Origin of the sequence: Phyllobacterium zundukense (assembly GCF_025452195.1) — a bacterium.
In the GTDB taxonomy this organism is placed as follows: domain Bacteria; phylum Pseudomonadota; class Alphaproteobacteria; order Rhizobiales; family Rhizobiaceae; genus Phyllobacterium; species Phyllobacterium zundukense_A.
In genome coordinates, this window is record NZ_CP104973.1 from 401,874 (window position 1) to 459,544 (window position 57,671).

50 protein-coding genes, 1 tRNA gene, 1 other RNA gene and 1 pseudogene (2 of these 53 cut by a window edge) are annotated in these 57,671 nt (G+C 56.2%); 22 read left to right on the forward strand and 31 right to left on the reverse strand.

Annotated features, from left to right (window positions below; genetic code table 11):
- Both N8E88_RS14345 and N8E88_RS14350 read right to left on the reverse strand, forming a co-directional pair.
- Window positions 1-798: the 5' portion of an acyl-CoA dehydrogenase family protein gene (locus tag N8E88_RS14345; protein ID WP_262294255.1), read on the reverse strand. It extends 375 nt beyond the left edge of the window; 798 of the gene's 1,173 nt are visible here — the first part of the coding sequence; it begins with the start codon at window positions 796-798; the stop codon falls past the left edge of the window.
- Window positions 799-862: 64 nt separating this feature from the next.
- Entirely contained in the window at window positions 863-2,656 is a 1,794-nt protein-coding gene (locus tag N8E88_RS14350) for an acyl-CoA dehydrogenase C-terminal domain-containing protein (protein WP_262294256.1), read from the reverse strand.
- A gap of 448 nt (window positions 2,657-3,104) precedes the next feature.
- Here N8E88_RS14350 and N8E88_RS14355 point away from each other — a divergent pair, with 448 nt between their 5' ends.
- From N8E88_RS14355 to N8E88_RS14365, 3 genes are all read left to right on the forward strand, one after another.
- Window positions 3,105-6,410 carry a peptidoglycan-binding protein gene (locus N8E88_RS14355; protein WP_262294257.1) on the forward strand — a complete coding sequence of 1,102 codons (3,306 nt, stop codon included), beginning with the start codon at window positions 3,105-3,107 and terminating at the stop codon, window positions 6,408-6,410.
- A gap of 199 nt (window positions 6,411-6,609) precedes the next feature.
- On the forward strand, window positions 6,610-7,545 hold the full coding sequence (locus N8E88_RS14360) for a sulfite exporter TauE/SafE family protein (protein ID WP_262295726.1): 936 nt from the start codon (window positions 6,610-6,612) through the stop codon (window positions 7,543-7,545).
- Window positions 7,542-8,336: a TIGR02186 family protein gene (locus N8E88_RS14365; RefSeq protein ID WP_262294258.1), complete on the forward strand. Its 795-nt coding sequence runs from the start codon at window positions 7,542-7,544 to the stop codon at window positions 8,334-8,336. Before N8E88_RS14360 ends, N8E88_RS14365 begins: the two co-directional genes overlap by 4 nt.
- Here N8E88_RS14365 and N8E88_RS14370 read toward each other — a convergent pair whose 3' ends face one another.
- Both N8E88_RS14370 and N8E88_RS14375 read right to left on the reverse strand, forming a co-directional pair.
- Window positions 8,337-9,248: a class I SAM-dependent methyltransferase gene (locus N8E88_RS14370; protein ID WP_262294259.1), complete on the reverse strand. Its 912-nt coding sequence runs from the start codon at window positions 9,246-9,248 to the stop codon at window positions 8,337-8,339.
- A gap of 3 nt (window positions 9,249-9,251) precedes the next feature.
- Entirely contained in the window at window positions 9,252-10,364 is a 1,113-nt protein-coding gene (locus tag N8E88_RS14375) for a hypothetical protein (RefSeq protein WP_262294260.1), read from the reverse strand.
- 163 nt (window positions 10,365-10,527) lie between these two features.
- Here N8E88_RS14375 and N8E88_RS14380 point away from each other — a divergent pair, with 163 nt between their 5' ends.
- Window positions 10,528-11,490: an NAD(P)H-dependent flavin oxidoreductase gene (locus N8E88_RS14380; RefSeq protein WP_262294261.1), complete on the forward strand. Its 963-nt coding sequence runs from the start codon at window positions 10,528-10,530 to the stop codon at window positions 11,488-11,490.
- Between the two features lie 32 nt (window positions 11,491-11,522).
- Here the strand turns inward: N8E88_RS14380 and N8E88_RS14385 are convergent, their stop codons facing one another.
- From N8E88_RS14385 to N8E88_RS14395, 3 genes are all read right to left on the reverse strand, one after another.
- Window positions 11,523-12,332 carry an FAD binding domain-containing protein gene (locus N8E88_RS14385; protein ID WP_262294262.1) on the reverse strand — a complete coding sequence of 270 codons (810 nt, stop codon included), beginning with the start codon at window positions 12,330-12,332 and terminating at the stop codon, window positions 11,523-11,525.
- Between the two features lie 12 nt (window positions 12,333-12,344).
- A complete protein-coding gene (locus N8E88_RS14390) occupies window positions 12,345-14,690 on the reverse strand; it encodes a xanthine dehydrogenase family protein molybdopterin-binding subunit (RefSeq protein ID WP_262294263.1) in 2,346 nt (781 codons plus the stop codon).
- An 83-nt stretch (window positions 14,691-14,773) separates the two neighbouring features.
- Window positions 14,774-15,262: a (2Fe-2S)-binding protein gene (locus N8E88_RS14395; RefSeq protein ID WP_262294264.1), complete on the reverse strand. Its 489-nt coding sequence runs from the start codon at window positions 15,260-15,262 to the stop codon at window positions 14,774-14,776.
- A 268-nt stretch (window positions 15,263-15,530) separates the two neighbouring features.
- Here N8E88_RS14395 and N8E88_RS14400 point away from each other — a divergent pair.
- Window positions 15,531-15,606: transfer RNA gene (locus N8E88_RS14400), tRNA-Thr, on the forward strand.
- A 10-nt stretch (window positions 15,607-15,616) separates the two neighbouring features.
- Here N8E88_RS14400 and N8E88_RS14405 read toward each other — a convergent pair.
- Window positions 15,617-17,137: an MDR family MFS transporter gene (locus N8E88_RS14405; RefSeq protein ID WP_262294265.1), complete on the reverse strand. Its 1,521-nt coding sequence runs from the start codon at window positions 17,135-17,137 to the stop codon at window positions 15,617-15,619.
- A gap of 131 nt (window positions 17,138-17,268) precedes the next feature.
- Here N8E88_RS14405 and N8E88_RS14410 point away from each other — a divergent pair, with 131 nt between their 5' ends.
- From N8E88_RS14410 to N8E88_RS14425, 4 genes are all read left to right on the forward strand, one after another.
- Window positions 17,269-17,772, forward strand: coding sequence for a MarR family winged helix-turn-helix transcriptional regulator (locus N8E88_RS14410; protein ID WP_262294266.1), 504 nt, complete (start codon window positions 17,269-17,271; stop codon window positions 17,770-17,772).
- 157 nt (window positions 17,773-17,929) lie between these two features.
- Window positions 17,930-18,394, forward strand: coding sequence for a MarR family winged helix-turn-helix transcriptional regulator (locus tag N8E88_RS14415; RefSeq protein ID WP_114428095.1), 465 nt, complete (start codon window positions 17,930-17,932; stop codon window positions 18,392-18,394).
- Window positions 18,387-19,610, forward strand: coding sequence for an HlyD family secretion protein (locus N8E88_RS14420; RefSeq protein WP_262294267.1), 1,224 nt, complete (start codon window positions 18,387-18,389; stop codon window positions 19,608-19,610). The genes N8E88_RS14415 and N8E88_RS14420 overlap by 8 nt, the downstream gene beginning before the upstream one ends.
- Window positions 19,603-21,156, forward strand: coding sequence for a DHA2 family efflux MFS transporter permease subunit (locus N8E88_RS14425; protein WP_262294268.1), 1,554 nt, complete (start codon window positions 19,603-19,605; stop codon window positions 21,154-21,156). Before N8E88_RS14420 ends, N8E88_RS14425 begins: the two co-directional genes overlap by 8 nt.
- 8 nt (window positions 21,157-21,164) lie before the next feature.
- Here N8E88_RS14425 and N8E88_RS14430 read toward each other — a convergent pair whose 3' ends face one another.
- Window positions 21,165-22,544 carry an FAD-containing oxidoreductase gene (locus N8E88_RS14430; protein WP_262294269.1) on the reverse strand — a complete coding sequence of 460 codons (1,380 nt, stop codon included), beginning with the start codon at window positions 22,542-22,544 and terminating at the stop codon, window positions 21,165-21,167.
- Window positions 22,545-22,700: 156 nt separating this feature from the next.
- On the opposite strand from N8E88_RS14430, the gene N8E88_RS14435 reads away from it, so the two are divergent.
- Window positions 22,701-22,835 (forward strand): hypothetical protein, encoded by a 135-nt coding sequence (locus N8E88_RS14435; protein WP_262294270.1) that lies wholly within the window; start codon window positions 22,701-22,703, stop codon window positions 22,833-22,835.
- 12 nt (window positions 22,836-22,847) lie between these two features.
- Here the strand turns inward: N8E88_RS14435 and N8E88_RS14440 are convergent, their stop codons facing one another.
- Window positions 22,848-23,045: a hypothetical protein gene (locus tag N8E88_RS14440; protein ID WP_262294271.1), complete on the reverse strand. Its 198-nt coding sequence runs from the start codon at window positions 23,043-23,045 to the stop codon at window positions 22,848-22,850.
- A 202-nt stretch (window positions 23,046-23,247) separates the two neighbouring features.
- Between N8E88_RS14440 and N8E88_RS14445 the strand changes: the two genes are divergently transcribed.
- Window positions 23,248-24,174 carry a transglutaminase-like domain-containing protein gene (locus N8E88_RS14445; RefSeq protein WP_262294272.1) on the forward strand — a complete coding sequence of 309 codons (927 nt, stop codon included), beginning with the start codon at window positions 23,248-23,250 and terminating at the stop codon, window positions 24,172-24,174.
- 169 nt (window positions 24,175-24,343) lie between these two features.
- Window positions 24,344-24,610 carry a hypothetical protein gene (locus N8E88_RS14450; protein ID WP_262294273.1) on the forward strand — a complete coding sequence of 89 codons (267 nt, stop codon included), beginning with the start codon at window positions 24,344-24,346 and terminating at the stop codon, window positions 24,608-24,610.
- A 298-nt stretch (window positions 24,611-24,908) separates the two neighbouring features.
- Here N8E88_RS14450 and N8E88_RS14455 read toward each other — a convergent pair whose 3' ends face one another.
- The 8 genes and pseudogenes from N8E88_RS14455 to ffs form a co-directional block, all read right to left on the reverse strand.
- Complete coding sequence (locus N8E88_RS14455) at window positions 24,909-26,042, reverse strand: extracellular solute-binding protein (RefSeq protein ID WP_262294274.1); 1,134 nt, start codon at window positions 26,040-26,042, stop codon at window positions 24,909-24,911.
- The gene (locus N8E88_RS14460) at window positions 26,039-27,199 is read right to left on the reverse strand and encodes a CaiB/BaiF CoA transferase family protein (protein WP_262294275.1); all 1,161 of its coding nucleotides are present in this window, start codon (window positions 27,197-27,199) and stop codon (window positions 26,039-26,041) included. Before N8E88_RS14460 ends, N8E88_RS14455 begins: the two co-directional genes overlap by 4 nt.
- A pseudogene (locus tag N8E88_RS14465) lies at window positions 27,199-27,749 on the reverse strand (MaoC family dehydratase). Before N8E88_RS14465 ends, N8E88_RS14460 begins: the two are co-directional and overlap by 1 nt.
- Window positions 27,750-27,980: 231 nt before the next feature.
- Entirely contained in the window at window positions 27,981-29,177 is a 1,197-nt protein-coding gene (locus N8E88_RS14470) for a lytic murein transglycosylase (protein WP_410010717.1), read from the reverse strand.
- A gap of 58 nt (window positions 29,178-29,235) precedes the next feature.
- On the reverse strand, window positions 29,236-29,841 hold the full coding sequence (gene recR / locus N8E88_RS14475; RefSeq protein WP_262294277.1) for a recombination mediator RecR: 606 nt from the start codon (window positions 29,839-29,841) through the stop codon (window positions 29,236-29,238).
- A gap of 430 nt (window positions 29,842-30,271) precedes the next feature.
- Window positions 30,272-30,595, reverse strand: coding sequence for a YbaB/EbfC family nucleoid-associated protein (locus tag N8E88_RS14480; RefSeq protein ID WP_262294278.1), 324 nt, complete (start codon window positions 30,593-30,595; stop codon window positions 30,272-30,274).
- A 16-nt stretch (window positions 30,596-30,611) separates the two neighbouring features.
- Window positions 30,612-32,417 carry a DNA polymerase III subunit gamma/tau gene (locus N8E88_RS14485; protein WP_262294279.1) on the reverse strand — a complete coding sequence of 602 codons (1,806 nt, stop codon included), beginning with the start codon at window positions 32,415-32,417 and terminating at the stop codon, window positions 30,612-30,614.
- A gap of 108 nt (window positions 32,418-32,525) precedes the next feature.
- Window positions 32,526-32,622: signal recognition particle sRNA small type (ffs, locus tag N8E88_RS14490), an RNA gene on the reverse strand.
- 69 nt (window positions 32,623-32,691) lie between these two features.
- Here ffs and N8E88_RS14495 point away from each other — a divergent pair.
- A complete protein-coding gene (locus N8E88_RS14495) occupies window positions 32,692-33,096 on the forward strand; it encodes an HIT domain-containing protein (protein WP_114428524.1) in 405 nt (134 codons plus the stop codon).
- Between the two features lie 51 nt (window positions 33,097-33,147).
- A complete protein-coding gene (gene nudC / locus N8E88_RS14500) occupies window positions 33,148-34,089 on the forward strand; it encodes an NAD(+) diphosphatase (protein ID WP_262294280.1) in 942 nt (313 codons plus the stop codon).
- A 3-nt stretch (window positions 34,090-34,092) separates the two neighbouring features.
- On the opposite strand, the gene N8E88_RS14505 is transcribed toward nudC, so the two are convergent.
- Both N8E88_RS14505 and N8E88_RS14510 read right to left on the reverse strand, forming a co-directional pair.
- Window positions 34,093-34,956, reverse strand: a complete 864-nt coding sequence (locus tag N8E88_RS14505; protein ID WP_183660969.1) for a prephenate dehydratase — start codon at window positions 34,954-34,956, stop codon at window positions 34,093-34,095.
- 11 nt (window positions 34,957-34,967) lie between these two features.
- Window positions 34,968-35,699: a 3-deoxy-manno-octulosonate cytidylyltransferase gene (locus N8E88_RS14510; protein WP_262295479.1), complete on the reverse strand. Its 732-nt coding sequence runs from the start codon at window positions 35,697-35,699 to the stop codon at window positions 34,968-34,970.
- A gap of 260 nt (window positions 35,700-35,959) precedes the next feature.
- Here N8E88_RS14510 and N8E88_RS14515 point away from each other — a divergent pair, with 260 nt between their 5' ends.
- The 7 genes from N8E88_RS14515 to N8E88_RS14545 all read left to right on the forward strand — a co-directional run bounded on the left by N8E88_RS14515 (window position 35,960) and on the right by N8E88_RS14545 (window position 45,403).
- Window positions 35,960-36,667 carry a c-type cytochrome gene (locus N8E88_RS14515; RefSeq protein WP_262294281.1) on the forward strand — a complete coding sequence of 236 codons (708 nt, stop codon included), beginning with the start codon at window positions 35,960-35,962 and terminating at the stop codon, window positions 36,665-36,667.
- Between the two features lie 136 nt (window positions 36,668-36,803).
- Entirely contained in the window at window positions 36,804-38,684 is a 1,881-nt protein-coding gene (locus tag N8E88_RS14520) for an extracellular solute-binding protein (RefSeq protein WP_262294282.1), read from the forward strand.
- Entirely contained in the window at window positions 38,681-40,552 is a 1,872-nt protein-coding gene (locus tag N8E88_RS14525; RefSeq protein WP_262294283.1) for an extracellular solute-binding protein, read from the forward strand. The genes N8E88_RS14520 and N8E88_RS14525 overlap by 4 nt, the downstream gene beginning before the upstream one ends.
- Window positions 40,553-40,582: 30 nt before the next feature.
- On the forward strand, window positions 40,583-41,686 hold the full coding sequence (locus tag N8E88_RS14530) for a microcin C ABC transporter permease YejB (RefSeq protein ID WP_262294284.1): 1,104 nt from the start codon (window positions 40,583-40,585) through the stop codon (window positions 41,684-41,686).
- Window positions 41,686-42,825: an ABC transporter permease gene (locus tag N8E88_RS14535; protein WP_112526424.1), complete on the forward strand. Its 1,140-nt coding sequence runs from the start codon at window positions 41,686-41,688 to the stop codon at window positions 42,823-42,825. Before N8E88_RS14530 ends, N8E88_RS14535 begins: the two co-directional genes overlap by 1 nt.
- Window positions 42,822-44,447, forward strand: coding sequence for an ABC transporter ATP-binding protein (locus N8E88_RS14540; protein WP_262294285.1), 1,626 nt, complete (start codon window positions 42,822-42,824; stop codon window positions 44,445-44,447). The genes N8E88_RS14535 and N8E88_RS14540 overlap by 4 nt, the downstream gene beginning before the upstream one ends.
- Window positions 44,444-45,403, forward strand: a complete 960-nt coding sequence (locus tag N8E88_RS14545; protein ID WP_262294286.1) for a 2-hydroxyacid dehydrogenase — start codon at window positions 44,444-44,446, stop codon at window positions 45,401-45,403. The genes N8E88_RS14540 and N8E88_RS14545 overlap by 4 nt, the downstream gene beginning before the upstream one ends.
- Window positions 45,404-45,440: 37 nt before the next feature.
- On the opposite strand, the gene N8E88_RS14550 is transcribed toward N8E88_RS14545, so the two are convergent.
- The 3 genes from N8E88_RS14550 to N8E88_RS14560 all read right to left on the reverse strand — a co-directional run bounded on the left by N8E88_RS14550 (window position 45,441) and on the right by N8E88_RS14560 (window position 48,097).
- Entirely contained in the window at window positions 45,441-46,313 is an 873-nt protein-coding gene (locus N8E88_RS14550; protein WP_410010649.1) for a C40 family peptidase, read from the reverse strand.
- Window positions 46,310-46,660, reverse strand: a complete 351-nt coding sequence (locus N8E88_RS14555; protein ID WP_262294287.1) for a MarR family transcriptional regulator — start codon at window positions 46,658-46,660, stop codon at window positions 46,310-46,312. Before N8E88_RS14555 ends, N8E88_RS14550 begins: the two co-directional genes overlap by 4 nt.
- A 66-nt stretch (window positions 46,661-46,726) precedes the next feature.
- Window positions 46,727-48,097 (reverse strand): leucyl aminopeptidase family protein, encoded by a 1,371-nt coding sequence (locus N8E88_RS14560; RefSeq protein WP_262294288.1) that lies wholly within the window; start codon window positions 48,095-48,097, stop codon window positions 46,727-46,729.
- A gap of 135 nt (window positions 48,098-48,232) precedes the next feature.
- Here N8E88_RS14560 and N8E88_RS14565 point away from each other — a divergent pair, with 135 nt between their 5' ends.
- Window positions 48,233-49,066: a tetratricopeptide repeat protein gene (locus tag N8E88_RS14565; RefSeq protein WP_262294289.1), complete on the forward strand. Its 834-nt coding sequence runs from the start codon at window positions 48,233-48,235 to the stop codon at window positions 49,064-49,066.
- A gap of 62 nt (window positions 49,067-49,128) precedes the next feature.
- Here N8E88_RS14565 and N8E88_RS14570 read toward each other — a convergent pair whose 3' ends face one another.
- From N8E88_RS14570 to N8E88_RS14605, 8 genes are all read right to left on the reverse strand, one after another.
- The gene (locus N8E88_RS14570; protein ID WP_262294290.1) at window positions 49,129-50,157 is read right to left on the reverse strand and encodes a type II secretion system F family protein; all 1,029 of its coding nucleotides are present in this window, start codon (window positions 50,155-50,157) and stop codon (window positions 49,129-49,131) included.
- 10 nt (window positions 50,158-50,167) lie between these two features.
- Window positions 50,168-51,181 carry a type II secretion system F family protein gene (locus N8E88_RS14575; protein WP_262294291.1) on the reverse strand — a complete coding sequence of 338 codons (1,014 nt, stop codon included), beginning with the start codon at window positions 51,179-51,181 and terminating at the stop codon, window positions 50,168-50,170.
- A gap of 21 nt (window positions 51,182-51,202) precedes the next feature.
- Window positions 51,203-52,687: a TadA family conjugal transfer-associated ATPase gene (locus N8E88_RS14580; RefSeq protein ID WP_262294292.1), complete on the reverse strand. Its 1,485-nt coding sequence runs from the start codon at window positions 52,685-52,687 to the stop codon at window positions 51,203-51,205.
- 9 nt (window positions 52,688-52,696) lie between these two features.
- Window positions 52,697-53,983, reverse strand: coding sequence for a CpaE/TadZ family protein (locus tag N8E88_RS14585; protein WP_262294293.1), 1,287 nt, complete (start codon window positions 53,981-53,983; stop codon window positions 52,697-52,699).
- Window positions 53,984-54,028: 45 nt separating this feature from the next.
- A complete protein-coding gene (locus N8E88_RS14590; RefSeq protein ID WP_262294294.1) occupies window positions 54,029-54,709 on the reverse strand; it encodes a CpaD family pilus assembly protein in 681 nt (226 codons plus the stop codon).
- Window positions 54,710-54,723: 14 nt separating this feature from the next.
- Window positions 54,724-56,283: a type II and III secretion system protein family protein gene (locus N8E88_RS14595; protein WP_262294295.1), complete on the reverse strand. Its 1,560-nt coding sequence runs from the start codon at window positions 56,281-56,283 to the stop codon at window positions 54,724-54,726.
- A 4-nt stretch (window positions 56,284-56,287) separates the two neighbouring features.
- Window positions 56,288-57,082 carry a Flp pilus assembly protein CpaB gene (cpaB, locus tag N8E88_RS14600; RefSeq protein WP_114428066.1) on the reverse strand — a complete coding sequence of 265 codons (795 nt, stop codon included), beginning with the start codon at window positions 57,080-57,082 and terminating at the stop codon, window positions 56,288-56,290.
- A gap of 174 nt (window positions 57,083-57,256) precedes the next feature.
- Window positions 57,257-57,671, reverse strand: the 3' portion of a protein-coding gene (locus tag N8E88_RS14605; protein WP_262294296.1) for an A24 family peptidase. Its footprint extends 110 nt past the window's final position; the window shows 415 of its 525 coding nt (coding positions 111-525); its start codon lies off the right edge, out of view; it ends in the stop codon at window positions 57,257-57,259.

Here is a 57,671-nt window from a genome sequence, read left to right on the forward strand (position 1 = left end):
CATGGCAATAGCCGTTCCGCCAATCTGTAAGCGTTCCTGGGGCAATTGCTGCATCAGCTGGACAAAACCCTGTCCCTCTTCTGTGCCAAGAAGATTGGACGCAGGCACGCGGACATCATTGAAAAAGAGTTCCGACGTGTCGTTCGACTTCAACCCAATCTTGTCGAGGTTACGGCCGCGTTCGAAACCTTGCTGCCCGTCAGTCTCCACGACGAAGAGCGAAGTGCCTTTTGCACCCTGTGCCGGATCGGTCTTGGTAACGACGACGACAAGATTGGCTAGCTGGCCATTGGTGATGAACGTTTTCGATCCATTGATGACATAGTGATTGCCATCCTTCTTCGCGCTGGTCTTGACACCCTGAAGGTCGGAACCCGCACCGGGTTCGGTCATGGCAATGGCGCCGATTAGCTCACCAGTCGCCATTTTCGGCAACCATTTCTGTTTTTGCTCTTCAGACCCATAGTGGAGGATATAGGGAGCAACGATGGAATTGTGCAGTGCTATGCCGAAGCCGTCGACACCGACATGGCTGATGGCTTCAAGAATGGCGCTTTCGTGCGCATAGGTGCCACCTGCCCCACCATATTCTTCCGGCATCGAGGCGCACAAAAGCCCGTTCTCACCGGCAAGCTCCCAGACCGAACGGTCGAACATTTCCTGTTTCTCAAAACGGTCGTAGTGCGGAAGAACCTCGGCCTCGAGAAATTTCGTGGCCATCTCTTCCAGCATCACAACGTCATCGGTCTTCCAGTCGGGCTTTGGAACACCCAATACTTCTTCCGGTCGCAGACCCATCACAAACCTCCCGAGAATAGTAAAGGAGCCGCGAGACCGCGGCTCGAAATGAGCGTGCGGTAGCTTAGAATGCTTCCGCAGCGAGCGCCATCATTGTGTCCGCTCCCGTCTGAATGCGAGCAAGATGCGCCGACGTTTCCGGCATGACACGTTCCATGAAGAACTTGCCAGTGACGAGCTTTGTCTCATGGAAGGACTGGTTGCCGGCACCTTCCGCAAGCTTGGCGTGTGATGCCTTGGCCATCCGCGCCCACATATAGCCGAGCGAAACCAGGCCGAAGAGGTGCATGTAGTCGGTGGAAGCAGCACCTGCATTGTCAGGGTTCGCCATGCCGTTCTGCATCAGCCACATGGATGCCGCCTGCAAGTCATTGAGCCCCTTCTTCAGATGCTTTGTGAAGAAGGCCAGTTTCTCGTCGCCGCGGTTTTCCTCGCAGAAATCGCCCACCTCCTTGAAGAAGGCCATGACAGCACGGCCGCCATTTGCGCCGAGCTTGCGGCCGACGAGGTCCAATGCCTGGATTCCATTGGCGCCCTCATAAATCATGGCGATACGCGCGTCGCGTACATACTGGCTCATGCCATGTTCTTCGATATAGCCGTGACCGCCGAAGACCTGCTGCGCCATGCAGGCGTGCTCGAAGCCTTTGTCGGTAAGGACACCTTTCAACACGGGTGTCATCAGGCCGAGAATGTCATCCGCCAAGTGCTTCTCGGTTTCATCATCCGAGCGATGCGCGATGTCCGACTTCAACGCCGACCAGAGGATGAATGCGCGGCCTGCTTCATTGAAAGATTTGATCGTCAGCAGAATTCGGCGGATGTCAGGGTGGACGATGATCGGATCAGCTTTCTTATTTGGCTCTTTCGGTCCCGTCAGTGCACGGCCCTGGATACGGTCGCGCGCATAGATGGCAGCGTTCTGGTAGGCAATCTCGCCGATGGACAGACCCTGCAGTGCAACGCCCAGGCGCGCCTCGTTCATCATTGTGAACATAGCGCGCAGACCCTTGTTCTCGCCCCCAATTAGATAGCCCGTCGCTTCGTCATAATTCATGACGCAGGTCGAGTTGCCGTGGATACCCATTTTCTCTTCGATAGAGCCGCACGATACTCCATTGCGCGTTCCGGGATTGCCGTTCTCGTCGAGATTGAACTTGGGTACGATAAACAGCGAAATACCCTTGGTTCCTTCCGGTGCACCTTCGATACGGGCGAGAACCAGATGAATGATGTTCTCGGCCATGTCGTGCTCGCCGGCAGAGATGAAAATCTTCTGCCCGGAAATCCGGTAGGAACCGTCGGCGTTCGGCACAGCCTTGCTGCGCAACAGACCGAGATCGGTGCCGCAATGCGGTTCGGTGAGGTTCATGGTGCCTGTCCACGTACCATCAGTCATTTTAGGCAGATAGGTTTTTTTCTGGCCGTCGGTGCCGTGCGTGAGAATGGCCGCAATCGCGCCCTGCGTCAGGCCGGGATACATGACCAGTGCCATGTTCGCGGAAGCCATATATTCACCCGCTGCCACATGTAGCGCGTATGGCAGACCCTGACCTCCGAATTCCTGCGGTACGGCTAGGCCAACCCAACCACCTTCGCGATACTGATCGAACGCTTGTTTGTAGCCCGTGGGCGTCGTTACCGAACCGTCGTCATGACGTACGCAGCCTTCCTGATCACCTATCTGGTTAACTGGGAACAGTGTGTTCTCGGCCAGCTTTGCGCCTTCACTGAGGATAGCTTCGACAATATCCGGTGACGCGTCGCCAAACCCTTGCAAATTACCGTAGCGTTCAAAACCCAAAACATCGTTCAAGATAAACAGCGTGTCTTCAACAGGCGCGCGATAGCTTGGCATCAGACTTCCTCCAAAACAAAGCAAAAACGGCACGCAAATTATGGCGCCGTTGAGATGTTGCTAAACCTAACAAATTTTGACGTTTGCGTAAACGTCAAAATTGCAATGCAATCGTTTTTTAACGGTGCATTTAGGCAAAGCACCCACCCACTTTGAATGTTACAGCACTTTTTCGAGAGCAATCCCGCTCTGGATTGAGCTGACCAAACGCTTTTTTTAACCAATCCAGCCAGGGTCTTAACCAGTTGTTTACCACGTTTCGCCAATGTCACGATGACGGTGAACCGTGTCTATGTGTGATTTGTTCTTCACGGCTTGTCGGATCGCATGGGGCGCACGCCCTGGCTCTCCGGTTTGGCCCCAACGCGCACAGCGCTATTGGCCGTTTCCTCAGAGCGATGGTTTTTCACCCGCCACTGTGTGGCGTCAACTTGAGCAGCAGACGTCCATGACGAACCAGAGGTCACTAATGGAACAGGTCAATGTGAATCGCGCACGTCGTGATGCGACGTCGCTCGACAGTCTCAACCGTACACTTGAGGATCTCGAGAGTCAGTTGCGCGGTGCATTGGAGCCAAAAAAGGAAGCTTTTCGGGAAAATGAGGATATTGCCGACCGGTTTGCTGCGCTCGCCTCGCGTGCCGGGCAATTGGCCACGCCCCGTTACGTTGCAACATCCCAGGCCCCTGTTTCACAAAAGTACGACCTCTCGGCAATTGCCGCTCAACTCAAACAGCTCCGGGAGGAGATGGAGGGCGAGATCAAAGCGCCCGTCGAATCTGCCGAACCGCACAACGAAACGATTGGCAGACTCAGCCAGTCAACCGCTTCAAGTGATCGCCTGTTCAACCGAGCTTCTGCAAGCCAGTACGAGACGGGTCACCTTTCCATGCTGCGCGGGGACCTCGATGAATTGAAACGTACCGTAAATACGTTGGCCCGCGAAGAGTCGGTACAGAACCTTGGCAATCGGTGGGATACAATCGATGAACGATTCGATGCCTTCGTAGAACGCAACCGCTCGACTGTTGGAAATGGCGCCTCGCTGCCTTCCAAACATATGCAGCAGATCGATGAGCGGCTTGACGAGATCAGCCGCGCCATCGTGGCTACCTCGCAACCAGCCTCCGGCCAATCAATCGAAGCCCATGCTTTCGAACGGATGGAAGCGCGCATTGCCGCGTTGGCGTTGCCCGACCGCACCGCGGATACAATCCTCAAGCGAATGGGCGAGCTTGCCGAACGTGTCGATCACCTTACGGAGCAGAGCAAAACACCCGCGATCGGCCTCGACATCCTGTCTGAACAGCTTTCGGCAGTAACGCGCCATCTCCAAAACGCACCGGCGGCGATCACCATCTCCGACTTCCGCGACCTGGAAAGCCGTGTTGTGCAGGTCATCGACAAGCTTGAAACCATGCCGCGGCCGGCAGCTGATCCTGCGTTCATCGAAAAGATCGATCAGCGCTTCGAAGAACTAACGCGCCGTCTCGACGACCACCACATGGTGACCGAGAACAGCGACATTCGCTTGACCGACAATATCGAAGCCCGTTTCGAGGACATGGCACGTTACATTGCGCAAAACGTTCCTCAGACCGAGAATACGCACGATGCCATCCGTAGTCTTGAACTGCAGATTGCCGGTTTGGCCCAGCATCTGGCTCAGTCGAATGAACGATACGCAGAAATGTCCGAGATCCCGCCACGCCTCGACGCGATCGAAGAGTCGATGGCGGCAAACCGCGATCTCGTCGTAGAGGCTGCCCGCAACGCTGCGGCTGAGGCCATCCGCAACACTGCTAATTTCGGCAGCGACCATGATAGCACGATCGCCCGCGAACTTGCTGCAGACTTGAAGACTCTGGAAAAACTTTCCCGCAAATCCGAGGAACGCAATAGCAAGACATTCGAGGCAATCCACGATACGTTGCTCAAGATAGTTGACCGTCTTGCCTCGCTCGAAAGCGGGCCGGTTCCCGTCGACAGGCCCCTTGCAGCCCGGATTGACGAAGCAGTCATCCCCGAAGAGCCGGTGATGAAAGCTACACTGGCTTACGATCCCGCCATAGATGTCGGGCCTGCTCTCGATACACCGATCTTCTTGACAAGCCAGGAACCGTCATCGGAAGCAACGCTCTCTGGTGCTGTTGAACAGGAGCCGCGCGAAAAGAAGTCGCTCTTCGGCACCCTTGCCCGCAGCTTGAAGGGACGCAGCAAGCAGGAGATCGAAGCACAGGATTTGCAAATCGATATAGTTGAGGACGCAAAGAAGATAGACGCGAACGTTGATCTGGATTCGAACATTCTCAACCGTCCGCTTGAGCCTGGCTCTGGCATGCCAGACCTGAATTCTATCCTTAAGCGCGTTCGCGACGACCGTCGGGATATGCCACTTTCCAGCAATGTATCGGCAGGCAAGGCGGATTTCATCACTGCCGCCCGCCGCGCTGCTCAAGCAGCAGCCTCGGAAGTCGAGAGCCAGAAACGCGCTCCTGTTTCGGACAGGACTGAAGGTCCAAAGGACAGCCTGCTTACACGCCAGCGGAGGCCGATTCTGCTGGCGATCGGCGCGATTATGATCGCGATCGCAGGTTTGCAATTAAAGAACGCATATCTGAACTATGCGGCCGGACCCGATACGGCATCCATCACCCGGCCCACGTCATCCGAACGGGAGGACGACGTTGCAGCCAAAGCGCAAAAACCTGCCGAGCAGGGAAAGACTCTGGAACTGACATTTCCGGCCGAGAACAGCACACCAAAGGAACTCGCCGCCTCACAGCCGGCACTCGATAGTGTGGAAGCGGTTATCGCCACGCAGCAGGCGACGCCATCCACCATCGATGCCACACCAATTACGCCGGCCGTTGATACCCAATCGGCCGCAGCTATTCCAGCCATTCCGACTGAGGCTGGCCCCCAACCGCTGCGCGATGCGGCAGCAAAAGGCGACAGCAAGGCGCTATTCGAAATCGGCAACAATTATATGGACGGGCGCGGTGTCACCAGTGATTTCGTCAAAGCGGCCGAATGGTATAATCTTGCAGCAGACCGCGGCTTTGCGCCGGCACAGTACCGTATCGGTAACTTCTACGAGAAGGGCTTGGGCCTTACTCGCGATCTGGCGAAAGCCAAGACCTATTACCACCTTGCCGCCGAACAAGGCAACGCGAGCGCCATGCACAACCTCGCTGTCCTCTGTGCCGCCGGAGCCGATGGTGCAGCCCCGGACAACGAAGCCGCAGCGCGTTGGTTTACCAAAGCAGCGGAACTCGGTGTCAAGGACAGCCAGTTCAATCTTGGCATTCTTTCAGCCAAGGGTGTCGGCATTCCACAGAACCTGGAAGAGAGCTTTAAATGGTTCGCCATTGCGGCCAATGCCGGTGACAAGGACGCTGCTCAGAAGCGGGACGATGTGGCCAAAATCATGTCTCCCGAGCAGCTGGAGCGCGCAAAGGCTGCCACCGAGCTTTGGAAGCCGAGACAGCTGAATCCCGGCGCCAACACCCTTGACGTGCCCGCGGATTGGCGGGAAAGCCCAACGACGACCGGTTCGATCGACATGGGAAAAGCCATCCGCAACGTTCAGCTCATCCTCAACAAGCACGGCTACGATGCGGGCGGGTCTGACGGTAAAATAGGCTCCAAAACACGGGACGCGATCATGGCATTCCAGAAGGACAACGGGCTCAAGCCGACTGGTAATATCGACAAGGATCTGGTTCGCAATTTGCTCAGAAAGAACGGCTGAAGCCAAAGAGATAAATTCCCCTAGAAACCATTGGAACAATGCCATTGCGACACATGGCTTCGCGTATGAACCGCGATGCGCGGCGCCGCTCGGTCAAAATTTGACTTGAGCTCGGCAAGCGGGCAAGAAACCTTAAAGAATTACTGTCATTGTGCTGTTACTACGGTGTCCTGACACCACAATGGGTTTGGGGTTCGCATTGGGTATTTACCTGCCTATCGCCGAGATTTCGGTCAATGTCTTCGTGCTCTTTTTTATGGGCGCGGCGGTAGGGTTTTTGTCGGGTATGTTTGGTGTTGGCGGCGGATTCTTGATAACGCCGCTTCTCATCTTTTATAATATTCCACCGGCGGTTGCGGTCGCCACGGGCGCAAATCAGGTCATTGCTTCGTCGTTCAGCGGTGCTCTTACTCATTTCAAGCGTGGCACACTCGACGTCAAGCTAGGTTCGTTGCTGGTTGTAGGCGGCATCGCCGGTGCTGCCGTCGGTATTTATGTCTTTGTTCTGTTGCGCGAACTCGGCCAGCTCGATCTCATAGTGTCGCTTCTCTACGTCGTCTTTCTCAGCACTGTTGGCGGCCTGATGTTGTATGAGAGCCTTCAGGCCATGCGAAGGACGAGAGCTGGCCAGCTCTCCAATCTGAAGAAGCCGGGCCAGCACAATTGGGTACACCGGCTGCCCTTCAAGATGCGGTTCCGCGCCTCGAAGATCTATGTGAGTATCATCCCGGTTTTGGTGCTCGGCGGAGCCATAGGGTTTCTCTCGTCGATCATGGGTGTCGGCGGTGGCTTTATCATGGTTCCCGCGATGATCTACCTTCTGAAGGTGCCGACAAACGTGGTGATTGGTACGTCCCTCTACCAGATCGTTTTCGTCACAGCCTTCACCACCGTCATGCAGGCAACGACCAATCAATCAGTCGATATAGTACTGGCGATGCTTTTGATGACAGGAGGGGTGATCGGCGCCCAGTATGGCGCTCGCATCGGTCAGAAATTGCGCGGCGAACAATTGCGTGCGCTGCTTGCCATGCTCGTTCTGGCCGTTGGTCTACGCCTCGCGATCGAACTCTTTGTGACACCCGATGACGTTTATTCGATCAGCATTGCGCTGGCCACAAGGGTGGTGCCATGAACGCGCCGGCCGCCGCCCTAATTCTGTTCATTGCACTCACGGCGGGTCAACACGCTCGCGCACAGCAATTGCCTGGCAATAAGGAAACCGTTGAAATCGGCCTCTCCACCGATACCATCGCAATCACGTCCGGTTTCCGAGGCACAGACCTGACGGTTTTCGGCGCGCTCGACAATGCCGACCCGCTGATCCAGCGGCAAGGCCGTTATGACATCGTCGTCGTTCTGGAAGGTCCTGAGCGGGATTTCGTCGTGCGACGCAAGGACAGATTTTTTGGCATTTGGGTCAATGCGGAATCCGTGTCATTCCAACACATTCCGGCGTCCTATTCCCTCGCATCAACCCGCAATCTCCAGGATATAGCAACGCCGAAAATATTCGGCCAGCTTAGCCTGGGGGTCAACAATATTTACTACGAGCCAATGCCTGATAGTTTCGGATCGAGCGGATCCCTCAAGGAGTTCACCAAGGAATTGCCCCGGCTGAAGCTCAAACAGCGTCTCTACAATCAACGCCCTGGCGACGTGCAGTTCCTGTCATCCACGTTGTTCCGTGCAACCCTCTCGTTGCCCGCAAACGTACCTGTAGGCAAACATGTTGCGCGCGCATATCTGTTTCGCAATGGTGAATTTTTGCGTGAAAGCTCGACGAGCCTCAACATTGTCAAAGCGGGTCTCGAGTTCCGGATCTACCGCGCCGCCAACCAATACAGCCTGCTTTACGGTCTTTTCGCCGTGTTCCTTGCCGTTGTGACCGGTTGGATGGGACGGCTGGTTTTCCGCAAAGATTAGTCAGACACGTTTCGCTACGACAATGAGCCCTTGCAGGGATTCGCCCCGGTCAAGGCGGATGGTTTCCCGCTGCAAACTTATTAAGGTCATGGAATTCTCGGCCAACACCCGCCGGACGTAGTTTTCGGAATGGGTGAAACGTAGCGATGGCTGCAGGATCAAATCGACGTCGCTCGAATGGTTCTCAACGGAAAATGCCAACAACCCGTCCGGGGCTAAGGCGCTGGCGATATTGTTGAAGGCACGGTGAAGATCACCGACGTAGACGAAGACATCTGCCGCAATGACGAGATCGGCGCTTTGGGCAGGTGTATCGAGTTCGTTGACATCGCCCTTGATAAGAGTGTCATAGACCCGTTTTTCGGCAGCCTTTTGCAGCATGGCTTCGGATAGGTCAACGCCGCCCAGTTCATCGGCATCGGCGCGGAAATACGGACCCATGAGGCCGGTACCGCAGCCAAGATCGAGCACGGAGCGGAAGCGCCGTTTCGGGACAGCCACCTTGATGGCGTTCGCCAGCAATTCGGGGACGCGATACTCCAGCCTCTCCAAAAGCGCTGCTTCAAAGGTTGGCGCATAAGCGTCAAATAGGGTTTCGACATAGGCTGTCGGCGGCGTTTCCGGTACGGCAGCGTGGCCGGTTGCTGCTAGCTTCAATCCCGCGCCAAAGCGATCGTCGGGATCGAGCTGCAGTAATTTGCGCCAAGCTTCGGCCGCTGTATCACGTTGCCCCGCCGCCTCATGCATCTCGCCAAGGCGAAATAGGCCGGCAGTCCAATTGGGGGTTATCTCCAACGCTTGCCGCATGAGATCTGCGGCTGCGCCATGGTCACCGGTTTCGAACAGCATGTCGGCATAGGAGGCACGGCGGTCGGCAATCAGATCGCCAGAATATAGGAACGCGCGCTCCATCTTCTAATTCGCGACCTGGACACGAATCGAGATGATATCAACCGACTTTCCCGCCTGGGTTATATCCGAATTGATCTTTATCGCGCCGCCCGCAGCCGGCTTCTTGTCCGCCGGAAATTCCTTCTGCACCAGATACTCGCTGCTCGCATCGGAAACATCGAAACGCTTGCGTCCGCAATCACCCAGAGCCCCGAAGTCGCAGCTCACGGCCATTTGCGTCCTCACGCCATCCTCGCTCTTGGCTACGATATCGAACACCGTGTTTTTACCGGCGAGCTGTTCGAGAACGCCTTGGCCGACCTGGAAACTAACTTCATCGGCTTCACCGGGTGATTGGATACGCAGATACTTCTCCACCTGGTCGCCACCAATTGTGGCGGTTGCCCGTCCGGTGACAGATACCTGCGTTGTGTCGGACGGATCAAAAATCGTAATCCAGTTACCCTCAGGCGACAACTCGCCTTCCTTCAATGGTTCATGGCTACCGCTTACGGCCGGATTGCTGGTGCTTGGCGGGATACTTGACGGCTTTAGATTGATGATCCCGGAAGCAACAAACCAGAGCAGACCGAGTGCTACGGCCAAGATGGCGAGAATTATAACAAACTTGATCAGGCCGTTCGCTTTCTTGCGTTCCCTGTTTCGCTTTAGCCGTCGGCGCATACGGTCCGGGCGATAGTTCTCGGCGGCAACAGGTCCATCCGATGTCAGTTCCGGAGCGTCAAGTTCAGATTCCGCTCCAACATCGATCGTTGGCTCTATCCTTGTCGCGGATTGCGACAGCACCGGTTCGCGCCTTTCAACAACAGGAGCCGGTACCGGGAGCGTTATCGAACCACTTGTCTGAACTTCTTTTTCGATCCTGGTAATTGAATCTTTTAATCGTTCGCGGCGTTCGTCCCGTTGCTCATCGTCCAACGCCCCGTTTGCCGCAAGCGAACGCTCATGCGCTCCCCAAGCGGATTCGTAAACCTTCTGCCGAATCGCAGGGTTCCCGACGTCGGCCTTGGCCAATGCTTTCCTGATCGCTTGCTCGATCGCTTCCAACTCGACGATTATCCCTTCGATACGGTTCGCATGATTGGCTAGGCATAACGCATCTTGCTGCTTATTCAAGGCTCTCGCGGCGCAATGATGGCCGTTTCGAATTATGACCGCTATTGTTCAACACGCTGCAGCGTCGCTCGATCATAGATCGCTTACGTTTCGCTTGCCCCCGATGCGTCCGGTCTGGTAAAACAACTTACGTTTACGCTAACGTCAAAATTTGGAGATGGACATGGCCTTGCCGGATATTTTGAAGTCGAAGTTGCGAATTCCGGTCGTTGGTGCTCCCCTGTTCATTGTTTCTCATCCGGTGTTGGTGCTAGCACAGTGCACGGCGGGAATTGTCGGCTCTTTTCCTGCTTTGAACGCACGCCCGGCAGAACAGCTTGATGAGTGGCTCGCAGAAATAACGGAAGGCCTCCGCAACCATGACGAGAAAAGCCCGGATTGTCCGGCTGCGCCCTTTGCCGTGAATCAAATTGTGCACCGTTCAAATAAGCGGCTCGAACATGATTTGATGATGTGTGTAAAATACAAAGTTCCCATCGTTATCTCGTCGTTGGGCGCCGTTCCGGAGGTGAACGAGGCAATACACTCGTATGGTGGTATTGTCCTTCATGACATCATCAACAACCGCCACGCGAATTCAGCTATTCGCAAAGGCGCGGACGGGTTGATAGCGGTCGCGGCAGGTGCGGGCGGCCATGCGGGACTGCTCTCGCCTTTCGCGCTTGTCCAGGAAATCCGTGAGTGGTTCGATGGGCCTTTGCTGCTGTCGGGTGCCATCGCGACGGGCCGCGCGATTCTGGCGGCGCAGGCCATGGGTGCCGACCTCGCCTATATCGGCTCGCCCTTCATCTCCACCACAGAAGCGCGCGCTGGCGATGACTACAAAAAGATGATCGTCGACTCCAATTCTTCCGATATCGTCTATTCAAATTACTTTACCGGGATCCACGGAAATTATCTGAAGCCATCGATAGCCAAGGCCGGAATGGACCCTGATCATTTGCCAGAGGCTGACCCGTCAAAAATGGACTTCGAAGCAGCGACGACCGGTGCCAAGGCCTGGAAAGATATATGGGGCTGCGGTCAAGGCATTGCGGCCGTTAAAGAAATCGCTCCCGCAAGCAACCTCGTTGCCCGCCTTGAACAGGAGTATCACGCGGCGAAGGCGGCGCTTTGCGCCGCGTAATGGCACTCTCGCTGCACCGAGAAACGTCTGTCTCACATCGGTCTGTTGGCGATCTCGGCAACAGCGCGTTTTGCCATGACTTTGACCAGATTGGCGCGATAGTCGGCAGAGGCATGCATGTCGGAAAGGAGGGCGTCCGAATCTACGGCGATGCTATCCAGCGCTGAAGGATTAAAGTTTCCGGCAAGTGCTGTCTCCGCATCCTTGAGACGAAAAACGCCGCCCTCGCCCGCGCCGGTTACCGCAACACGGATATTGTCACCCGATTTGGCAACGAAAACACCCGCCATTGCATAGAGCGAGGCCGGATTTGGGAATTTTTTGTAGGCGGCTCTGTCCGGCGCAACGAATTCGACGGCCACAATAATCTCGTTTGACTCAAGCGCTGTTTCGAAAAGGCCGATAAAAAAGTCCGACGCGAGCAAAGAGCGTTGGCTGGTGATTACCGTAGCATCAAGCGCCACTAGCGCCGAGGGGTAGTCGGCGGCCGGATCGTTGTTGGCGATCGACCCTCCAATCGTCCCCATGTTTCGCACCTGGGGATCACCAATATGGCCAGCAAGACTAGTGATGGCTGGACAAATCTTTGCGAGTTCCTCATTGGTCGAAACATCGTAATGCGTCGTGACCGCACCAATCCGCACCGTGCGGCCATCGACCGTGATACCTTTCAGCGCTTCGATTCTCCTGAGATCTATAAGATCGCTCGGTGATGCCAGACGCTGCTTCATGGTCGGAATCAGGGTCATTCCACCAGCCAGGAATTTGCCGTCTTCGGCTTCACCCATCAGTCTTGCAGCCTCTTCAACTGAAGCAGCGCGATGATACTGTGTCTCATACATGGTGCTTTTCCTTCACTTCGCAGCCTGAATGGCATTCCAAACAGTTTGCGGTGTCGCCGGCATGGTCAGATTGTTGTTGCGGATCGCATCGGTGATTGCATTGATGACGGCCGGCGGCGAGCCGATTGCACCTGCTTCTCCGCAACCCTTGATTCCGAGTGGATTGGATGGGCACGGCGTTTCGGTCGTCATAACGTCGAAGGACGGCAAATTTTGCGCGCGCGGCATGGTGTAGTCCATGAAGCTGGCAGTCAGCAATTGTCCGGTATCGTCATAATGCGTGCCTTCCAGCAGTGCTTGGCCGATGCCCTGGGCCAGTCCGCCATGAACCTGCCCTTCGACGATCATCGGGTTGATGATCTTGCCGAAATCGTCTGCGGCGACGAACTGGATGATCTCGGTCACGCCTGTTTCGGGATCGACTTCCACTTCGCAGATATGGCAGCCGCCAGGGAATGTGAAGTTGGATGGATCGTAGAATGCACCCTCTTTCAATCCAGGCTCCATGCCGGAAGGAAGATTATGGGCGGTATAGGCCGCAAGCGCCACCTGGAACCATGGCAGCGACTTGTCTGTGCCGGCGACCCTGACATCACCATCCTTGATCTCGATATCGGCTTCATCTGCTTCGAGGAGATGTGCTGCAATTTTCTTTGCCTTGGCCTCCACCTTGTCCAAAGCCTTGACGACGGCCGACATTCCGACCGCGCCGGAACGCGAACCATAGGTCCCCATCCCCATTTGTACCTTGTCAGTATCTCCATGAACGATGGATACGCTGTCGATCGGAACACCGAAACGCTCGGTGGCCAATTGGGCAAACGTCGTCTCGTGTCCTTGGCCATGAGAATGGGAGCCAGTCAGAATTTCAATCGTGCCAATCGCGTTGACCCTGACCTCCGCGCTCTCCCACAATCCCACGCCCGCCCCAAGAGAGCCGACCGCTGCAGAAGGTGCAATGCCGCAGGCTTCGATGTAGCAACTCAATCCGATACCGCGCAGTTTGCCTCGCTTGGCGGCCTCTCCACGGCGCTTCTCGAAGCCGGCATAGTCGGCAGCCTTCAGCGCGGCATCCAGGGTAGCGTCGAAATCGCCCGCGTCATAGTTCATGATTACCGGCGTCTGGTGGGGGAAAACACGGACAAAGTTTTTCCGCCGAAGCTCTGCAGGGGAGACTTTCAATTCGCGCGCTGCGGTTTCCATGATGCGCTCGAGCACATAACTGGCTTCCGGACGCCCGGCCCCGCGGTAGGCGTCGACCGGCGCCGTGTTGGTATATACAGCTTTCACGTTGGCGTGGATTGCCGGAATATCATATTGGCCGGAGAGAAGCGTCGCATAGAGATAGGTCGGTACGGAGCTAGAGAATAGCGACATGTAGGCGCCGAGATTGGCAATTGTCTGCACCTTGAGACCAAGGATCTTGTTGTCCTTGTCAAAGGCAAGTTCCGCATGGGTGATATGGTCGCGACCATGCGCATCGGCCAGAAAACTTTCGGTCCGGTCGGCTACCCATTTGACTGGAACGCCGGTCTTTTTTGATGCCCAGAGGCAGATGAGTTCTTCAGGATAAATGAAGATTTTTGATCCGAAGCCGCCGCCAACGTCCGGGGCAATGACGCGCAGCTTGTTTTCCGGCGCGACATTGTAAAACGCGCTTAGCACCAAGCGCGCGACATGGGGATTTTGAGACGTCGTCCAGCACGTGTAGTGATCTTCTCCAGCGTCGTAGACACCGAGCGTGGCACGCGGTTCGATCGCATTGGGAACAAGGCGGCCATTGACAATATCCATCTTGGTGACATGAGCAGCGCCTGCGAAAGCATCATTCGTGGCCTTTTCATCCCCGATGTCCCAGTCAAAAATCAGATTGCCGGGCGCTTCGGGATGAAGTTGCGGGGCACCGTCGGTGAGGGCTTCGGCAGTCTTCACAACGACCGGAAGCTCCTCGTATGACACGTCGACTGACTCTGCGGCGTCGCGTGCCTGCCCCTTCGTATCAGCAATCACGATAACGACTGCATCGCCCACATAACGCACCGTGTCGGTGGCAAGCGGCGACCAGGCGCCCATCTTCATGGGCGTTCCATCTTTGGAATGGATCATCCAGCCGCAGATGAGATTGCCGATCCCATCCGCTTTCAACTCCGCGCCGGTCAAAACGCCAATGACACCAGGCATCTTCTTGGCCGTTTCAACATCGATCCCGGTGATTTTCGCGTGAGCATGGGGGCTGCGCACGAAGGCAGCATGCTTCATGCCCGGTACGGACATATCGTCTGTATAGCGGCCCTTGCCAGTAATAAATCTTTTGTCTTCCTTGCGGAGAACTCGTGCTCCAATACCTTCAACACCCATGGCTATGTCTCCCTGTCGCGAGCGCGTTTGCCTGGAAAAAGTTGACCTTCAAGGCACCGGCTGCGGAACTGAAAATCAAATGATCAGGCAGCCTTGACGGTGCCCTTGCCCATTTTGTCCGATGCGTCGAGAACCGCCTTGACGATGTTGTGATAGCCAGTACAGCGGCAAATATTGCCTTCGAGCTCATCCCGCACTGTTGTTTCATCGAGCCCGTTTGGGTGTCGCCGTATCATATCGACCGAAGTCATAATCATGCCAGGCGTGCAGAACCCGCATTGAAGAGCATGATTTTCCCGAAACGCAACCTGAAGCGGATGCAGTTCTCCACTGGAGCCAAGGCCCTCGATCGTCGTTATCGTCGAGCCGGAGGCCTGGGCCGCCAGCATTGTGCACGACTTGATCGCCCTGCCATCAACATGAACGACACATGCACCGCATTGCGAGGTGTCACACCCAACATGAGTCCCAGTTAACCCAAGAGTTTCACGCAGGAAGTGTACAAGCAGTGTGCGGTCTTCGGCCTCGCCTGTGACGGCACGCCCATTTACGAACAGTTCCACTTTGGCCATAGGTTCCTCCCAGAACGTTGACGCAGGTGCCTCTTCCGGGCGTCATGTGGTAGAGAGAAGATTAACCGCTCTTTCGCACTTGTCTATCGTCAAAATAGAAAAATTCTAATTCGGCGATCATGTGACGATCAAGGGTGATTGGTGACCGGCATTTTGACGACACGCACGCATCTCTAGGCTTGCATTTGCAGCACAATGAAGGTATCAGGCGCGACATCCGCCGGCACATCAAGATGGCCGCTTTCAAGGATCGGGAAGTTCTTTTCCTGCCGCATTAGCTCAGTTGGTAGAGCACATCATTCGTAATGATGGGGTCAGGTGTTCGAGTCACCTATGCGGCACCACTTCGCTTAATTATTCAGCTGCATTCGGTTTCACAGCCCCCGCGGCCGGCAGCAGCACTGGTTTGAGCATGAACGCTGCCAGCAATCCAGTGATGGCAAAGCCTGCCGAGGTCAGGAAAAGCGGCGTGAATGCTGCAGCATAGCTATCGGCAACTGCTTGTCGTGCCACCTCTGGCAACGCACCCAGCATTTTCGGTGTCAAGTGCTCGATGTTACTGACCCCCGGAATGGTGACGCCGACACGGGAAAGATTTGCTGCAACGATAGCGCCATAGATGGAAATGGCGATAGACGCTCCGCCCATGCGTGAAAGTGTCACCGCCCCTGTCGCTGCCCCGACATCCCGGCTGTCTGCTGCGTTCTGTACACCAATCACCGGAACCTGTTGGCCGAGACCAATGCCAATGCCGTGCATAGCCATCAGGATGCCTATGAGAAACACCGGCGTTCCTGCCTGGACCTGCGTGAACAGCATGAACGCGAGGAAGCTCAAAGAAAGACTTGCTATGGCTTGCGGCTTGTAACGACCCGTAGTCGAGATCAGCCTCCCTCCCAGCAGAGATCCACAAACGATACCTCCGGTCAAAAGGATGAAAAAAACGCCCGCCTGTGAGGGCGACAGACCCGTTGTAGTCTGGAGGAAAAGTGCGAAATAATTGACCATACCGATAGCGATCGCACCGCTAGTGATCGAGATCACAAGTAGCAGTGAGAATGTCGGATTCCGGAAAAGTGTTGGCGGGACGATGGGCTCCACTGCGCGACGTTCAACGAACACCCAACTTGTGGCGCACACGATACCGAACGTAATAATACTAACACTCTGGATCGATATTATCGAACCGAACAGCTCTGAGCTGTCGGCAACGAGCACGATACTGCTTGTGGTCAAGGCCAACAATATCGCGCCTGCGTAGTCGATCTTTGGCTTGCGCTCGGGCTTGCGGTAGGGAAGCATCGTGAACAGGCCGGTCAGGACGATGATCCCAACGGGGATGTTAACCAGAAAAATCGATCGCCAGCCGAAAAGATCGCTCATCGTGCCGCCGAGTACGGGACCGATTGCGCCAGAAGCCATAAGGACAAGGCTTGAATAACTCTGATACCGCGCCCGTTCTCGCGGTTCGAACAGATCGGCGTTGATGGAGAAGATCGATACCATGATACCGCCGCCGCCGAGCCCTTGCAGCACCCGCGCAGCGATCAGCGTGTTCATCGACACGGCGAGACCGCACACAGCTGATCCGATGGTGAAGATCGCGATGGCAGTCATCATCACATATTTGCGCCCGAAGAGATCACCCAGCTTGCCGTAAATCGGCATGACAGCGCTCGACGCAAGCAGATATGAGGATCCGATCCAGCCGAAGCGTTCCAGATGGCCGAACTCGCCGACAATTGTCGGTAAGGCAGTCGAGACGATCTGGTTGTCGAGCGTCGCCATGAACATGGCCGAACTCAGGAAAAAGAAGATGATAAGCCGCAGACGGTGGTCCGTCACGAGCGGAGCGGTCGGCGCATGCATGTCCATTGAGCAAGGTATCCGAAGTTGATTGGAGAGATAAGTGTGCTATTAGCATATAATTGTCAACAGCACTGTAATGCTATTTGCATATTTGTATGCCTTGAAGTATCAGTGTGCTCAAAGATATGACAGGTGCCATGACGACACATAAACGTGAAGCCGACAATCAGAGCCACCATGAAGACATCGTGCATATCGGTCAGGTAATGACGCGGATGCGCCTGTTGGTGGGCAGACGCCTGATTGGCCGCCTCGCAGTTCAAAACGTTGCGCCTGGCCTGGAACTCTCGCACCTCGACGTTCTTGACGCCGTAAGACGAGCTGAAACGGCCGGCGAGGTGACAGTTGGTGTGATCGCCGAAATTTTGCGCATCGATCCCTCCCGGGCTAGCCGCATCGTTGCGGAAATGGTCACGCGGGGTGTTCTGCGCCGCAAAGCCTCCCAAGCTGATGCGCGGCGTATCGTGGTTGTTATCACGGCTCTGGGGCGGAAGCTGGTCGCGGAAATCAAGACCCAGAAGCTCGCTATCGTACAGAAAGTCGTCAAAGACTGGCCCCCCGCGGATGTCGAAGCGTTTGCAACGCTCTTTGACAGATTCATCAGCGGATACGAACAGACGTTCCTGCCGCGCAAGGATTGAACCACCTCCGTCGAGCCGATCCGGATTTCTTCACGACATGTTGAAGGCCTTGCGCAGTTTTTTTCTGTCCGAGGCGAGCTGCCGCCTTTAAATCTCCCAGCACCCTTGCTATATGCGTGACTGTTATAAGTATCCTTACGAGTTTAAACATTCCCTCATGGACAATGCACCAACACTGAGCTTTCTGCTGCACGAGGTCGCGCGCCTGTTGCGCAAGCGTTTCGAACAGCGCGCAAAGGATTTGGGCCTTACGCGGTCGCAATGGCAAACGCTGGCATATCTCTCCAAAAACGAGGGAATCCACCAGGCGGGTCTGGCTGAGCTTTTGGAGGTCGAGCCGATCACGTTGGTTCGTATCCTCGACAAGCTTGAGGAGCGCGGCCTGATCGAGCGCCGCAGGCATCCAACTGACCGGCGCATCCGGCTCTTGTTTTCCCGCGAAGAGGCAAGACCCCTTCTCGACGGCATTCGGCGTGTTGCAGACCTTACCCGCTCTGAAGCGCTCGCCGATGTCCCGGATGCAGATCGCGAACATCTCATTAGAACACTGACCCTTATGAAGACAAATTTGATCGACGCTTGCCAAACGCCGGTCGAGGACAGAGAGAAAAATCATGGCTGACGGTTCACCTTCTCTGCGGATACCTGCCAATTCGGACGACGCCGTGCGTAATGACGCGGTTATGGAAAAACCCGATACGACCATCGAAACGGCGCCTCCCATACCTGTGGCCAAGGACACGACGGCCCCTGCGCGCGCGCCAGCGGCGCGTACCCGGCGCAGCCTGAAGCGCCCGCTGCTCTTCGGGCTTTTGCCGGTTCTTTTGATCGTTGGCGGCTATTTCTATGCGACTGGCGGTCAGGTCATGTCGACCGACAACGCCTATATCCAAGCCGACATGGTCGGCGTTTCTACCGACGTGTCCGGTATCGTGCAGTCTGTGGATGTCCGGGACAATCAGCAGGTCAAGCAGGGTGATGTGCTGTTCCGTCTCGACGCATCTCCCTACGCGATCGCGCTTGCCGGTGCAAAGGCGCAACTCGGCGTAGTGCGCAATCAAATTCTCAACCTCGAAGCGAGTTACAGGCAATCGTTGGCCGAGATTACCCAGGCCGAAGCCGACATTCCGTTTTTTCAAACGTCGCTGCAGCGCCAGCAGGACCTGAATGCAAGCTCCTTCGCGTCCAGGGCGACCTACGACCAGGCCAAGCACGATCTCGACGCGGCCCAGCAAAAGGTCGACGTCGCCAAGGCAGAAGCTGCGGCAACCCTGGCGCAGCTTGGTGGCAACGCAGATCAACCCGTTGAGCAAAATCCTTCCTATCTGCAGCAGCAATCGGCTGTCGACAATGCCCAGCGCAATCTCGACCACACGGTTGTCCGTGCCCCGTTTGACGGTATCGTCACCAATGTAAGCTCTCTGCAGACCGGCGCGTATCTTCAGGCGTCGCAGGCAGGTTTCAGTCTCGTCTCGACGACGCATATGTGGATCGCTGCGAGCCCGAAAGAGACAGAACTCACCTATGTGCGTCCCGGCCAGACAGTCGCCATTAGCGTCGATACTTATCCAGACGTGAAGTGGAAGGGCACGGTCTCCAGCATCAGCCCGGCTTCCGGCTCCAGTTTTTCGCTGCTGCCTGCCCAGAACACCACAGGCAACTGGGTGAAAGTTGTCCAGCGCATTCCCATGCTCGTCAGTATAGATGACATGGCGGGTAAGCCGCCGCTGCGGGTGGGCATGAGTGTCACTGTGGGTGTCGATACAGGCCATGCCCGGGGCCTCTCATCTTTCATGACAGACGTCGTTGGTCTTTTCGGCAGCAAGGATCATGTCTGATATCATCGCAATTCCCGGCGCTGCACCCGTTGTCGCCAATCGCGGCGCGATAACCGCCTGCGTCATCCTTGCGGTGATCATGCAGGCGCTCGACACAACGATCGCCAATGTGGCGCTGCCCTACATTCAGGGCAGTGTCTCGGCGAGCGCTGATCAGATCAACTGGGTTCTCACCTCCTATATCGTCGCCGCCGCCATCATGACGCCGCCGTCGGGCTTTCTTGCCGCCCGCTTCGGCCGAAAGAACGTCCTCCTGACCGCAATTGTCGGTTTCGTGGCCGCGTCGGTTCTTTGCGGTCTCGCCCAGTCCTTGCCGCAGATCGTGGTCTTCCGGCTGATGCAAGGTCTTTTCGGCGCATCGCTCGTGCCCTTGTCACAGGGTATTCTGCTCGACATCTATTCGGTGGAAGACCGCGGCAGGGCCATGGCGCTTTTCGGCGTATCGGTAATGGTCGGCCCTGTACTCGGACCGGTCATCGGTGGCTGGCTCACCGACCATATCAGCTGGCGTTGGGTATTCTATATCAACGTGCCCATCGGCATGCTTGCGTTCTTCGGTATCGTGGCCTTCGTTTCCGAAACAACGAAAGAGGTGAGCGCAAAACTCGACTGGTTCGGCTTCGGAACGCTGAGCCTTGCCATCGCAACGCTGCAGCTCTTCCTCGACCGCGGCGAACAGCTCGACTGGTTCTCTTCCGCTGAAATCCAGATAGAGGCGTTGATCTGCGCCGGTGCCTTCTATCTCTTTCTTGTGCACACGTTTACGGCGAAGAAATCCTTCGTCAATCCACGGCTCTTCCTCGACCGCAACTTTTCGGTCAGCATGTTCTTCATCTTCGTCATAGGCGTTACATACCTCGCCTCGCTCGCCTTGATGACGCCCTATCTGCAGACGCTGATGGGCTATCCCGTCGTCACTGCCGGTATCGTCATGGGGCCACGCGGCGTCGGTACAATGGTCTGCATGTTTATAGTCGGCAGACTGATCGGCAAGGTCGATACGCGCCTTTTGCTGGTCCTCGGCTTCAGCCTGACCGCATGGGCCATGTATGACATGACCGGCTGGACGCCCGACGTGTCGCAGTGGACCATCATCTATGTGGGCTTCATCCAGGGCGCCGGCCTCGGCTTCCTTTTCGTGCCGCTTACGACCATCGCCTTTGCCACCCTCCCCGCACCGATGCGCGGCGAAGGGACCGGCCTCTACAATCTCTCGCGCAATATCGGCTCGAGCGTCGGCATCGCTGTCGTCACCGCGCTTATCACTGAGAATGTGCAAAGCAATCATTCGTCGATCGCCGCCTATGTCACGCCGTTCAACCATGCATTCAACGCGCCGGCGGTAATGCAGCATCTCGACCCGATGAAGGCCGCAGGTCGTGCTGCGCTGGACGGAATGATCACAACGCAGGCGACAATTATCGCCTACATGGACGATTTCAAGCTGTTGATGATCATGTCGCTGGTCTCGATCCCGCTGGTCATGTTGCTGCGCAAGCCTGCGTCAAATGCCGCCCCAGCCGATCACGCGGCCGTTATGGAATAGTTTGCAGGTCATTTTGATTCCTTGAGGTCTCCGAGCAGCGTTGGAATTAGCTCAGAGACCGTAGGATGTATCGGTACCGCCCATTTCAATTGAGGATAGGTCGCATCCACATTCATGACATCGAGAATACCGTGGATCGCCTCATCGCCGCCCGTCCCGAGTATGGCGGCACCGAGTACCTTTTTCGTCTGTGCGTCCACCACGACCTTCATGAAGCCTTGCGTCTCATCCTTTTCCACAGCGCGGCCGACACGGCTCATCGGCCTCTTGGAAGTCAGCAAAGGCCTCCCGCTCTTGCGCGCCTGCGCTTCGGTCAGGCCTACCCGGCCGAGCGGCGGATCGATATAGAGCGCATAGCCGAGGATACGATCGGTCACTTTGCGGTTCTCTCCGTCAAGGAGATTTGCCGCAACGATCTCGAAATCATTATAGGCCGTGTGAGTGAAGGCGCCACGCCCGTTGCAATCGCCAATTGCCCAGATGCCAGGAACGTTTGTCTCCAGCTGATCATCAACTTTGATGTATCCACGCTCATCAAGTTCTATACCTGCCTTGTCGGCACCAAGATCGTCGGTGTTGGGCCGCCGACCGATTGCCAGCAACACATGTGAGCCGACAACCGTTGGTGAACCGGCTGTGCAATCGACACCGACCTCCGCACCCTCGGCGTGAGGTTTAAACGATATGCATTCCGCATTAAGGCGAACCGCAATTCCCTCGCCCTCCAGAATGTCCTTGATCGCTTCGGATACATCCTCGTCCTCGCGTGAAATCAGCCTTGGACCTTTCTCGACAATGGTCACGTCCGCGCCAAACCGGCGATACATTTGCGCAAATTCGAGGCCAATATAGCTGCCGCCAACGACAACCAGGTGCTTGGGTACCTCATCGAGACCGAGAATGGATGTGTTCGTGAGAAATTCTACGTCTCCGATGCCGGGCATGTCCGGCACATTGGCGCGGCCACCAAGATTGAGGAAAATTCGGGGTGCGGTGAAGGCCGCGCCATCGATATCGATTTCACTTGCTCCGGTGAAGCGGGCATGACCCTGAACAACCGTGCAGCCGTCCATGCCGCGCAAGAACTTCTCGACTCCTGTGCGGGCATTGAACGAAACGGTGTCGGCGCGCTGCTTGACCCGCTTCATGTTGATTTGGACAGACCCATCCGTCTCGATGCCAAAATCGGCACCACGTCGGGCAAGGTGTGCTGCATAGGCACTCGCGACCAGCGTCTTCGTCGGCATACATCCTGTGTTGACGCACGTACCTCCGAATAGCTTGCGTTCGACCATGAGCACTTTCATGCCGGCGTTCGTGAGACGACCCGCCAGAGATGGCCCGGCCTGCCCTGCACCGATGATGATCGCGTCGAAAGCTTTGGTCATGCCTGCACCATAGATTAGCAACGACGCCGCGTCACCCTGTGCGCCACGTTCAAAGTAAAGATTGGGTCATCATTTGGAATGCCAGTTGAACGCCGGGTTCAGTCGCCGTTCAGATCGACAACGATATCCTCGGAAAATTCCAAAGGGGTATCTGTCATGCTTGTTCAACGTCTTGGCATCATTTTCGTCATCTTCGTCGCCTTCGCACTGTCCTTCGGTAGTTTCGTCAACTACGCGAAATCGCAACGCGCGGGGCATCACCAAAACAACCTCCCGCAGATCAGAAACTAGAGCGCAACGAGATCAGCGGGTTTTCTTCCAGTTTTTTTCCGCCTCGTCGAGTCGATCCAGCAGGTCCTGAAGCAGTTTGGGGATGTTCCTGTCGGCTTCCGATGGGCGAGCTGTCTTGACCACATGGCGGAAGTCCGAGCGAACGACCTGTTCTCGCAGTACGTCCGCTGCGCGAGGGCGGGAACCTGGATGTTTTGCAGCCATCACCATTCCAATCACTCCTGTGCACCGCCAACAATCTGACCGCACATCTTCCGGACTAACTTCCGTCCGGCGCATTTGTTTCAAATTCTATGGCTCTATAGTCAACAAATGCTGAATCGCACGGCTAGTCCGACATTCATTAAAATTTACAGCCGGGGAACCTGAACCGGATCGCAGCGTTCTTCTCTAAACCCTAGAGGATATGCCTATGCTGATCCGTATCGGTTACGAGATATCTATTCGCTGTAACCAGCCCACCCCTATGACGACCTATCTCAACGTGGAAGCGGAGCGCATACCGGACATCCAATGCGAGCGCGGTCCGACCGCTACCCCTGACACAAAGCTTGAAACGTTTCACGATCTTTTCGGAAACAGTTGCATCCGTCTCTTGGCTCCTGCGGGCAACCTCTCGTTGAAGTATGACGCAGTCGTCAAGGATGACGGCCTCCCCGACCCGATAGATGAAGATGCAACCGAGGTAAGCGTCGACCAGTTGCCGACCGAGTGCTTGGCCTATCTGTCGGCGAGCCGCTATTGCGAGACCGACGAGTTGAGCAATCTGGCGTGGAGTCTCTTTGGCCACATCAAACCCGGCTGGTCGCGAGTTCAGGCGATAACTGATTATGTTAACCAGCGACTGACCTTCAGCTATGGTTTTGCCAGATCGACGCGCACTGCAGCGCAAACACATGAGGAGCGCGTCGGCGTTTGCCGTGACTTCGCGCATCTGGCTGTTGCTTTCTGCCGCTGCATGAATATTCCCGCACGCTATGTGAACGGCTATTTAGGCGATATCGGCGTGCCGGCTGACCCGGCGCCAATGGACTTCAACGCCTGGTTCGAGGTCTATCTCGGCGGTAGATGGCACACATTCGACGCCCGGCACAATCAGCGTCGCATCGGGCGGATTGTCGTAGCGCGCGGCCGGGATGCTGCCGATATCCCATTGATCCACACGTTCGGACCGCATGAATTGACAAATTTCAAAGTCTGGACCTTCGAGGAACACGATCCATCCTTTGCCAGTCAACGCTTTGAGAAAGTATCGCTGGTGACCCCTTGGTTCAGTCAGCGCTGGTCGCGTTTGTCGCGGGCTGTCAGGGAAAGATCGGAAACAGAGCCGACTATCTAGCGTCCAGATTTCTTGTTTGCCACTTGAGGGCGGACCCCAGCATATTGCGCTGCGTTAAGCCCTTTCAACTGCCGGTAGATTCTTTTCGATTTGCCACGCCACATTTGCGCAGCTATTTTGTCCGTCTCGCCGGGGGTTCGTTTCGTCCAAAGGGGAAAGGAACAGTTCCATGCCTTTCGATAATCCTTCAAAGCCGATCTACTCCCAGGATGACTGGAACGTCATGCAAGCTGCCTACAACAAGGCAGCTGCGACGCTTGTGGTGAAATCAGGCTCGGAGGATAACGCGAAAGTCATAGCGGAAACCGTGATGACCGCCTTCAATCGTGGCAATCGTGATGTCAATTCGCTGGCGGCTCTTGCAGTCATAACCGCGATCAACTCGCATCCGAGCGTCCGTGGCGGCGAGATCGATCAGCAGAAGCGCTTTGCGTAGGACAGATCGCTCTAACCAGGCATCAGCAGCTACTACAGCTTTGACTTTCATCGATGATTCCGTCACATCAGTTCGCAGTGGAGATTGCAGACGGGGGTCGGAACATGAAATTCGTGGTGGCTGCTATGCTCTTGTTCAGCAGCTTTGTTTTGGCCGGGTGCGGTTCCTACGCAACGTGGACGCCACGCAAGCCCGAACCAACCCAGATCAATCCGCCCGAGTGCCAGCAAGGTATCGGCATTTGCCCTGGACGATATGGACGCGCAGGTCAAATGCGCCGACACTAGTAGGAAAGCCCTTACCCGGCAAAACTTTGTCGAAATAGTGCATTCAGGTCATCGATGACGGTCCGTGCAGCGTGGCGCTGCAAAAGGCCCGCATTAAGCCTATCTGAAGCGGCTTCTTGAAAGTTCATATAACCGTTATGGCGCGGGCGCACCCAAGCAGCTTCAAGCGTCTTGCGCGTTGCTGTGTAAAAATTCGCCGTTGCCTCATTGACGGTTTCGTCTTCCCAAGCGTCCGCGTGTGCCGGTTGACCACCCGCTGACGCATACGGTCCACGCTGTATGTCGCCTCCGGCAATCCAGTACGCGAAATCGATAGCCGCGGTGCGATTTGTTGAAAAAGCCGAAACACCGATGCCCGTGCCGCCCAGTGACGAACCAGCAGGACCATCATCACCCGCGGCGGGAATATCAGCAAAGGCGACGAGATTGGGCCTGAAACCATCGATGGAATAATTGACGTAGCCGTAGATCAACGGCGAACAGGCAATGTGCGAACCGGCCTCGCCCATCCTCTCCAGTGCCGCAATGGGATCCATTTCGAAGCAGGCGGGATCAATCAGTGCAGCAATTTCATGCATCATTCCGAAAGCACGAATTCCAGTTTCAGGATCAATCAGTTGCCCGGTGACCGCGCAAGGTGAACCAGTATTGCCGCTCAATGTATAAAACGTCATCAGCGAATGGGGCGACCGCAGCGGCAGCAAGACCCTGCCCGCCTTCGCCAGCCTCACTACCTCGTCCCAGCTTGCTGGCGAATTTTCGAGCAGGTCGGGCCGCCACGCACAAACTTGCGTCGCGGTATCGATCGGAAACGCCCATTGCCTCCCCTGCCAATGATAGCTTGGATAGGACTGCCCGACGCTTCCAGCGGAAAGCGCTTGCTGCTCTGTCTCACGCCCCGGCACATCGAGCGGCGCAAGACAATTTTCAGCTGTGACCTGGCCGACATGCGGATGATCGATGACGATCAGATCATATTTCCGCGCCAGCTCCTCGACGGGAAAGGACTCGAAATCCTGCAGCGAGCGCTTTTCCCATTCTATGTCTATGCCGGTCTGTTCTTTCCAGAGTTTTGAACAGGCAACCATCGGATCAAAGCCGCGCGGATGGCTCCAGGTCATCCCTTTGAGCTTGATCGCGCTCATAGGCCAAACTCTTTGCGGATCGCCTCGCTGTGTTCGCCGATACGTGGCGCGGCGCGATCAAACTTCGAGCGCTGGCCGTTGACCCTTATTGGCGAACGCGTGGTGAGGATCGAAACATGGTCGTCGCGCTCCACGGTCTGCAACATGTCGAGAACCTTGAAGCCTTCACTTTCCAGAAGCTCCTCCCAGTTCAACACCTTGGCACACCAGATATCGGCCGGTTCGAGAATGGCGAGCCAATGGTCGGTGGTCTGTGTTTCGAGCCGGGCAGCGATAATACGCTTGATCTCGTCGCGCGCCGTGAACCAAGTAGCCGGGTTGTCGCGGTAGGGCGCTAGATCATCGAGCGAAAGCAGGTCTGCCAATTTCGGCAGCGGGGTCATCGCCAGCGCCAGATAGCTGTCCTTCGTGTGGTAAACGCCGTAGGGAGCGGAAAGATAAGCGTGGGCACTGCGGAAATCCGAACGTTTTGGCAGGCGCCGGCCGTCGTTCAAATGTGTGGTCAAAACTTCGAACTGGAAGTCGATGAGCGATTCCATCAGACTTGTCTCGATGTGACTGCCCTTGCCAGTGACGCCGCGCCTGACAAGACAGGCGAGAATGCCCTGCACGATCGCCGCGCCCGCCAGCATATCGCCTACCGCCAGCCCAAATGGCACTGGCCCTTGGCTCTCGTCGCCGTTCAACCACATCAGTCCGGAACGGGACTGCGCCAAAAGATCCTGACCCGGGCGAGAAACCCAAGGGCCTTCATCGCCATAGCCGGAAATACTGGCATAGACGAGACGCGGGTTGATTGCCTTCACCGCCTCGTAGTCGAGACCAAGGCGCTGGATGACACCGGGGCGGAAATTCTGGATCACCACATCTGCGTTGGCGAGCAATGATTTCAAAGCCGCAAGATCAGCCTCGTTCTTCATGTCAATCGCCAGACTCTCCTTGGCCCGGTTGATCGCATGGAAGATTGTCGAGTCGCCGCCGATTTCCGTATCGCTCAGATAAAGCCGCCGGGAGAGGTCGCCTCCATCAGGCCGCTCGATTTTGATGACACGTGCGCCGAGATCCATCAGGCGCAGTGACGCATAAGGCCCGGACAGGAACTGGCTCATATCGACGACAAGCAGGCCCGCCAACGGTAATTCATTCTCGGCAGTCATTATTTCTCGGTCTTTCCAACGAAATTGGCGGGCTTTTGGTATTTTACAGTCTGCAAATGTTCGCAGTACAGAACGAGTTCACCCTCGTTCTGTACACTTGATAGCTCGCACGGATCAGGCCCAACTCCATGTAGCGCGGGCGCTTATCCAGATTGGTGCGGATGGTGTAGATCGTGTCATTGAGGAAGACCGGCTTGATGAAACGCAACTTGTCATAGCCATAGGAAAAGGCATTGACGCAATTGGTTGCCACGAGCCCGAGGCCTGCGGAAAACACGAAAGCGCCGGCAACGAGCCGCTTGCCGAAGATGCCCTCGCTTTCGGCAAACATCTGGTCCTGCACATAAGGGTGAATGTCGGTAACCAGCATGTTGAACGTGTGGCTATCGCTTTCGGCAATTGTTCGGCGCAATGATCGTATCTTCTGCCCCACCGGCCAATCTTCGTAAAACCAGTTCTCGGCATTCCAGACGGGCAGCGCGGCATGGTCTCCAGGCATGTTTTTCGGGTGCGTGGAGGAGACGCCAACGGTCGGTTCAAAATCGGTCATGGCCGCAAGGCTACTGCAAGTGGACGTTGCTTCTTCAATCTCATGCGTCATCCTCCCACATCTTCTCTTGTGAATAATCTTTTCACATATGGGTATGAATAACAAGGGTGGAAGCGGTAAATCCTAACTATGGAGGATGCCCTCGCCCAACTAGGCGTTCGCGGTCGAAAAGACTCTGGAAGTAAATTTGCGGCCCAATGGATACAAGACAGAGCGATACGCCGCTAAAGTTCACCTGATTGCAGCGATCAAATCCTTATCGGGAAAGCAGGTAGGCGCCAGTCCCTGTTTTGCCTGCCAATCACCAATTGAGCGACGAGTTTTAAAACCGGGAAAACCATCCGCGCCACCCGCATCATAGCCCTTCTTTTCCAGCGCCCGCTGGAGTCCCGCGATATCGGAACGATAGAGTCCGCCGACATCGCCCCAACCGGCGGAAAAGCCCGTTGCGCCGTGCGCGATACGATCCCCGACATGGCTGATAAACAGCGCATAGAGATCACTCATGTTGTATTCCTTGATCACATAAAAATTCTTGGTGACGATGAATGCCGGGCCGTGCCGTCCAGCAGGCATCAGCAGAAAGCCTTCACGTTTGGTCTCGCTGGAAGGAAATGGCTTGCCGTTGACGCGGGCAATGCCGAGCTTTTCCCACGCTGCAAAAGGCTTGCCTTGGTCAGGACCTTCCAGCGCACAACTGACATTAGCCGGAACATTGACCTCATAACCCCAGTCACGGCCGTCCTGCCAGCCATATTGCGCAAGGTAGTGCGCGATAGAACCAAGCGTGTCGGGTACAGAATTCCAGATGTCACGTTTGCCATCCCCGTCAAAGTCTACGGCGTGTTCGAGATATGAACTCGGCATGAATTGCGGCTGGCCCAAGGCGCCCGCCCAGGAACTTTTCATGCTGCCGGCGCTGATATATCCTCTTTGAACGATCTCCAGTGCGGCGACAAGCTCTTCTCGGAACATATCCTTGCGCGTCGCCATGAAAGCCTTGGTGCCGAGCACGGTAAACGCATTGTTTGGAATTTTGACACTGCCGTAACCGCTCTCACGTCCCCAGATCGCGAGTACGATCTCACCCGGCACACCATATTTCGCCTCGACTGCCTTCAAGATGCGCGCATATTGCCCGGAACGGGCCGTTCCTCCAGAGGTGACCGCATTGATTGTCTTGTCATTGAAATACTTGCCGGGCGAACCGAACTCGGATTGAGTCTGCTTCTTCGGTGTCTGAGGTTTTTCACCCGGCATTACGAGGTCGGGAAGCTCTAAATTCAGCGACACACCCGAGAAAGCCTGATCGAAGGTCGCCTTGGAAATACCTTTCGATTTGGCCTCCGGCCAGAGATCATTGGCGAGCCATGTTTGAAACTGTGTTTCGATCTCGGGGTTCGACGCGGCCACCGCTGAAGAACTCAGAAGCACTCCAATCAGTACGAGGGCAAATTTCACCAGACCTCTGATCAAAGCGTTCTCCCTACAGCGATGTTCGCGCCCGCAGCGCGGCGGTCAAGGTTCCTTCGTCAAGATAATCGAGCTCGCCGCCAACAGGGACACCATGGGCGAGCCGTGTGACGCGAACATCAAGGCCTGAAAGCTGGTCAGTAATATAGTGTGCTGTCGTCTGGCCCTCGACCGTGGCGTTGACTGCAAGGATTACCTCCTTGATCTCGCCTTCCGCCACCCGCCCAACGAGCGATGCGATATTGAGATCGTCCGGCCCGATGCCATCCAGGGGCGACATACGCCCGCCAAGCACGTGATAGCGCACGTTCATCGACCCGGCACGCTCCAGCGCCCAGAGATCGGAAACGTCTTCGACAACGATCAGTGTTGCGCGTTCGCGGCGCGGGTCAGTGCAGATCATGCACGGATCAGATGTATCGACGTTGCCACACGTCGAGCAGATACGCACCTTTTCAGCGGCATCCTGCATGGCAGAACCAAGTGGTATCAGCAGCGCTTCCTTCTTCTTGATGAGATGCAGCGCAGCCCGGCGCGCCGAACGCGGCCCGAGCCCTGGCACTTTGGCCAGGAGCTGGATCAGACGCTCAATTTCAGGACCGGCGATTCGTTTCGACATAGCGTGGGTTTAGAGCAATTTAGCGCTTTAGGGAATCACTACGCGCAACAACTGTAGCGAACAGGCCGGCGAAAACCACAACCCTGTATGCGTTGCTGCCAACCTTCAATACGTCCATGATCGGGATAGGGTGCACTTGCGCCAATGGTTCGAAGGTGAAGCAGCAGCATCGTGCCAGCCGATGCATCGGGAGAATAGGCCACCCGACTGCGGCAACAGGCCTTGCCATCGAATGTGGAGGTAAACTATGCGGAGATTTCCGTTTAGTGTTGCCCTCATTATGAAAAGAACCCGGAGCAGCTGGTCACTGACAATCCGGGTTCAATTCATATAAGAGGAAAGGGGGACGGGCGAAAGCTCGTTCCCCACTCCAAGGTCAATATAGCCGATACCGGCATCTTTTCCAATAAACTTGTGGTTGCCGCTCGCGCTAGAAGGGCAGCTTGAATCCGGGCGGGATTGGCAGGCCTGCGGTCAGCGCCTGCGTCTTCTCGGCCATAATCGCCTCGACCTTCATCTTGGCTTCGTTGTGCGCCGCGATGATCAGGTCCTCGATAACCTCGATATCGTCTTCCTTGAACAGCGACGGATCAATGGTGAGAGCGGTCAGCGCGCCTTTGCCCGAGAGTTTTACAGTCACAAGGCCGCCCCCTGCTTGGCCTTCCGCTTCAAGTGCAGAAATCTCTTCCTGCATGGCCGCCATCTTGGCCTGCATTTCTTTGGCCTGTTTCATCATGCCCATAATGTCACGCATGGAAAACTCCTGTTGTTCAATCGTCTTCTTCGATGGGTGCCAGTGTATCACCACTGGTAGCCGCACCCTCGATGATTTCGTTGTCCGCTTGTCCGGCTGGCGCCGCGATGCGTACATTTATAATCTTCGCGCCTGGAAATCTCGACAGGATAGCCGCAACATCCGGATCTGACCTGGCATCGCTCAAAAGTGAGTCGCGTTTCGCAGTTTCGGTCTCGTTGATCGTCGCATTGCCCTGCTCGCGCGAAAGCGAAACCATCCAGCGAATACCGGTCCAATCACTCAGCCTCTGAGAGAGGTCGGTCAAAAGCGTTTTGGGCGCGTTGTCGGTCAGGTTGATTTCTAACCTTCCCGGCTTGATCGTGACGAGCCGCACACAATTCTTGACCATGATCTTGAATTGCATGTCCCGCTGCTTTTCCGCCAGCGCGATGACATCCTCGATACTGTTGACCGGCACCGTGGGCGCCGCCTGTTCGATTGCCGGCGGAGCGATCGGCTCGGACCTTGCAGCAGGTTCGACCAGACGCATGGTGGCACCACCATTGGAGTTGATCGCACCGCGCGCCGAAGCGATCGCGTCGATAGAACGTGCCACGGCTCCACCGCCATTTCCGGGACGCGGGCCATCACTGCGCGGAGCCTGAGCGGTAAGCGGTCCACCCTCCTCCAGCGATTTCAACGCCTCGTCCAGCGTCGGCAGGTCGGCAGCATGGGCAAGCCGGATCAACAGCATTTCCGCTGCCTGCACAGGGCGGCTGGAATTGTCGACTTCGGTTATGCCTTTAAGCAGCATCTGCCAGGTCCGCGACAGAACCCGGATGGACAGCTTCTCGGAAAAATCCTTGCCACGCGTCCGTTCATCTTCCGAGAGGGAAATGTCATCGGCCACGTCGGGTGTGAAACGGATACGCGTCACCAGATGATTGAAATCGGCAAGATCGGTCAGCACAACGCTCGGGTCTGCACCTACATCATATTGCGCACGGAATTCACGCAAGGCAGATGCAACGTCGCCGCGCATCAGCATCTCAAACAAGTCGATAATGCGAGCCCGATCCGCGAGGCCGAGCATTGAACGAACGGCCCCGGCATCGACGGTGCCCGCACCATGGGCAATGGCCTGATCGAAGATCGAGAGCGAATCGCGCACCGACCCTTCGCCCGCCCGGGCAATCATGCTGAGCGATGCATCGTCGACGGTGATTGCTTCGAGGTCTGCAATCTTCTTCAAATGCCCGATCAGGAGACTTGTGTCGATGCGGCGCAGGTCAAAGCGCTGGCAGCGAGACAAAACAGTAATCGGAACCTTGCGGATTTCCGTGGTGGCAAAGATGAATTTTACATGGGGCGGCGGTTCTTCGAGAGTCTTCAACAGCCCGTTGAAGGCCTGATTGGAGAGCATGTGCACTTCGTCGATGATGTAGACCTTGTAGCGCGCCGAAACGGGGCGATACCGCACCTGCTCGATAATCTCGCGGATGTCGTCGATACCCGTGTGGGAAGCGGCATCCATCTCGATCACGTCGACATGGCGGCCTTCCATGATCGCCTGGCAATGTTCGCCCGGCACCGAAAGATCGATCGTCGGCTTGTCGATGTCAGTTGTCTTATAATTGAGCGCGCGTGCGAGGATACGTGCAGTCGTCGTCTTGCCGACCCCACGGACGCCCGTCAGCATCCATGCCTGCGCAATGCGGCCGGTCTCGAACGCATTGGTCAATGTACGGACCATCGGCTCCTGGCCGATCAGATCGTCAAAATTCTGCGGGCGATATTTGCGGGCGAGCACGCGATAGGCGCTGTCTGCCATGGTGTTCATTCCGCTCCTGCTTTGGTCTACTCGCGTCGCGCAAGTTTGGACCGCCATACACCACAGCGTCAATGCCGATAACGGCTTTGACACAGGCAAGGTGACAAAGAAGAAAGGGTGGGAGGCTGGCACGGCGACCCGTGCCTGGCTCGTTGGGGCTGCTTCCTTCCGGACCTGACCCGGTTGGCGAGTGGCTCGTCCACCACCAACCTCCCGAGGCTCATATCGGCAATTCGCACGCAAAAAGCAAGCGTACAGCCGAAAAAACTGCTATTTGTCGCAAATCATGATGTTCGAACTCGATAGCAAGCTTGCAGCAGACACATTTTCCATTGCGAGACTGGGTCTCTGCGACCTGCGCCTGATGAATGACCGCCGCTGGCCATGGCTGATCCTGGTTCCACAGCGCCCGAATATCTGCGAGATCCATGAAATGACACCGCTCGATCAGACGATGCTCACCTTCGAGGCAGGAATCGCCGCACAGGCGCTGAAAACCGTGGTCAACTGCGAAAAAATCAACACAGCCGCCATCGGGAATATTGTCCGGCAGCTGCATCTGCATGTCATTGCGCGCAACAGCGGCGATCCTGCTTGGCCCGGACCAGTCTGGGGCTTTGGGAAGCGCGAGCCTTATGAGGAAAAAGAAGCAAAGGCCTTTGCGAACGCGATACTGAAGGCTATCTAATTGCTCAATGTACCTGCCTTCCCACGCTGGAGGCTTCGCGGAGTTCCATCCATGCCTTTTCACCTCTTCGATGCTCCGGATATGGAGCCAAGCCATTTCGTCGGCTTTGCCGGAAACAGGATCAATCGTCATTCGGAAAAGCGCAACGACGATGTGGTGGCCACTGCACTTGCCAACGCCAACGCTCGCATCCTGCTCACTGGTCAGGGCCAAGTGCTGGTTATGGGTGGCGACACGGGCAGTGCGCTATTCAGTCTGCAAGACGCAACAGCACTGTTACCTGCCCCGGACAAGACCATATATCTCGGTATGCAGGACGACATGCCGATTCTTGCCTCCGCCAGCGGCTTCGATTTTGCAGCCTTGCCGGATTCGATCAGGGCGTTCGACTACCGTTCCGTCTATACGCAAGGCCTCGTCCCGCCAGACCAGCTCGGCGCGATGGCGCAGGCTGTCTCGTTGCTGACATGGCACGAGAATCACAAGTTCTGCGGCCGGTGCGGCACTGAAACCGTGATGCGCGACGGAGGCTACCGGCGCACCTGCCCCAATTGCGAGGCACAGCATTTCCCTCGCACCGATCCGGTTGCGATCATGATGGTAGTACACGAAGACAAGTGTCTTCTGGCACGCGGCGCGCATTTCGGCCCTGGCATGTATTCCTGCCTCGCGGGCTTCATCGAACCAGGTGAAACGATCGAAAACGCTGTGCGCCGCGAGACGTTCGAGGAAACGAACCTGCCGGTCGGCCGCGTGCTTTATCATGCCAGCCAACCCTGGCCCTTCCCCTATTCACTAATGATCGGCTGCCATGCGGAGGCACTCTCCGACGAGTTCATGCTGGACAAGGCCGAACTTGAGGACGGGCGCTGGTTCTCTCGCGAGGAAGTTGTCGCGATGCTCGATCGCAGCCATCCTGACGGGCTGATGACCCCGCCGCCAGGCGCCATCGCTGCGCACCTCATTCGCAGTTGGGTGCAGAGCGGAGTTTAGGCCCTATTCTTCCTCACCCTGCGCGCTGCGGAAAGTCGTATCGGCGGGATAAACACCGAGGATTCGCACTTCCTTGGAGAAGAATTCCAGTTCGTCCAGCGCATGCGCGACATTTTTGTCGTCCGGATGGCCCTCGATGTCGGCATAAAACTGGGTTGCAGTGAACTTGCCGTCGATCTGATAGCTCTCGAGTTTCGTCATGTTGACCATATTGGTGGCAAAACCGCCCATCGCCTTGTAGAGCGCAGCAGGAACATTTCGAACGCGGAAAACGAAGGTCGTCATCATGAGTTCGTCGGACCTACGCGGCGCCCACTTCTTTGTCTTGGTCAAAACCACGAAGCGCGTCACATTGTTTTCAGTGTCCTCCACGTCCTCTTCGAGAATATCGAGGCCGTATAAACTGGATGCAAGCCGCGGCGCCAGTGCAGCCATCGTCTTGTCCTTGACCTCCGCAACGAGACGCGCCGCTCCCGCCGTATCACCGGCAATCACCGGCTTCCAGCCGTTCTGACGAATATACTTTCGGCATTGGCCGAGTGCATGAATATGGCTGTGGACCGAGGTGATCTCGTTGCGTTTCGTTCCCGGCAACACCATCAGCTGAAAATGGATCGGCAGGAAGTATTCGCCCACAATGTGCAGGCGAGATTCTGGCAGCAGATGGTGAATGTCTGCGACCCGTCCGGCGATCGTATTCTCGATAGGGATCATTGCGAGATCTGCCGCACCGCTTTCCACAGCGTTGAATGCATCCTCGAATGTTGGGCACGGCATCGGTTCCATATCCGGGAACATGTCGCGGCACGCCGTATCGGAGTTCGCGCCAGGTTCACCCTGGAAAGAGATGCGGTTGGTCTTTGCCATGATGGATTGCCTTAGATAGAGGTGAGAATGTCTCGTGCGCGTTCGAGGTCTTCGGGCGTATCGACGCCCAGCGGCACCGAGTCGACGATTTCCACATCGATGCGCATGCCGGCCTCCAGCGCGCGCAACTGTTCGAGCCGCTCGCGGCGTTCCAGAGGCGACGGTCCGAGGCCGACAAAACGTTCGAGAGCGGCGCGGCGATAGGCGTAAAGCCCGATATGATGGTAAAGTGGGCCCTCCCCCCAAGGCGCGGTTGCGCGGGTGAAATACAGCGCGCGCAGCTGGTCTTTGCCCATGGGCGAGCCAATAATCTTTACGACGTTCGGATTGGTCTTCTCATCCTCGCGCCGGATTTCCACGCCGAGCGTGCCTATGTCGGCGGGCCCGTTTTGCAGCGGCAACAGTGCGCGCTTTATAAGCTCCGTCTCGATGGTCGGCAGGTCACCCTGGACATTGACCACCGCGTCGACATTCCGGTCGGGATCGAGGGCAAGCAATGCTTCATAGATGCGGTCGGAACCGGATTCGTGATCATTGCGCGTCATCACTGCCTCGAGCCCGTGCGCTTCGACCGCCGCCTTGACGTCGAGATTATCAGTTGCGACCACGGTGCGGCCAAGTCCCGCAGCCCTCGCCCGTTCCGCCACATGCACGATCATCGGCTTGCCGGCGATATCGGCCAGTGGCTTGTCCGGGAGTCGGGTCGAAGCCATTCTCGCCGGTATAAGTGTCAGTATTTTCATCATCGCAATCGGGCCTACGGTGTCAAAAAGTCTCAGGCAGAACCGCCCTTATATGTGTTGCAAGTCTTGAGTAAAAGACCTAGTTTCCGCGCGATCACGAGGGGACTCTTGTCGAAAAATGCAGCGATCTGCATTGACCAGATATTGAGAACCTAAGCAAGTGCGTTGAACACAAAGCTCTGGCACTGCGCAGGCAAGCGCTGTCATGAGCTTTGTATCCAGTGTACTTGAACAGGACACAAGTGGAGCAATGATCGACGATGGAATCGAGCGCATTCAACAAATATGCCATGGCGTTTCTGGCAACCGTTTTCGTTGTCATGTCGGCAGGCATCCTGTCCGATGCTTTTTTCGATTCTCACGCACCTGAAAAGCCCGGTTACATCATCCAGGCCGCCGAGCCCGAGGCTGGCGGCGCAGGCGGTGAAGCCGCCCCTGCAGCTGCTGTGCCGGTTGCAACGCTCCTCGCTTCCGCCGATGCCACGCGCGGCGAAGCAGTCTTCAAGCGCTGCCAGGCCTGCCATACCGGTGAAAAGGACGGGGCGAACAAAGTAGGCCCGAATCTCTGGGACATCGTCGACCGCCCGATCGCAACGCATCCGGGCTTTGCCTATTCGGGCCCGATGAAGGATTTCTCAAAAGGCGGTCAGGAGAAGTGGACCTATGATCATCTAAACCACTTCCTGACTTCGCCGAAGGCCTACATCAAAGGCACGGCCATGGGCTTCGCCGGCGACAAGAAGGACAATGAGCGCTCCGATCTGATCGCCTATCTGCGCACGCTGTCCGATAGTCCTAAGCCGCTGCCCACTGCTGACGCAGCTGCCGCGCCAGCAGGCGATGCGGCGAAGCCCGCGGACGGTGCAGCCAAGCCGGCTGAAGGTGCCGCTCCCGCCGCGCCCGCAGGTGAAAAGCCCGCCGATGGCGCAGCACCTGCTGCTCCGGCTCAGCCAGCGCCCGCCAACTGATTTTACATAGCGATTCGCGACAAGCCGGGCCCCAGTGCCCGGCTTTTTGCGTTCCTGGCGGGTTTTTTCGGTGAAGGCCTGTTCTCTGCCGCATTTTCTCTTAGACTACCAGCAAAGAGAACCTGTGGAGATTGATTTGCGATTTCGTCCCTTTGTTGCCAGCCTCGCTTTCCTTGCCGTCGCTACCGCTGGGGCTGTCCAGATAGCTCAGGCCGCAGAACCGGAGTGGCGGACCGGGACAAGCCTTCTTGGCGAACTAAAATACGGTGCCGACTTCAAGCACTACGATTATGTCAATCCGGATGCACCCAAGGGCGGAACGCTGAATCAGACCAGCGAGGGCAGTTTCGACAGCCTCAACCCTTACGTCGTCCAGGGTACGCCTGCTGCAGGGTTGGGTGCGCTGGGCGGTGGCCAGCTGTACGATACATTGATGAGCCAATCCCTTGATCAGGTCGGGACAAACTATCCGCTGATCGCTCAATCCGTCGCCTATCCCGACGACTTTTCCTGGGTCAAGTTCAAGCTCAATCCCGCCGCGAAATGGCACGACGGCAAGCCCATTACCGTCGATGACGTGATCTGGTCCTTCAATGTCTTGAAGGCGCAAAGCCCGCTTTACAACAAATATTATCATGACGTTGTAAAGGCCGAAAAAACTGGCGACGGCGAGGTAACCTTCACTTTTACCAGCGGCGGCAACAGGGAACTGCCGAATATCATGGGCGATCTTGTCGTCCTGCCCAAACACTGGTGGGAAGGGACAGACGCCTCCGGCAAGAAACGCGATATTACCAAGCCGACAATGGAGATCCCGCTTGGATCTTCGGCCTACAAGATCGAGAGCGTTGTTCCGGGTAAAACGATTGTCTGGAGCCGTGTCGAAAACTATTGGGGCAAGAACCTCCCAGTCAATGTCGGCCGCAATAATTTCGACCATATCCGCTATGAGTACTTCCGCGACCAGAATGCTTCCTGGGAGGCCTTCAAAAAAGGCGGCTTCGAGGATTATCGTGGCGAAGCAAGCATTGGGCGCTGGATGCGCGGTTATGATTTTCCCGCTGTCGCGCGCGGTGACGTCATCAAGGCAATGTTTCCGCTCCGCTCATCGGGCCGCATGCAGGGATTCCTGATCAATACCAGGCGCGACAAGTTCAAGGACCCGAAAGTACGCGAAGCCTTGAACTGGGCCTACGATTTCGAAAGCATGAGCAAGAACCTGTTTTTTGGCCAGTACAAGCGCATCAACAGCTATTTTGCTGGTTCTGAACTCGCTTCTAGCGGCTTGCCGAGTGGCAAGGAGCTCGATATCCTGGAGACTGTCAAAGGCGAAGTGCCAGAGGAAGTCTTCACCAAGGAATTCAAGCTCCCGGTCTACGACACGCCGCAATCGCAGCGGGATAATCTGCGCCATGCCGTTCAGCTTCTGAAAGCGGCTGGTTATGACCAGAAGAATGGAAAGCTCGTCAATACACAAACGGGACAGCCATTGAACATCGAGTTTCTGGCAGATGATCCCTCGGCTGAACGCTTTATCGGGCCGTTCATGGCCAATCTGCGCAAGCTCGGCATCGATGCTCAGATTCGCGTCGTGGATAGTGCACAATACACTTCCCGGCTCAACGATTTCGATTTTGATATCACGACACCAAACGTCGTCATGGCTCAAAGCCTGTCGCCAGGAAATGAGCAGCGCGACTTCTGGAGTTCGGCTGCAGCGGACTCGCCGGGAAGCCGGAACTACATGGGCATCAAGAACCCGGCTATCGACAAGCTCGTCGACCGGGTGATTTTTGCAAAGGATCGCGATGAGCTTGTCGCGGCCACGCATGCGCTCGACCGGGTGCTGCTCTGGAATTATTACGTGGTCCCGCAATGGTACGATGACCGGATAAAAATCGCCTATTGGAACAAGTTCGGCATGCCGGAGAAGCAACCTGAATATACCGGAATCGACCCTTTCTCGTGGTGGATCGATACCGCCAAGGAACAGGCTCTGAAGGCGCGCGCCGAATGACGCGACCTACTCGCCGCGATGTCCTGAAAATATCAAGCGCGACGATCCTGACGGCAATGGTGCCCCGCCTTGCGCTGTCGGAAGTCGCAACCGATGTGCCGCTGCATGGCCTTTCAGCATTTGGCGAGCTGAAATATCCCAAAGATTTCAGACATTTCGACTATGCCAGTCCCGATGCCCCAAAGGGCGGCACCTTCGCCTTCTCGCCATGGAGCTGGTTTTTCAACCAGTCGACGCAGACCTTCAATACGCTGAACAGCTTCTCGCCCAAGGGCGATGCGCCGCCGCGCATGGAGCTGTGTTTTGACACGTTGATGGAATCAGCGCTGGACGAGCCAGACTCGATATATGGACTGGTGGCAGAGGCGGTCACCGTCTCCGCCGACCGCAATACATTCACCTTCAAACTCCGCTCCGAAGCCCGGTTCCACGATGGCTCGCCCCTCACCGCGCATGATGTGGTTTTCAGCTATCAGACGATACAGAAGAAGGGGCACCCTTCGCTTTTGTTACTGCTGACCGAGATGAAGGAGATCGTCGCTGTCGACGATCACACCCTGCGCATTAGCTTTACCGGCAAGCATTCCGACCGCGCCATCCTCGACATCGCCAGCACCATGCCGATCCTCTCGAAAGCTTGGTACGCCACGCGCGATTTCGATGCCTCGACGCTCGAGCCTCCCCTTGCCTCGGGACCTTACCGGGTCGGCAGCGTTTCGGTCGGCCAGCGTATCGAATATGAGCGCGTCGAGGATTACTGGGGACAAGACCTGCCGGTCATGCGCGGTTTCAACCATTTCGGCCGGATCAGGATCGATTTCTACCGCGACCGCCAGCCGGAGTTCGAAGCCTTCAAGAAAGGCGATATCTTTTTCCGTCTGGAATCCACGGCCAAGACATGGGCGACGGAATACACCTTTCCGGCAATCCAGCAGAAGCGAGTCATAAAGCGGGACTTTTCCGGTGAGAAACGCCCGCAGATGCAGGCCTGGGCGCTGAACCAGCGGCGCGAACATTTTCGCGATCCGCGTGTTCGCGAAGCCATCGCCTTGTGTTTCGACTTCGAGTGGACCCAGAAAAACTTGTTTTATGGCCGCTACGACCGTTCCCAATCGCTGTTCGAACAGTCGGATTTTCGCGCCACGGGAAAGCCTTCACCCGAAGAACTCGCGCTCATGGAGCCGTTCCGCGACAAGTTGCCCGCAACCATCTTCAACGAAGCGCTGTTGCAGGCTCCCTCCGATGGTTCGGGCCGCGATCGCAAGAACTTGCGCCGTGCTTCCGAACTTTTGGCGGAGGCCGGCTTCAAGCGAGACGGCAACCAGTTGGTCGATGCGGGCGGTAAACCACTTAACATTGAAATGCTCATTCAGGCCGAGGTTTTCACGCGAGTTTATTCACCCTTCATCAACAATCTCAAGGCAATAGGCGTCAACGCCATTTTGCGCCTTGTCGATCCCTCGCAATATCAGCTGCGCCTGCAAGATTTTGATTTCGACATGATGGGCATCGCCTATATGCTCGATGCCACCCCAACCCGCGAATCCCTGGAGATCATGTTCGGCTCGAAAGCCGCCAGCGTAGCGGGCTCGTGGAATTTTCCCGGCACCGCCGATCCAATTGTTGATGCGCTCATCGCGAAAGTCAGCGAGGCGCACTCCCGTACGGAATTGATTGCAATCTTGCGTGTTCTTGATCGGCTCTTGCGTATAAGACGCGACTGGATTCCAAATTGGTATGCAGCGAATCATCCGATCGCCTATTGGGACATGTTCGGCTTCAAGGAGCCGAAACCCGATTACGGTTTTCCGGTTGAGACGTTGTGGTGGCTCGACGAAGCAAAGGCAAAGGCAATTGGCAAGATTTGATATTTCGGCGATGCTAAGAGGGGGTTCCTGATGGGAGCCTATATCCTTCGCCGCCTCGTTTTGATGGTTCCGACGCTGTTCGGGGTTTTACTTGTCTGCTTTGTCATTGTGCAGTTTGTCCCTGGCGGTCCGGTACAGCGCATTATCGGTCAGCTGACTGGTCAGGGCGGTAATGCCATGGACCGCATTGGTGGTGGCGGTGCGGATTTCGGTCAGAGTCAGGATCAGCTTGGCCTTGGCGAGGGCAACTCAAAATATCGCGGCGCACAGGGCTTAGACCCCGCATTCATCGCCAGTCTGGAAAAGCAATTCGGCCTCGACAAGCCTCCGCTGGAGCGCTTCGGTCTTCTGATGTGGAATTATGTGCGCTTCGATTTCGGCAGGAGCTATTTTCGCGATATCAGCGTCATCGATCTGATCCAGGAAAAGCTTCCGGTCTCCATATCGCTCGGCCTATGGATGACATTGCTCTCCTATATGATCTCGATTCCCCTCGGCATACGCAAGGCAATCAAAGACGGCTCGACCTTTGATATATGGACCAGCGGCGTCATCATCGTCGGCTATGCGATCCCGGGTTTTCTCTTCGGTATCATGCTGATCGTTTTCTTCGCAGGCGGCTCGTTCTTCGACTGGTTTCCGTTACGCGGGCTGACCTCGAACAATTTCTCGCAGCTCTCGCTTTTTGGCAAGATCGTCGACTATGCATGGCATCTGGCGCTACCGCTGACCGCGATGCTGCTTTCTGCTTTTGCCACAACGACGCTGCTTACCAAGAACTCGTTCCTCGACGAAATCCGCAAGCAGTATGTGACGACGGCGCGCGCCAAGGGTCTCAGCGAGCACAAGATCCTTTATGGCCACGTCTTCCGCAACGCCATGCTCATCGTGATTTCTGGCTTTCCCAGCGCCTTCATTTCAATCTTTTTCACCGGCCAGCTTTTGATCGAGGCGATCTTCTCGCTCGATGGGCTGGGATTGTTGGGCTATGAATCAATCATCAACCGCGATTATCCGGTGGTGATTGCCACGGTCTATATTTTCGCACTTGTCGGCGTTGTCGTCAGTCTCCTCTCCGATCTTCTCTATACGTGGATCGATCCGCGGATCGATTTCGAGCGGAGGGACGTCTGATGACGAGCGAGGTTTTACGCGCGCCCGCCATCCCGGTTCGGCGTCCACGCCTGTCGCCACTAAATGCCCGCCGCTGGCAGAATTTCAAGGCCAACCGCCGCGGCTGGTGGGCGCTGTGGATATTCCTGTTCCTCTTTATTGCCTCGCTGTTCGCCGAATTCATTGCCAACGACAGGCCAATCCTCGTTTCCTATAAAGGCGAAATCCTCTTTCCGGTTCTGGTCGATTACCCTGAGGAAAAGTTCGGCGGCTTCTATGCGGTCACTGACTATCGCGATCCCGTAATTCAGGACGAGATCAACGCCAATGGCTGGGCGATATGGCCGCCGGTCCGTTATTCCTATCGCACGGTCAACAATGAGTTGCCCGATACGGCGCCGTCAAAACCCTATTGGCTGTTTACGCCCGAAGAGCGCTGCGCCCGCTATCCGCAAGGGGTCAACGATCCGAATTGCACCTTTGGCAATTTGAACATTCTTGGCACCGACGATCAGGCACGCGATGTCTTCGCCCGTGCGCTTTACGGCTTCCGCATCTCGGTGCTGTTTGGCCTCATCCTAACAGCCGCCTCAGCGGTTATCGGCGTTACCGCCGGCGCCTTGCAAGGCTATTTCGGCGGCTGGCTCGATCTCATCGCCCAGCGCTTCATCGAGATCTGGTCCTCTGTTCCAACTCTTTATCTGCTCCTGATTATGGCCTCGATCCTGCCGCCGGGCTTCTGGATTCTACTTTGCATCATGCTGTTATTTTCCTGGGTGAGTTTCGTTGGCATCGTTCGCGCGGAGTTCCTGCGCGCGCGCAATTTCGAATACGTCAATGCCGCCCGCGCGCTCGGTGTGCGCGACCGTACGATCATGTTCCGGCATCTGCTGCCCAACGCCATGGTGACAACGCTGACATTCCTGCCCTTCATTCTCAATGGATCGATCACTACGCTGACATCGCTTGATTTTCTCGGCTTCGGCCTGCCGCCGGGATCCCCGTCGCTGGGCGAGTTGCTGGCGCAGGGCAAGAATAACCTTCAAGCGCCGTGGCTTGGCCTTACCGGTTTCATCGTCATATCGCTGATGTTGTCGCTGCTGATCTTCGTCGGTGAAGCGACCCGTGACGCGTTCGATCCCCGCAAGGCTTTCAAATGAACGCTCTCGTCTCAGTTCGCGATTTATCAGTCGCCTTCACCCAGAACAACCAGGAGTCGCTTGCGGTCGATCGCATCTCTTTCGATATCGCTCAGGGCGAGACAGTGGCGCTGGTTGGAGAATCCGGTTCCGGCAAGTCTGTAACTGCCCTGTCGATCCTGAAGCTGCTGCCCTATCCGCCCGCATCACATCCATCGGGCCAGATCCTGTTCAATGGCGAGGACCTCCTTGACAAGGATGAGACCGACCTGCGCCGGGTCCGTGGCAACGACATCACCATGATCTTCCAGGAGCCGATGACTTCGCTCAATCCGCTTCATCCGATTGAAAAGCAGATCAGCGAAGTGCTGAAATTGCACCAGGGCATGGGCGACAAGGCGGCGCGACAGCGGACATTGGCACTGCTGGAGGAAGTAGGCATTCGCGATCCGGAAAAGCGCATGAACGCTTATCCGCACCAGCTTTCCGGCGGACAGCGCCAGCGTGTGATGATCGCCATGGCGCTTGCCAACAAGCCAAAGCTGCTGATTGCCGACGAGCCGACCACTGCGCTCGATGTGACCGTGCAGGCACAGATTCTGAAGCTGCTTGCGGAGTTGAAAGCCGCGCAGGGCATGTCGATGCTCTTCATCACCCATGACCTCGGCATCGTGCGCAAGATCGCCGACCGCGTCTGCGTGATGACCGGCGGCAAGATCGTTGAAACCGGTCCAACGAAGCAGATATTCAACAATCCGCAGCACGAATATACGAAGCATCTGCTCGCGGCGGAACCGAAGGGCAATCCGCCATCTGCCGACCTTTCGGCTGAACCGGTGATGCGCGGCGAGAACCTCAAGGTTTGGTTCCCGATCAAACAGGGCTTTCTGCGTAGAACCGTCGATTACGTAAAGGCTGTCGATGGCATCGACGTGACGATCCGGGCTGGACAGACGCTTGGTGTCGTTGGCGAATCCGGTTCGGGCAAGACGACGCTTGGTCTCGCTCTGTCGCGGATGATTTCGTCCGAGGGCGTAATCCGTTTCGGGACCCGAGACATCAACCAATATTCGTTCAAGCAGATGCGGCCGCTGCGCCGCGAATTGCAGATCGTGTTTCAGGATCCCTACGGCTCTCTCTCTCCGCGCATGTCAGTTACCGACATCATTGCCGAAGGTTTGCAGGTGCATGAGCCGAAGCTTTCATTGGGTGAACGGGATGCGCGCGTCGTCGCCGCGCTCAAAGAAGTCAATCTTGATCCGGAAAACCGTTTCCGTTACCCGCACGAGTTCTCCGGTGGCCAACGTCAACGCATCGCAATCGCACGCGCCATGGTGCTCAACCCGCGGTTCGTCATGCTGGACGAGCCGACATCGGCGCTGGACATGAGCGTGCAAGCGCAGGTTGTCGACCTTTTGCGCTCGTTGCAGCAAAAGCATAATCTGGCTTACCTTTTCATCAGCCACGACTTGAAGGTGGTCAAGGCACTTGCCAATGACGTGCTGGTGATGCGCAATGGGAAGGCAGTGGAATATGGCCCTTCGGAGGAAATCTTCTCGCGGCCCAAGACTGACTATACAAAAGCCCTGATGGCCGCAGCCTTCAGGATAGAAACGGCCGAACAGGGAGCGGTGAGCGAATGACTGGAAACGCGGATGACACAATCTTGTTGGCGGTGACGGGCTGGGACCCGGATGTCTGGCAAACCGAATTTGCCAAGGCCGCACCAGCGCGCAAGCTTGTGCTCGATGCCGACACCACCAAAGAAAAGATTCGTTATGCCTTGGTGTGGAAACAGCGGCCGGGATCTCTCATGGGTCTGCCCAACCTCGAGGTCATCTTCTCGCTCGGCGCCGGTGTCGATCATATCTTCCACGATCACCAGATTCCTGATGTTCCCATTGTGCGCATCGTTTCGCCGGACCTCACCATGCGGATGAGCGAATATGTCGTATGGCAGGTGCTCGACCATCACCGGCTCGGCCTGCGCTATCGCCAGCAGCAGACCCAGAAGGTCTGGCACGAGGATCGACGCCAGCCAGCTGCACATGAAGTGACGGTTGGCATTCTTGGCCTCGGTGTGCTTGGACGTGATGCTGCGCAGAAATTGCGTAACCTTGGCTTCCGTGTCAGCGGGTGGAGCCGCCGCCTGCAAACCATCGAGGGCGTCACGAGCCACTTCGGCAAGGATGGACTGAAGGATTTCCTCAAGGATGTGGACATCGTCGTCTGCCTGCTGCCATTGACGCCGGAGACTAAAGGCATTTTGTCAATGAGCATGTTCGCACAGATGAAGGCCGAGGGTCCGCTTGGTGCGCCGGTATTGATCAACGCCGGTCGCGGCGGCTTGCAGAACGAACCCGATATCCTTGCCGCGCTTGATCGCGGCATGCTGTCAGCTGTGACGCTGGACGTGTTCAAGACCGAGCCATTACCGAAGAGTAGTCCGCTGTGGACACATCCGCAGGTTGTCATCACGCCGCACGCGGCTGCAAGCTCCAGCCCCCAAGCGTTGGTTCCGGAAATCATAGCGCAACTTGAGTCTTATGAGCGTGGCGAGCCGCTCAAAAATATCGTGGACAAGGCCGCGCAATATTAGATGCCGATTATCTCTCCCTTGAGGGAGATAAGAAAAACTAAAGCCGGCGCACCGCTGTCGGCTTGCCATAGAGATAGGCAATGCGTTCGATGGTCTCGCGCAACGGTTCAAGGGTGACACTCATCGTATGGCCGCTCGCATGCAGCACCATGGAGTGGCTCGCCATCATCGCCGCGTGACCAGTCCAGAACAGGAAGTCGCCGCGCTGCAGATTGTGATAATCCTTGTCCGGTTCGATCAGCTCGCCGATCGAAGCCGCCTGCATATCCGAATCGCGTAATACGCCCTGGCCGGTCATCAGCAGTGAAAGCTGGATCAGGCCTGAACAATCAATGCCAAATCCCGAAACGCCGCCCCAGAGATAGGGCGTGTGCATAAGCGTTTCGGCGACAGCGACATGATCATCCGTCACCTCGTCTATGGGCACGAGATGTTTGGCGATGATCGCCTCGCCGCTTGGCAGCATGGCATAGAGCGTGCCGCGCCTCTCCTGCCCGCCGGTCACAGTAACCAGCGAGCCCATCGACAGCGCTTTGGTCCGCGGGAACTTCAGGTCAGAACCCGGGTAAACAAAGGTCCGCGGTGCGATGACGATATGGGTCGGTTCATCAGTCCGAAGGTCCAGCGTCGTATCCACCACATAGCCGACATAGCCATCGCGCTCGTTCTGGACCCAGCACCAGCCATTGTCGTCTTCGAAGACGAGTACATCATCGCCGTAGAGAAACTGTGTGGTGATACCAGCGTCGCCCCGCGGCTGCGAGCGCACGTCGACCACTGGATCGGCGATCCGCATCGGCATGCCAGTGGTGAATCGTTCCGCTTCAACCAGACCGCGTAGGCTTTCGTCAGCAAGATCGGGCCGGAACGCGTGCAGCCGCTTGTCGAGATTTACAGTTTCAGCATTCAAAGCGGCAATCCTCTTGCTTTGGCGATAACCAGGTCGCCGAGCCGTTCGACATACAGCGCACCTTTTACCGTTCTCTTAACGAGAACATTGCGCTTGTCCTTCTCATCGCGGTGCCGATCGACCAAACCGTAGGATCCCATTGTGTCGAGAGCGCGGGTGATGACGGGTTTTGTTACGCCGAGCTTTGCCGCCATGCCCCGTATCGTGTGTGGCGGCGGTTCGAGATATACCGTAAGAAGCACAGCCAGCTGCCGCATCGTGAGATCGTGGGCATCGTCGCGCACTTCCGACAGCGCAATTTCCTTCCACAATGTCAGTGCCTGAAGCGGTCTCAGCTCTATATTCATGAACGTTCCCCGCAATCATTTCGGTTCCGTTCCATTCTAGCCGTTGCATCGAGGCACGCAAGGCAATCATTTGCTCGGGTAACGCTCCTTGAGAAGATGGTAAAGCGCGCGGATAGCCTGTGCCTCGCCTCCAATCGGAGCGTGCGGCTTCTCCACCGGGTTCCAGCCGAAAATATCGAAATGCGCCCAGACCTTCGCCTTGCCGACGAAGCGTTGCAGGAATAGCGCCGCAGTGATCGATCCGGCAAAGCCATCGGACGTGACATTGTTGAGGTCGGCGACACGGGATGAGAGTCTGGCGTCATAGGGTTGCCAAAGCGGCATGCGCCAGACTGGATCGGCAACCGCGTATGCGGAGGCGGCTACCTCCGAAGCGAGTCCATCATCATTGGTATAGAATGGCGGTAAATCCGGGCCCAGCGCGACACGTGCTGCGCCGGTCAGGGTAGCCATGTCGATGAGGATTTCCGGCTCGTCGTCATCGGCCAATGCAAGCGCATCCGCGAGGATCAAGCGTCCTTCTGCATCGGTATTTCCGATCTCGACCGTCAGGCCCTTGCGGCTGGTCAATATGTCTCCAGGGCGAAACGCATTGGCGGAAATCGAATTTTCGACCGCCGGTATCAGTACACGCAACCTGACAGGCAGCCTTGCATCCATGATCAGTCCAGCCAGCGCCAGCACGTTGGCCGCGCCGCCCATGTCCTTTTTCATCAGGAGCATGCCGCTCGAAGGCTTTATATCCAAACCGCCCGTATCGAAACAAACGCCTTTGCCGACCAGTGTCACCTTTGGCGCATTTTTCTTGCCCCATGCAAGATCGATCAGGCGAGGTTCCTGACTTCCTGCCCGTCCTACCGCGTGGATCATGGGGAAGTTCTTCTTCAACAGATCATCGCCCTTGATCACGCTGAGCGTTGCCGTGTGTTCCTCGGCAACGTTTCGCACCGCTGCTTCCAGCGCAACGGGCCCCATATCGTTGGTCGGCGTGTTGATAAGATCGCGTGCCAGCGTGACGGCCTTGGCGAGCCGTCTCACATCCGTCTCATCGGCGCCCTTGGGTGTTGAAAGCGTGACTTCAGCATCATCTTTTTTTGTATAGCGTGTAAATTTGTAACCTCCGAGGAGAAACGCCAAAGCAGTGAGATCTGGTTCGCCGACCGGGCTCGCAATGTGCCAGTCGCCTTTTGGCAACGCACTGGCCAGTTTACCGGCAACGAGCCGAATATCGTCCTTGCCAATGCCGAACAGAGCACCCGCAACGTCGCCGTTCTCCCCCGGAACAACAAGAACACGGGCAGCCTGGCCATCAAACCCATTGGCTTTGGCCCATGCAAGGCCAGCACTATCGAGGCCAGCACCTTCCAATTCGCCTTTTTTTACGAACCAGATCGGCTTGCTGCCCGCCATTGTTCCAACTTTGATATCACTAGCCATAACGTTCTCTTCTCGCTCGTACTTTTGTACCGCGCCGCCCTCAGGTCATTAACCGTCCGTTAGGGTTAACAGAATATTTCTAAGCCGAGGGAATGGTTAACGCACAGGTGATTTGTGCTGCGGATGGGGCAAACTATGACAAGCGTTGGCATTATTCAATGTAATCGCCGCTTCATTTATGCCGTTGCAATTGTTGCGTTGGCCTCCGGAATTTCCGGCTGCACGACCACCGACAAGACCACGACAGGATCGATCACTCCGGCCAATGGCACGCGGGACACGCTTCCCGCCGGCAATTTCGATCAGATGAACCAGGAACAGCTGATGCAGGCGTCGTCCAGCCTCGGCAAGCGCTACGAAGCAAATCCCAAAGACAGATCTGCGGCGCTGAATTTTTCCACTGTCTTGCGCATGACCGGTCGCAGCGACCAGGCTCTTGCCGTAATGCGAAGCCTGGCTATCGCCTATCCGAAAGATCGCCAGGTCCTCGCCGCCTATGGCAAAGCGCTCGCCAGCACGGGTGCGTTCGATGCGGCTCTCGACGCTCTGCGCCGCGCCCAGACGCCGGAATACCCGGATTGGAAACTGCTCTCGACCGAAGGTGCAATTCTCGATCAAATGGGTAAGACGGGCGAAGCTCGCGATCTTTACAGACAGGCACTGATCATCAATCCTGACGAAGCCTCGATCCTGTCCAACATGGGCATGTCCTACGTCCTCTCGGGTGAATTGGCCACTGCCGAACAGTATATGCGCCGGGCCGTGAGCGCTAAGGGATCTGACAGTCGCGTGCGGCAGAACCTTGCGCTTGTCGTTGGGCTACAGGGGCGTTTTGACGAGGCAGAGAATATCGCCAAACAGGAACTCTCGCCCCAACAGGCACAGACCAATGTGCAATATTTGCGATCGATGTTGTCGCAACAAAACTCATGGAACATGCTGAAAGACAAGAAAAAGCCCAAAAGTTGACTTGCCCCAAGCAGCAAAAGCCGCCCGTTGAGGCGGCTTTTTTCATGAGACGAACTGCGTTCTTAATTCTTCGATGTCGCCGGTCCGAAAATTCCGCCCTGCGCCTGAATCTGGATAACAGCTGGTCCAAGGATAACGCAGAATAAGACGGGTAGCAGAAACAGGATCATCGGAACCGTCAGCTTTGGCGGCAGTGCGGCCGCTTTCTTTTCGGCTGCCATCAGGCGCATTTCCCGGCTCTCATCAGAAAGAACGCGGAGAGCGCTACCTATCGATGTGCCATAGCGTTCAGACTGGACTAGCGCTTGCACGACCGATTTGACGGTTTCAAGCCCCGTGCGCGTTGCGAGATTATCGTAGGCCTGGCGCCTTTCAGGCAGAAATGACAATTCGGCATTGGTAAGCACCAGTTCCTCTGCCAGTTCTCCGGACTGTACACCAATTTCTTCTGATACTTTCTTGAACGCGGCCTCGATCGACATGCCTGATTCGACGCAGATCAGCATCAGATCAAGCGCATCGGGCCAAGCCATCTGAATCGACTGTTTGCGCTTGCTCGCGACATTTCTCACGTAGAGATTTGGCAGGTAAAAACCGACATACGCGCCTGCAAAGCATGCAGCGACCCGGATAAGGGTTGATTTCTCGGCCAGGCCGCCGAGAACGAAAATGTAGAATACGGCGAGACCCAGTGTTACGAAGGGCAGACCGAAACGTGCCGCGAGGAAAAGGTTCAGCGCGTTCTGTCCGCGAAAGCCGGCCATGCGCAAAGCGGCGAGCGTTTTTTCGTCGGCGAGTGCCCGTTGCAAATCCAGTTTTTCCACGAACTGGCGTATACCCTGCCGTTCCACTCTGCGCAGCGAAAGACCTGAATTTTTGCGTTTACTCTCGCTTTCAGAAGCCAGTCTGGCTCTTTCGCGGGATCTGATCTGGTCGCGTTCCAGCGCAACCGATTTCATCCGCGATTTGAGGCCTACCCCTGACAGCATTGGCATCAGAAACGTTACCAAGGTTGCGAAGATCGACACCCCGACCAGAATGGCGAACATAAATGCCGGGTCCTTAATGACTTTAGCAAAGGCGTCTACCATGCATCTCTCGCTAGAATTTGAAATTGATCATTTTTTTCATCACCATGATGCCGATCGACATCCAGGCACCGGCGCAAGCAAGAAGGAAATTGCCAGAACTGGTGTTGAAAAGAATCATGATGTATTGGGGACTTGTCAGGTATACGAGAAAGGCAACGATAAAGGGCAACGCACCGATGATATAGGCGGATGCCTTTGCTTCCATTGACAGCGCCTGCACTTTGGCCGCCATTTTCTTCCGGTCACGCAAGACACGGGACAGATTGCCCAAGGCTTCGGAGAGGTTACCGCCAGCCTGAGCCTGAATCTGAATGACGATGCCAAAGAAACTGGCTTCCGAGCAGGGCATGAATTCCGACATGCGCATTGCAGCTTCGGGGATGCTTACTCCGACCTGTTGCGTGTCGACTATGCGGCGGAACTCTCCGCGCACCGGTTCCTGGGCTTCCTGTGCGATGAGACGAATTCCATCGTTAAGCGGCAGGCCGGAGCGAATAGCGCGCACGATCACATCGATCGCGTTCGGAAATTCGTGCAGGAATGCCTTGATGCGTCTCTGGCGTCGAAAGTAGATAAACCAGCGCGGCAAGCCGAGTGCCCCCGCAAGAAACAGGCCTGGAGCAAGATAGATCGGTGATCCGAGCATTACTCCCAGTCCTGCAACGGCCGCTCCAGTGATAAACGAATACATATAGAACCGTGGCAATGTTACTTTCATACCCGCCTGCTGCATAAGCATTTTCAACGGGGGAGACTTGATATTCTTGTCGCGCAGCTTCTGGCGCTGCTCAAGGTCCTTCAACGTATCGTGAACCGACTTGCGGCGTTTGACCGCCTCGGCCTGCTTGTCGCGAATCGTGAATTTGCCAAGGCTGTCAGTTGCGGCGAGCTTGACCTCATTCAGTCTCTCGTCGGCCTTTTTCTGCCATGCAATAGAATCAAAAAAGAAAACATAGGTCAAAGCGGCGACGGCGAGCACAACCAGCAGGATGAAACCAAGCTGCGCGAGATCAAGCCCGAACATCTGTGTGCTCCGATCCCACCATCATGGTTTCGCCGTTTCCATGGAATCGAGTGCATTGGCGAGGCGCCGGTCTTCATTGTAGTAGCGCGCCCGCTCCCACATGTGCGGGCGGGCGATGCCTGTCGAGACATGTCTTCCTGTGAGACGACCGTTGGCGTCTTCGCCGGTGATTTCGTAGACGACAAGGTCCTGCGTTATAACAACCTCGCCTTCCATGCCGATCACTTCGGTAATATGGGTAATCCGCCGCGAACCGTCCCGAAGCCGCGCAGCCTGAATAATAATGTCGACCGAACCCACGATGATTTCGCGCACCGTCTTTTGCGGCAAGGCGAAGCCGCCCATGGCAATCATGGATTCCATACGGCTAAGACATTCCCTCGGGCTGTTCGAGTGGATCGTGCCCATGGAACCATCGTGGCCGGTATTCATGGCAGAAAGCAGATCGAAGACTTCAGGTCCGCGCACTTCGCCGACGATGATCCGCTCGGGACGCATACGAAGGCAGTTCTTGACGAGATCGCGCATGGTGATCTCACCCTCACCTTCAAGGTTCGCCGGCCTTGTTTCAAGCCGCACTACATGCGGCTGCTGAAGCTGAAGTTCCGCTGAATCTTCGCAAGTGATGATGCGCTCGTCCTTGTCGATATAATTGGTCAGGCAGTTCAAAAGCGTCGTCTTGCCAGAGCCGGTACCCCCGGAGATGACGATATTGCAACGGACGCGGCCAATGATTTGCAAAAGCTCGGCACCGGCGGGAGAAATGGCGCCGAAACGGACGAGTTGGTCCAGCGTCAGCTTGTCCTTCTTGAATTTACGAATAGTCAGGACCGGTCCGTCGATCGCAAGCGGCGGTGCGATAACGTTGACACGCGAGCCATCGGGCAGACGTGCGTCGCAGATGGGACTGGACTCGTCGACTCGCCTTCCTACCTGGCTGACTATACGCTGGCAGATGTTGAGGAGCTGCTGGTTGTCGCGGAAACGGACGCCGGATTCCTGCACCTTGCCCAGCACTTCGATATAGGTCTTGCGAGCGCCATTGACCATGATGTCGGCGATGTCATCGCGCGCCAGTAAAGGCTCCAGTGGGCCATAGCCTAAGACGTCATTACAGATATCGTCGAGCAGCTCTTCCTGCTCCGAGATCGACATGGCGAAATTCTTGATCGCGATGATGTCGTTGACAATATCCCGGATTTCTTCGCGCGCCACTTCCGGGTCGAGCTTCGACAATTGCGCAAGATCGATTGTGTCGATCAGTGCGGCGAAAACCTGCGACTTCGTATCGTAATAAGCCTCGTTTTTTTCGCGAAGCGGCGCGACTGGCTTCGGCGTCTCGATGGGAGAACGCTTGGGCTCCAATATATCCCGCGGAAGGCCTGCGGTCGCGGTCACCCCTCCCCCGAGAAGAGGCAGTGCCGTCTCCAGGGCCGGCGCCCGAAACTCCTGAACCTGGCTTCCACCGGCCCCGCCTGATTGGGGATTACCGCGTTTACCAAACATGATTTCTCTTTACTGTTTCTTGCGCTTCAACCGGGAAAGGACCGCCGACAATCCTGGTTTCTTCTTGGGTTTCAGTGTCATGCGGCCAGTCAGGATATGCGCGATCTCGTTAATGCTTTGAACAATGGGATTGGCACCATCCGTTTCCGCCAACATCCGGCCATTGTTCGCTGCACTGCCAAACAGCGCGGGCTCGAAGGGGATAGTGGCGAGCGGCAGAATTCCGAGCGGACTGCAGAAATCGAGCGGCGCAATTTCAGGGCGTTTGGGCACGCCGACCTGGTTGAGGATCAGTCTTGGCGGGGCATCATTGGGGCGAAGTTGCTTCAGGGTATCAAGCAGGTTTTTTGTATTGCGCAGATTCGCCAATTCTGGTGATGCAACGATAACGACTTCATCGGCCCGGGCCAGCGTTGTGCGTGTCCAGCCGTTCCATGTGTGCGGAACGTCGAGAACGACGTGAGGAACGGATCTTTGCGCAACGTCGATCAAATGCGCAAAGGAATCGTCGCGGAAATCAAAAACGCGATCAAGCGTTGACGGTGCCGCAAGCAGCGAGAGATGTTCTGCGCATTGTGCCAATAGACGATCGAGATAGACATCATCGATGCGTTCTGGCGAAAAGACCGCCTCGGCAATCCCCTGCGCGGGATCTTGATCGAAGTTGATGTTCGCCGTGCCATAAGGCAGATCCATATCGGCAATGACCACCTCGTTCTTGAAGAGTGACGAGATGGCCCAGGCGATGTTGTGCGCCATTGTGGAGGCGCCGACACCACCCTTCGCACCGATAAAGGCAATCGAGTGACCAAGCGGCTTTGCTTCCGGGTCGACGAATAGACCGCCGATGACGCCGACAATCTCCGACAGATCGATCGGGGCAACCATATATTCCGATATGCCGTTGCGGATCAGTTCGCGGTAGAGCCAGACATCATTGAAATGTCCGATGATAACAACCTTTGTCGACGGATCGCACACCTCCGATAGAGCCGCGAGATTTTGCAGCATGTCGCGTGGTGCAGCCGACGTCTCAAGTAGAATGAGATTGGGCGTCGGCACAGTCTGAAACAATTCAACGGCCGTATCTACCCCGCCCATATGGACCTGAACGTGCGTTTTGGCCATGCGACGGTCTTCGCTGGCACGAGTTACCTGCTTCGCGACGCCATCGCTTTCGCAAAATGCCTGAATGGAAATGCGGGGGATCGGCCGGTGCGCATGCAAGCTTATACCCGGTGATCGTTCGCCACCATCTCCAGGCCGGTTTTCTGTTTCGAGGGCCACTTGACTCATTTTAGCATTCCGCTTTTCAAAGAGAATTGGTTGCTCAAGACCAGCTTAGTACTCAACTTCCTGTGCCGTGATTGGCTCGGGTGTAGGCGCATTTCTGTAGTCATCGATCACGACAATTCGCCGTTCAGCATCGATCGGAGACGTTGCGCGCGGTCCGAGCAAATCGGCCGGGTTGGCGAGTTGTGCCGCGAAATTGCTCTGATTGGCACAACCAAAATTGGAGTAGTGCCTGTTTTGAGCCGTATCGAGGATATCCTTGGGCCATTGGCCGCATGTATTGGTCGATGCAGTCATCGCCGAATAGGAAAGGCGAATAGGAGCGGATTCTTCCGGACCAGCCTGGTAGCGTTCGCTGGAGATGTTAAACGGCTTCACACCATTTTTTCGCAGGGTTGCGGCAACGTCGCCCCGTAGCTTCGCCGCGGCACGTTCATTGGGCGAACCGTCGGGAATGAGAATGTGAATGACGCCGGACCCGTTTGACCGGTAATTGGCTGCGGCATGCTCGATGATGCTGCGCTGGGTGATGGACAGCTTGGTATCGGCGTGGCCGACCGGTATATCGGCGACCTGCTCTTTTTCCGAAATAACGATCGGATGATTGGTGCGGTAATCGTCCGGAATGCCTCCTGTCACATCGCGTTGCTGGGCGCAGCCTGCAAGCAGCGTTACAGCCAGCAAGGCCAGGACCGGCTTCATGCGGAGTTTCTCGTTCGCGTTCGACATGATCCGTTCCTCGTTCATTTGTAAATGTACCCGACAGTGCCCTCGTACTGGCCTGCAGGCAGGCTGGCTTCCTTGGTGCCGTAGATACGGTTGACCTTGCCGAGGAAGATACCCGCAGCATCACTGGCAGGATTAAGATTGTCGTCAGGACGAGCGAGTGCTGTGCGAGCGACCGGACGGACGAGGTAAGGTGTGATGATGACCACGAGTTCGCTCTCATTCCTGATGAAATCTCGGCTGCGGAACAATGTGCCGAGGACCGGAATTTTCGCGAGGCCGGGAAAACCCGAAATTGTCTGGCGCACGTCGTCGCGCAGCAACCCTGCAATCATCATTGATCCGCCCGACGGCAATTCAACCGTCGTGTCTGCAAGGCGCTTGCGAATGGAAAGAATGTTGGATCCCTGGTTTGCTCCGTCTGGAACGGTAATAGACCCCTCAATGGTCGGTTCCGAAACAGACGTCCTCACCTTCAGGCTGATGCGCCCTGGCGAAAGAACAACTGGAGTAAATTCCAGCCCGATACCATATTCGATCGTCCTATGGGTGCGTTCGACTATGCCAGTGTCGGTCACCTCTTGGCCGGAGAAAATATTATACTCGCCACCAACTTTGAATGTAGCTTTCTCGCCGGAGATAGCCGTCAAGGACGGCTCTGCGAGCGTTTTCATCACTCCAGCTATTTCCATCGCGTTAAGATAGGCGGCGACCGATGTATTACCGATCGTGCCGCCAATACTTCCGCCGGACTGGCTCAAGGGTTGGCCCAAGGCAGCGACGTTTTGAGACAAGCCAGAAAAACTGATTCCGTTACCTATACCGTTCACAACCAGATTGACGCCGAGCTGCTTCATCACTGTCCGGCTGACTTCGGCGACAGTCACCTTGAGCGTGACCTGATCCTCGCCGGCGATTTGAATCAGGTTAACAATCTTGCTTGTCTGTCGCGTCTCGTCCGGGTTGTTGATCGCTACATCGGAACCGCCACCGCCATTGCTGCCGCCTTGGCCTGATGCGGTTAGCGCGTATTGTCCTGTCGTCGCCTCGCCGCCTGAAACGAGCAATGTGGCAAGATCGGTTGCGCGTTTCGCATCGAGGGGCGTCTGCACCGAACCCGTGAGAATGACGTTGTCATTCATCAGTTCGACTTTGATGTTCGAATCCGGAATGTATTTTTTCAAAGCGTCTTCAAGGCCGGCGACGTCACGTTCGATTACAAGATCGAAGCTTGCCAACTGCTCACCATTGGGTCCAAAAACGAAAATATTCGTTTGCCCGACCTGTTTGCCGAAGAGATAGATACGGCGTGCCGTGCGGGTTACCGCGTCGGCCACGGTGGGATTTGCCACGAGAATGTCGTAGGCATCCACCGGGAGGTCGACGACCAGTGACTTGTTCAGGCCGAGATTGATCCGCTTGTTCATACCCTGGCCCTGGTTGAGCCTTACAACATTGCTTTCGGCACTCGCCGTACTTTGTATTGCAGGAACCGCGAGAGCGCAGCCAACGGCGACAGCCATCGCCATCCATGGACGCCGGAAACCGTATTTGATCATCTTTGTCTCGCTTCCCATTTTATTATTTCCGCCCCAGGATTTCGGTCACGGTCCCGGACTTGATCAACTTGACGTTGCCTGCCCTGCCGGGTGAGTTGACGAGATATTCGGCGCCGGGTCCCGTCTGTTCCTGCGCGTCCTGTACGGAGCGCAGAACCAGCGACAGGCGAGCAGCCATCTGCTGGGCGACTGTCAGAATTTCGGCTTGTTCCGGCGTGAGTTCGAGCGTAGCGGTGGAACCAACCTTGGTCTTCTCACCTTTTTCGTCCTCCTGAATTGTCTGGTCGATCGCCAACACGCGAATGTTGCTCAGAATGGTTTCAGTCGCGTACTGCTTCTGCTCGCCCTCCATCTGCCGGATCATGATCACATCGACATAGTCATCTGGCAGGATAAACCCGCCAGCGCTGGTCTCGGCTGCAATCTGCGTCGCAACGGCGCGCATGCCTGCCGGGAGCTGCGCGGACATGAAGCTCTGGCCTTTGCCGATCAATTTGGCTTCTCGGATCGGCTCTCCGGGGAAAATCTGCAGACGGACTGTTGAACCTTTCAGTTCTTCTTCTGCATTGGGCCGTTCGGAACGCTTGATGTATCCGTCGGCGACGGCCTCCTCCGGCCATTGCTGCCAACGCATCTGCCCCTGCACTTCGACCCCGACGCCGAGATTTTCGGTGGCGACCAGAATGTCCTGCAACTTGATCTGAGGGCCGGCTTCGGCGACAACCGTCACATTGGGCTTCATATGCATGGCGATGTAGCCAGCCGCACCCGCAGCAGCGACCGCTACGACCAATATGACAAGACGCGCTTTTTGCATTGATGTGCCCCACTAGACTTTCGTCTTAGATACTTTGGTCGCACATTGACGTGTTAATCGTGTAATTAAGGTTAACGTTTTGCTTAAAAGTATGATTAACAGCGCTTAACGTTTACTATTTATGCTGCTGCTTGCCCGGAAGTTGCACTTCGGGATCAAATTTTCAAACCTTGTTCAACTATGAGCAAGGCGATCGATAACCCACAGGCCAAGCGGTGACGACGGAAAGGTCAGTAGTCCGGCCAATCCGAGCGTTATTCCATAGGGCACGCCTTCGCCTTTTTGCGCGAGACGACGCATGAACTCAAATCGCTCCGTATAGACTCGTGCAACAAACGAGCCGCGGTAGTGCAGGATTAACATCGTCAACAGTCCGCCAAACAGCGATAGCGTTATCAGGTACTGCACCAATTCCAGATTCCAGCCCAACCAGAGCGCCGTGGAGGCCATGAGCTTGGCGTCCCCGCCGCCCATCGTTCCGGTGGCAAACAAGACAAAAGTGGCTGCAAGCACCGTCACTGCGGCAAGAAAGTGCATTCCATAGACGTCCCAGGCCATGCCGGTTAAAGGCGCAATGACCATGAAGGAT

Bases quoted from the DNA above. Each gene is read 5' to 3' on its own strand.
- N8E88_RS14440 (WP_262294271.1), bottom strand. From the start codon at position 23,045: ATGGTGATGGCTGCAAAACATCCAGGTTCCCGCCCTCGCGCAGCGGAC.
- N8E88_RS14575 (WP_262294291.1), bottom strand. From the start codon at position 51,181: ATGTTCGGGCTTGATCTCGCGCAGCTTGGTTTCATCCTGCTGGTTGTG.
- N8E88_RS14410 (WP_262294266.1), top strand. From the start codon at position 17,269: ATGACGACACATAAACGTGAAGCCGACAATCAGAGCCACCATGAAGAC.
- N8E88_RS14455 (WP_262294274.1), bottom strand. From the start codon at position 26,042: ATGAGCGCGATCAAGCTCAAAGGGATGACCTGGAGCCATCCGCGCGGC.
- N8E88_RS14450 (WP_262294273.1), top strand. From the start codon at position 24,344: ATGCCTTTCGATAATCCTTCAAAGCCGATCTACTCCCAGGATGACTGG.
- N8E88_RS14405 (WP_262294265.1), bottom strand. From the start codon at position 17,137: ATGGACATGCATGCGCCGACCGCTCCGCTCGTGACGGACCACCGTCTG.
- N8E88_RS14480 (WP_262294278.1), bottom strand. From the start codon at position 30,595: ATGCGTGACATTATGGGCATGATGAAACAGGCCAAAGAAATGCAGGCC.
- N8E88_RS14445 (WP_262294272.1), top strand. From the start codon at position 23,248: ATGCTGATCCGTATCGGTTACGAGATATCTATTCGCTGTAACCAGCCC.
- N8E88_RS14485 (WP_262294279.1), bottom strand. From the start codon at position 32,417: ATGAACACCATGGCAGACAGCGCCTATCGCGTGCTCGCCCGCAAATAT.
- N8E88_RS14525 (WP_262294283.1), top strand. From the start codon at position 38,681: ATGACGCGACCTACTCGCCGCGATGTCCTGAAAATATCAAGCGCGACG.
- N8E88_RS14570 (WP_262294290.1), bottom strand. From the start codon at position 50,157: ATGGTAGACGCCTTTGCTAAAGTCATTAAGGACCCGGCATTTATGTTC.
- nudC (WP_262294280.1), top strand. From the start codon at position 33,148: ATGCCTTTTCACCTCTTCGATGCTCCGGATATGGAGCCAAGCCATTTC.
- N8E88_RS14545 (WP_262294286.1), top strand. From the start codon at position 44,444: ATGACTGGAAACGCGGATGACACAATCTTGTTGGCGGTGACGGGCTGG.
- N8E88_RS14390 (WP_262294263.1), bottom strand. From the start codon at position 14,690: ATGGGTGTTGAAGGTATTGGAGCACGAGTTCTCCGCAAGGAAGACAAA.
- N8E88_RS14425 (WP_262294268.1), top strand. From the start codon at position 19,603: ATGTCTGATATCATCGCAATTCCCGGCGCTGCACCCGTTGTCGCCAAT.
- N8E88_RS14585 (WP_262294293.1), bottom strand. From the start codon at position 53,983: ATGAGTCAAGTGGCCCTCGAAACAGAAAACCGGCCTGGAGATGGTGGC.
- N8E88_RS14515 (WP_262294281.1), top strand. From the start codon at position 35,960: ATGGAATCGAGCGCATTCAACAAATATGCCATGGCGTTTCTGGCAACC.
- N8E88_RS14505 (WP_183660969.1), bottom strand. From the start codon at position 34,956: ATGGCAAAGACCAACCGCATCTCTTTCCAGGGTGAACCTGGCGCGAAC.
- N8E88_RS14385 (WP_262294262.1), bottom strand. From the start codon at position 12,332: ATGTATGAGACACAGTATCATCGCGCTGCTTCAGTTGAAGAGGCTGCA.
- recR (WP_262294277.1), bottom strand. From the start codon at position 29,841: ATGTCGAAACGAATCGCCGGTCCTGAAATTGAGCGTCTGATCCAGCTC.
- N8E88_RS14560 (WP_262294288.1), bottom strand. From the start codon at position 48,097: ATGGCTAGTGATATCAAAGTTGGAACAATGGCGGGCAGCAAGCCGATC.
- N8E88_RS14415 (WP_114428095.1), top strand. From the start codon at position 17,930: ATGGACAATGCACCAACACTGAGCTTTCTGCTGCACGAGGTCGCGCGC.
- N8E88_RS14430 (WP_262294269.1), bottom strand. From the start codon at position 22,544: ATGACCAAAGCTTTCGACGCGATCATCATCGGTGCAGGGCAGGCCGGG.
- N8E88_RS14435 (WP_262294270.1), top strand. From the start codon at position 22,701: ATGCTTGTTCAACGTCTTGGCATCATTTTCGTCATCTTCGTCGCCTTC.
- N8E88_RS14535 (WP_112526424.1), top strand. From the start codon at position 41,686: ATGACGAGCGAGGTTTTACGCGCGCCCGCCATCCCGGTTCGGCGTCCA.
- N8E88_RS14590 (WP_262294294.1), bottom strand. From the start codon at position 54,709: ATGTCGAACGCGAACGAGAAACTCCGCATGAAGCCGGTCCTGGCCTTG.
- N8E88_RS14370 (WP_262294259.1), bottom strand. From the start codon at position 9,248: ATGGAGCGCGCGTTCCTATATTCTGGCGATCTGATTGCCGACCGCCGT.
- N8E88_RS14395 (WP_262294264.1), bottom strand. From the start codon at position 15,262: ATGGCCAAAGTGGAACTGTTCGTAAATGGGCGTGCCGTCACAGGCGAG.
- N8E88_RS14460 (WP_262294275.1), bottom strand. From the start codon at position 27,199: ATGACTGCCGAGAATGAATTACCGTTGGCGGGCCTGCTTGTCGTCGAT.
- N8E88_RS14355 (WP_262294257.1), top strand. From the start codon at position 3,105: ATGACGAACCAGAGGTCACTAATGGAACAGGTCAATGTGAATCGCGCA.
- N8E88_RS14420 (WP_262294267.1), top strand. From the start codon at position 18,387: ATGGCTGACGGTTCACCTTCTCTGCGGATACCTGCCAATTCGGACGAC.
- N8E88_RS14595 (WP_262294295.1), bottom strand. From the start codon at position 56,283: ATGGGAAGCGAGACAAAGATGATCAAATACGGTTTCCGGCGTCCATGG.
- N8E88_RS14350 (WP_262294256.1), bottom strand. From the start codon at position 2,656: ATGCCAAGCTATCGCGCGCCTGTTGAAGACACGCTGTTTATCTTGAAC.
- N8E88_RS14565 (WP_262294289.1), top strand. From the start codon at position 48,233: ATGACAAGCGTTGGCATTATTCAATGTAATCGCCGCTTCATTTATGCC.
- N8E88_RS14580 (WP_262294292.1), bottom strand. From the start codon at position 52,687: ATGTTTGGTAAACGCGGTAATCCCCAATCAGGCGGGGCCGGTGGAAGC.
- N8E88_RS14365 (WP_262294258.1), top strand. From the start codon at position 7,542: ATGAACGCGCCGGCCGCCGCCCTAATTCTGTTCATTGCACTCACGGCG.
- N8E88_RS14510 (WP_262295479.1), bottom strand. From the start codon at position 35,699: ATGAAAATACTGACACTTATACCGGCGAGAATGGCTTCGACCCGACTC.
- cpaB (WP_114428066.1), bottom strand. From the start codon at position 57,082: ATGCAAAAAGCGCGTCTTGTCATATTGGTCGTAGCGGTCGCTGCTGCG.
- N8E88_RS14555 (WP_262294287.1), bottom strand. From the start codon at position 46,660: ATGAATATAGAGCTGAGACCGCTTCAGGCACTGACATTGTGGAAGGAA.
- N8E88_RS14540 (WP_262294285.1), top strand. From the start codon at position 42,822: ATGAACGCTCTCGTCTCAGTTCGCGATTTATCAGTCGCCTTCACCCAG.
- N8E88_RS14380 (WP_262294261.1), top strand. From the start codon at position 10,528: ATGGCCTTGCCGGATATTTTGAAGTCGAAGTTGCGAATTCCGGTCGTT.
- N8E88_RS14530 (WP_262294284.1), top strand. From the start codon at position 40,583: ATGGGAGCCTATATCCTTCGCCGCCTCGTTTTGATGGTTCCGACGCTG.